General features: G+C 45.3%; 58 protein-coding genes, 5 pseudogenes and 1 riboswitch (1 of these 64 cut by a window edge). Of the genes and pseudogenes, 28 read left to right on the forward strand and 35 right to left on the reverse strand.

The genetic code is table 11. The annotated features are described in order from the left end of the window. Positions 1 to 741: IS3 family transposase (locus DA100_RS01345; RefSeq protein ID WP_138970510.1), on the forward strand; the 741-nt coding region annotated here is incomplete at its 5' end. An 11-nt stretch (positions 742 to 752) separates the two neighbouring features. On the opposite strand, the gene DA100_RS01350 is transcribed toward DA100_RS01345, so the two are convergent. After that, positions 753 to 1,460 (reverse strand): hypothetical protein, encoded by a 708-nt coding sequence (locus tag DA100_RS01350; protein WP_171052110.1) that lies wholly within the window; start codon positions 1,458 to 1,460, stop codon positions 753 to 755. Between the two features lie 663 nt (positions 1,461 to 2,123). Here DA100_RS01350 and DA100_RS01355 point away from each other — a divergent pair. Further along, positions 2,124 to 2,564, forward strand: a complete 441-nt coding sequence (locus DA100_RS01355) for a hypothetical protein (protein ID WP_138970512.1) — start codon at positions 2,124 to 2,126, stop codon at positions 2,562 to 2,564. 104 nt (positions 2,565 to 2,668) lie between these two features. On the opposite strand, the gene DA100_RS01360 is transcribed toward DA100_RS01355, so the two are convergent. Beyond that, positions 2,669 to 3,565, reverse strand: coding sequence for a LysR family transcriptional regulator (locus DA100_RS01360; protein ID WP_138970513.1), 897 nt, complete (start codon positions 3,563 to 3,565; stop codon positions 2,669 to 2,671). Positions 3,566 to 3,706: 141 nt separating this feature from the next. Here DA100_RS01360 and DA100_RS01365 point away from each other — a divergent pair, with 141 nt between their 5' ends. Then, the gene (locus tag DA100_RS01365; protein ID WP_138970514.1) at positions 3,707 to 5,338 is read left to right on the forward strand and encodes an alpha-glucosidase; all 1,632 of its coding nucleotides are present in this window, start codon (positions 3,707 to 3,709) and stop codon (positions 5,336 to 5,338) included. 50 nt (positions 5,339 to 5,388) lie between these two features. Here the strand turns inward: DA100_RS01365 and DA100_RS01370 are convergent, their stop codons facing one another. The 3 genes from DA100_RS01370 to DA100_RS01380 form a co-directional block, all read right to left on the reverse strand. Further along, a complete protein-coding gene (locus DA100_RS01370; protein ID WP_138970515.1) occupies positions 5,389 to 6,006 on the reverse strand; it encodes a DsbA family protein in 618 nt (205 codons plus the stop codon). 66 nt (positions 6,007 to 6,072) lie between these two features. Then, the gene (locus DA100_RS01375; RefSeq protein ID WP_138970516.1) at positions 6,073 to 7,458 is read right to left on the reverse strand and encodes a LytTR family transcriptional regulator DNA-binding domain-containing protein; all 1,386 of its coding nucleotides are present in this window, start codon (positions 7,456 to 7,458) and stop codon (positions 6,073 to 6,075) included. Further along, positions 7,446 to 8,129: an ABC transporter ATP-binding protein gene (locus DA100_RS01380; protein WP_138970517.1), complete on the reverse strand. Its 684-nt coding sequence runs from the start codon at positions 8,127 to 8,129 to the stop codon at positions 7,446 to 7,448. Before DA100_RS01380 ends, DA100_RS01375 begins: the two co-directional genes overlap by 13 nt. Before the next feature lie 371 nt (positions 8,130 to 8,500). Between DA100_RS01380 and DA100_RS01385 the strand changes: the two genes are divergently transcribed. Continuing rightward, entirely contained in the window at positions 8,501 to 8,749 is a 249-nt protein-coding gene (locus tag DA100_RS01385) for a hypothetical protein (RefSeq protein ID WP_138970518.1), read from the forward strand. Positions 8,750 to 8,813: 64 nt separating this feature from the next. Here DA100_RS01385 and DA100_RS01390 read toward each other — a convergent pair whose 3' ends face one another. Further along, a complete protein-coding gene (locus DA100_RS01390; protein ID WP_138970519.1) occupies positions 8,814 to 10,079 on the reverse strand; it encodes a RidA family protein in 1,266 nt (421 codons plus the stop codon). A 519-nt stretch (positions 10,080 to 10,598) separates the two neighbouring features. After that, positions 10,599 to 11,096, reverse strand: a complete 498-nt coding sequence (locus tag DA100_RS01395) for a fasciclin domain-containing protein (RefSeq protein WP_138970520.1) — start codon at positions 11,094 to 11,096, stop codon at positions 10,599 to 10,601. A gap of 182 nt (positions 11,097 to 11,278) precedes the next feature. Between DA100_RS01395 and DA100_RS01400 the strand changes: the two genes are divergently transcribed. Continuing rightward, positions 11,279 to 12,415: an HD domain-containing phosphohydrolase gene (locus DA100_RS01400; RefSeq protein WP_138970521.1), complete on the forward strand. Its 1,137-nt coding sequence runs from the start codon at positions 11,279 to 11,281 to the stop codon at positions 12,413 to 12,415. Positions 12,416 to 12,541: 126 nt separating this feature from the next. On the opposite strand, the gene DA100_RS01405 is transcribed toward DA100_RS01400, so the two are convergent. The 4 genes and pseudogenes from DA100_RS01405 to DA100_RS01420 form a co-directional block, all read right to left on the reverse strand. Then, complete coding sequence (locus DA100_RS01405; protein ID WP_138970522.1) at positions 12,542 to 13,249, reverse strand: SDR family oxidoreductase; 708 nt, start codon at positions 13,247 to 13,249, stop codon at positions 12,542 to 12,544. Continuing rightward, positions 13,249 to 13,554: pseudogene (locus tag DA100_RS01410) on the reverse strand (cryptochrome/photolyase family protein); the annotation flags it as partial. The gene DA100_RS01405 and the pseudogene DA100_RS01410, both read right to left, overlap by 1 nt. A 154-nt stretch (positions 13,555 to 13,708) precedes the next feature. After that, positions 13,709 to 13,930: a DUF3820 family protein gene (locus tag DA100_RS01415; RefSeq protein WP_138970523.1), complete on the reverse strand. Its 222-nt coding sequence runs from the start codon at positions 13,928 to 13,930 to the stop codon at positions 13,709 to 13,711. A gap of 71 nt (positions 13,931 to 14,001) precedes the next feature. Next, complete coding sequence (locus tag DA100_RS01420; protein WP_138970524.1) at positions 14,002 to 14,358, reverse strand: helix-turn-helix transcriptional regulator; 357 nt, start codon at positions 14,356 to 14,358, stop codon at positions 14,002 to 14,004. Positions 14,359 to 14,683: 325 nt separating this feature from the next. Beyond that, a riboswitch (cyclic di-GMP riboswitch) is annotated at positions 14,684 to 14,771 on the forward strand. Between the two features lie 71 nt (positions 14,772 to 14,842). On the opposite strand from DA100_RS01420, the gene gbpA reads away from it, so the two are divergent. Continuing rightward, positions 14,843 to 16,306 (forward strand): N-acetylglucosamine-binding protein GbpA, encoded by a 1,464-nt coding sequence (gene gbpA, locus DA100_RS01425; protein WP_138970598.1) that lies wholly within the window; start codon positions 14,843 to 14,845, stop codon positions 16,304 to 16,306. A gap of 57 nt (positions 16,307 to 16,363) precedes the next feature. Here the strand turns inward: gbpA and DA100_RS01430 are convergent, their stop codons facing one another. Both DA100_RS01430 and DA100_RS01435 read right to left on the reverse strand, forming a co-directional pair. Next, entirely contained in the window at positions 16,364 to 17,530 is a 1,167-nt protein-coding gene (locus tag DA100_RS01430; protein ID WP_138970525.1) for a D-alanyl-D-alanine carboxypeptidase family protein, read from the reverse strand. Between the two features lie 191 nt (positions 17,531 to 17,721). Further along, positions 17,722 to 18,078 (reverse strand): NADH:ubiquinone oxidoreductase, encoded by a 357-nt coding sequence (locus DA100_RS01435; RefSeq protein WP_138970526.1) that lies wholly within the window; start codon positions 18,076 to 18,078, stop codon positions 17,722 to 17,724. A gap of 474 nt (positions 18,079 to 18,552) precedes the next feature. Here DA100_RS01435 and DA100_RS01440 point away from each other — a divergent pair. Continuing rightward, positions 18,553 to 19,547 (forward strand): annotated as a pseudogene (locus DA100_RS01440) (threonine/serine exporter family protein); the annotation flags it as partial. Between the two features lie 38 nt (positions 19,548 to 19,585). Here DA100_RS01440 and DA100_RS01445 read toward each other — a convergent pair. Then, positions 19,586 to 19,795, reverse strand: coding sequence for a ribosome alternative rescue factor ArfA (locus DA100_RS01445; RefSeq protein ID WP_138970527.1), 210 nt, complete (start codon positions 19,793 to 19,795; stop codon positions 19,586 to 19,588). A 209-nt stretch (positions 19,796 to 20,004) separates the two neighbouring features. Beyond that, positions 20,005 to 20,127: a hypothetical protein gene (locus DA100_RS21460; protein ID WP_269375047.1), complete on the reverse strand. Its 123-nt coding sequence runs from the start codon at positions 20,125 to 20,127 to the stop codon at positions 20,005 to 20,007. Positions 20,128 to 20,175: 48 nt separating this feature from the next. Here DA100_RS21460 and DA100_RS01450 point away from each other — a divergent pair, with 48 nt between their 5' ends. From DA100_RS01450 to nqrM, 3 genes and pseudogenes are all read left to right on the forward strand, one after another. Next, complete coding sequence (locus DA100_RS01450; protein WP_038204438.1) at positions 20,176 to 20,385, forward strand: cold-shock protein; 210 nt, start codon at positions 20,176 to 20,178, stop codon at positions 20,383 to 20,385. A 246-nt stretch (positions 20,386 to 20,631) separates the two neighbouring features. Further along, positions 20,632 to 20,874 (forward strand): annotated as a pseudogene (locus DA100_RS21465) (NifB/NifX family molybdenum-iron cluster-binding protein); the annotation flags it as partial. A 186-nt stretch (positions 20,875 to 21,060) separates the two neighbouring features. Further along, positions 21,061 to 21,222 (forward strand): (Na+)-NQR maturation NqrM, encoded by a 162-nt coding sequence (gene nqrM, locus DA100_RS21210; protein ID WP_240800863.1) that lies wholly within the window; start codon positions 21,061 to 21,063, stop codon positions 21,220 to 21,222. On the opposite strand, the gene DA100_RS01460 is transcribed toward nqrM, so the two are convergent. After that, positions 21,209 to 21,490, reverse strand: coding sequence for a DUF134 domain-containing protein (locus DA100_RS01460; protein ID WP_138970529.1), 282 nt, complete (start codon positions 21,488 to 21,490; stop codon positions 21,209 to 21,211). The genes nqrM and DA100_RS01460 overlap by 14 nt on opposite strands. Positions 21,491 to 21,547: 57 nt before the next feature. Between DA100_RS01460 and DA100_RS01465 the strand changes: the two genes are divergently transcribed. The 3 genes from DA100_RS01465 to DA100_RS01475 all read left to right on the forward strand — a co-directional run bounded on the left by DA100_RS01465 (position 21,548) and on the right by DA100_RS01475 (position 23,247). Continuing rightward, positions 21,548 to 22,024 carry a PaaI family thioesterase gene (locus DA100_RS01465; RefSeq protein ID WP_138970530.1) on the forward strand — a complete coding sequence of 159 codons (477 nt, stop codon included), beginning with the start codon at positions 21,548 to 21,550 and terminating at the stop codon, positions 22,022 to 22,024. A gap of 139 nt (positions 22,025 to 22,163) precedes the next feature. Then, entirely contained in the window at positions 22,164 to 22,703 is a 540-nt protein-coding gene (locus DA100_RS01470; RefSeq protein ID WP_138970531.1) for a YaeQ family protein, read from the forward strand. After that, a complete protein-coding gene (locus tag DA100_RS01475) occupies positions 22,696 to 23,247 on the forward strand; it encodes a hypothetical protein (protein WP_138970532.1) in 552 nt (183 codons plus the stop codon). Before DA100_RS01470 ends, DA100_RS01475 begins: the two co-directional genes overlap by 8 nt. 28 nt (positions 23,248 to 23,275) lie before the next feature. On the opposite strand, the gene hmpA is transcribed toward DA100_RS01475, so the two are convergent. Further along, entirely contained in the window at positions 23,276 to 24,451 is a 1,176-nt protein-coding gene (gene hmpA / locus DA100_RS01480) for an NO-inducible flavohemoprotein (protein ID WP_138970533.1), read from the reverse strand. Between the two features lie 229 nt (positions 24,452 to 24,680). Here hmpA and norR point away from each other — a divergent pair, with 229 nt between their 5' ends. The 7 genes from norR to DA100_RS01515 all read left to right on the forward strand — a co-directional run bounded on the left by norR (position 24,681) and on the right by DA100_RS01515 (position 31,621). Beyond that, positions 24,681 to 26,270, forward strand: coding sequence for a nitric oxide reductase transcriptional regulator NorR (norR, locus tag DA100_RS01485; protein ID WP_138970599.1), 1,590 nt, complete (start codon positions 24,681 to 24,683; stop codon positions 26,268 to 26,270). Positions 26,271 to 26,361: 91 nt separating this feature from the next. Then, positions 26,362 to 26,721 (forward strand): glutaredoxin domain-containing protein, encoded by a 360-nt coding sequence (locus DA100_RS01490; RefSeq protein ID WP_138970534.1) that lies wholly within the window; start codon positions 26,362 to 26,364, stop codon positions 26,719 to 26,721. 14 nt (positions 26,722 to 26,735) lie between these two features. Next, a complete protein-coding gene (locus DA100_RS01495; protein ID WP_138970535.1) occupies positions 26,736 to 27,359 on the forward strand; it encodes an HAD-IA family hydrolase in 624 nt (207 codons plus the stop codon). A 148-nt stretch (positions 27,360 to 27,507) separates the two neighbouring features. Beyond that, positions 27,508 to 28,845 carry an MATE family efflux transporter gene (locus DA100_RS01500; RefSeq protein WP_138970536.1) on the forward strand — a complete coding sequence of 446 codons (1,338 nt, stop codon included), beginning with the start codon at positions 27,508 to 27,510 and terminating at the stop codon, positions 28,843 to 28,845. Between the two features lie 203 nt (positions 28,846 to 29,048). Continuing rightward, the gene (locus DA100_RS01505) at positions 29,049 to 29,960 is read left to right on the forward strand and encodes a DMT family transporter (protein WP_138970537.1); all 912 of its coding nucleotides are present in this window, start codon (positions 29,049 to 29,051) and stop codon (positions 29,958 to 29,960) included. A gap of 117 nt (positions 29,961 to 30,077) precedes the next feature. Then, a complete protein-coding gene (locus DA100_RS01510) occupies positions 30,078 to 31,010 on the forward strand; it encodes a DMT family transporter (protein WP_171052112.1) in 933 nt (310 codons plus the stop codon). Positions 31,011 to 31,021: 11 nt separating this feature from the next. Next, positions 31,022 to 31,621: a glutaredoxin domain-containing protein gene (locus tag DA100_RS01515; protein WP_138970539.1), complete on the forward strand. Its 600-nt coding sequence runs from the start codon at positions 31,022 to 31,024 to the stop codon at positions 31,619 to 31,621. A gap of 112 nt (positions 31,622 to 31,733) precedes the next feature. Here DA100_RS01515 and DA100_RS21470 read toward each other — a convergent pair whose 3' ends face one another. The 3 genes and pseudogenes from DA100_RS21470 to DA100_RS01525 all read right to left on the reverse strand — a co-directional run. After that, on the reverse strand, positions 31,734 to 31,868 hold the full coding sequence (locus DA100_RS21470) for a hypothetical protein (protein WP_269375060.1): 135 nt from the start codon (positions 31,866 to 31,868) through the stop codon (positions 31,734 to 31,736). An 81-nt stretch (positions 31,869 to 31,949) separates the two neighbouring features. Next, positions 31,950 to 32,300, reverse strand: a complete 351-nt coding sequence (locus tag DA100_RS01520) for a hypothetical protein (RefSeq protein ID WP_138970540.1) — start codon at positions 32,298 to 32,300, stop codon at positions 31,950 to 31,952. Between the two features lie 130 nt (positions 32,301 to 32,430). Then, a pseudogene (locus DA100_RS01525) lies at positions 32,431 to 32,793 on the reverse strand (MFS transporter); the annotation flags it as partial. A 15-nt stretch (positions 32,794 to 32,808) separates the two neighbouring features. Between DA100_RS01525 and DA100_RS01530 the strand changes: the two are divergent. After that, positions 32,809 to 32,925, forward strand: a pseudogene (locus DA100_RS01530) (LysR family transcriptional regulator); the annotation flags it as partial. A gap of 136 nt (positions 32,926 to 33,061) precedes the next feature. Further along, entirely contained in the window at positions 33,062 to 34,912 is a 1,851-nt protein-coding gene (locus tag DA100_RS01535) for a GGDEF domain-containing protein (protein WP_138970541.1), read from the forward strand. Positions 34,913 to 34,940: 28 nt separating this feature from the next. Here DA100_RS01535 and DA100_RS01540 read toward each other — a convergent pair whose 3' ends face one another. After that, positions 34,941 to 35,417, reverse strand: coding sequence for a hypothetical protein (locus tag DA100_RS01540; RefSeq protein WP_138970542.1), 477 nt, complete (start codon positions 35,415 to 35,417; stop codon positions 34,941 to 34,943). A 32-nt stretch (positions 35,418 to 35,449) separates the two neighbouring features. Beyond that, positions 35,450 to 35,962 carry a nicotinate-nicotinamide nucleotide adenylyltransferase gene (locus tag DA100_RS01545; RefSeq protein WP_138970543.1) on the reverse strand — a complete coding sequence of 171 codons (513 nt, stop codon included), beginning with the start codon at positions 35,960 to 35,962 and terminating at the stop codon, positions 35,450 to 35,452. Between the two features lie 186 nt (positions 35,963 to 36,148). Between DA100_RS01545 and nadE the strand changes: the two genes are divergently transcribed. Both nadE and DA100_RS01555 read left to right on the forward strand, forming a co-directional pair. Next, a complete protein-coding gene (nadE, locus tag DA100_RS01550; protein ID WP_138970544.1) occupies positions 36,149 to 36,976 on the forward strand; it encodes an ammonia-dependent NAD(+) synthetase in 828 nt (275 codons plus the stop codon). A gap of 259 nt (positions 36,977 to 37,235) precedes the next feature. After that, on the forward strand, positions 37,236 to 37,784 hold the full coding sequence (locus tag DA100_RS01555; RefSeq protein ID WP_138970545.1) for a hypothetical protein: 549 nt from the start codon (positions 37,236 to 37,238) through the stop codon (positions 37,782 to 37,784). Positions 37,785 to 37,829: 45 nt separating this feature from the next. On the opposite strand, the gene DA100_RS01560 is transcribed toward DA100_RS01555, so the two are convergent. The 4 genes from DA100_RS01560 to DA100_RS01575 all read right to left on the reverse strand — a co-directional run bounded on the left by DA100_RS01560 (position 37,830) and on the right by DA100_RS01575 (position 42,487). Continuing rightward, positions 37,830 to 38,588: a transporter substrate-binding domain-containing protein gene (locus DA100_RS01560; protein ID WP_138970546.1), complete on the reverse strand. Its 759-nt coding sequence runs from the start codon at positions 38,586 to 38,588 to the stop codon at positions 37,830 to 37,832. A 320-nt stretch (positions 38,589 to 38,908) separates the two neighbouring features. After that, positions 38,909 to 39,649 (reverse strand): type 1 glutamine amidotransferase, encoded by a 741-nt coding sequence (locus DA100_RS01565; RefSeq protein ID WP_138970547.1) that lies wholly within the window; start codon positions 39,647 to 39,649, stop codon positions 38,909 to 38,911. 7 nt (positions 39,650 to 39,656) lie between these two features. Beyond that, positions 39,657 to 41,153: a CoA-acylating methylmalonate-semialdehyde dehydrogenase gene (locus tag DA100_RS01570; RefSeq protein ID WP_138970548.1), complete on the reverse strand. Its 1,497-nt coding sequence runs from the start codon at positions 41,151 to 41,153 to the stop codon at positions 39,657 to 39,659. A gap of 2 nt (positions 41,154 to 41,155) precedes the next feature. After that, positions 41,156 to 42,487, reverse strand: a complete 1,332-nt coding sequence (locus tag DA100_RS01575; RefSeq protein WP_138970549.1) for an aspartate aminotransferase family protein — start codon at positions 42,485 to 42,487, stop codon at positions 41,156 to 41,158. Positions 42,488 to 42,731: 244 nt separating this feature from the next. Here DA100_RS01575 and DA100_RS01580 point away from each other — a divergent pair, with 244 nt between their 5' ends. After that, a complete protein-coding gene (locus DA100_RS01580) occupies positions 42,732 to 43,280 on the forward strand; it encodes a cupin domain-containing protein (protein WP_138970550.1) in 549 nt (182 codons plus the stop codon). Positions 43,281 to 43,295: 15 nt separating this feature from the next. Then, positions 43,296 to 44,783, forward strand: coding sequence for an aldehyde dehydrogenase (locus DA100_RS01585; protein WP_138970551.1), 1,488 nt, complete (start codon positions 43,296 to 43,298; stop codon positions 44,781 to 44,783). Positions 44,784 to 44,881: 98 nt separating this feature from the next. On the opposite strand, the gene DA100_RS01590 is transcribed toward DA100_RS01585, so the two are convergent. From DA100_RS01590 to DA100_RS01620, 7 genes are all read right to left on the reverse strand, one after another. After that, entirely contained in the window at positions 44,882 to 45,424 is a 543-nt protein-coding gene (locus DA100_RS01590; protein WP_138970552.1) for a cupin domain-containing protein, read from the reverse strand. A 128-nt stretch (positions 45,425 to 45,552) separates the two neighbouring features. Continuing rightward, positions 45,553 to 46,395 carry an ABC transporter permease subunit gene (locus tag DA100_RS01595; RefSeq protein WP_138970553.1) on the reverse strand — a complete coding sequence of 281 codons (843 nt, stop codon included), beginning with the start codon at positions 46,393 to 46,395 and terminating at the stop codon, positions 45,553 to 45,555. Next, a complete protein-coding gene (gene potH, locus DA100_RS01600; protein WP_138970554.1) occupies positions 46,395 to 47,309 on the reverse strand; it encodes a putrescine ABC transporter permease PotH in 915 nt (304 codons plus the stop codon). Before potH ends, DA100_RS01595 begins: the two co-directional genes overlap by 1 nt. Continuing rightward, complete coding sequence (gene potG / locus DA100_RS01605) at positions 47,306 to 48,448, reverse strand: putrescine ABC transporter ATP-binding subunit PotG (protein ID WP_138970555.1); 1,143 nt, start codon at positions 48,446 to 48,448, stop codon at positions 47,306 to 47,308. The genes potH and potG overlap by 4 nt, the downstream gene beginning before the upstream one ends. Before the next feature lie 48 nt (positions 48,449 to 48,496). Beyond that, on the reverse strand, positions 48,497 to 49,606 hold the full coding sequence (locus tag DA100_RS01610; RefSeq protein ID WP_138970556.1) for an extracellular solute-binding protein: 1,110 nt from the start codon (positions 49,604 to 49,606) through the stop codon (positions 48,497 to 48,499). Between the two features lie 44 nt (positions 49,607 to 49,650). Continuing rightward, the gene (locus tag DA100_RS01615) at positions 49,651 to 51,000 is read right to left on the reverse strand and encodes an aspartate aminotransferase family protein (protein ID WP_138970557.1); all 1,350 of its coding nucleotides are present in this window, start codon (positions 50,998 to 51,000) and stop codon (positions 49,651 to 49,653) included. A 113-nt stretch (positions 51,001 to 51,113) separates the two neighbouring features. Further along, the gene (locus DA100_RS01620) at positions 51,114 to 52,445 is read right to left on the reverse strand and encodes a glutamine synthetase family protein (RefSeq protein WP_138970558.1); all 1,332 of its coding nucleotides are present in this window, start codon (positions 52,443 to 52,445) and stop codon (positions 51,114 to 51,116) included. A gap of 320 nt (positions 52,446 to 52,765) precedes the next feature. Here DA100_RS01620 and DA100_RS01625 point away from each other — a divergent pair, with 320 nt between their 5' ends. Together DA100_RS01625 and DA100_RS01630 are read left to right on the forward strand one after the other, a co-directional pair. Next, positions 52,766 to 54,160, forward strand: a complete 1,395-nt coding sequence (locus DA100_RS01625) for a glutamine synthetase family protein (RefSeq protein WP_138970559.1) — start codon at positions 52,766 to 52,768, stop codon at positions 54,158 to 54,160. Between the two features lie 28 nt (positions 54,161 to 54,188). Beyond that, the gene (locus DA100_RS01630; RefSeq protein ID WP_138970560.1) at positions 54,189 to 55,466 is read left to right on the forward strand and encodes an FAD-binding oxidoreductase; all 1,278 of its coding nucleotides are present in this window, start codon (positions 54,189 to 54,191) and stop codon (positions 55,464 to 55,466) included. A gap of 61 nt (positions 55,467 to 55,527) precedes the next feature. Here the strand turns inward: DA100_RS01630 and DA100_RS01635 are convergent, their stop codons facing one another. Then, the gene (locus DA100_RS01635; RefSeq protein WP_138970561.1) at positions 55,528 to 55,884 is read right to left on the reverse strand and encodes a hypothetical protein; all 357 of its coding nucleotides are present in this window, start codon (positions 55,882 to 55,884) and stop codon (positions 55,528 to 55,530) included. A 70-nt stretch (positions 55,885 to 55,954) separates the two neighbouring features. After that, a protein-coding gene (gene hutZ, locus DA100_RS01640; RefSeq protein WP_138970562.1) for a heme utilization protein HutZ crosses the window boundary here: on the reverse strand, positions 55,955 to 56,278 show its 3' portion. It continues 207 nt past the right edge of the window; the window shows 324 of its 531 coding nt (coding positions 208–531); its start codon lies beyond the right edge, outside the window; it ends in the stop codon at positions 55,955 to 55,957.

Below are 56,278 nucleotides of genomic sequence, written 5' to 3' on the forward strand. Positions count from 1 at the left end.
TACCAGCCTAAAGCGAATAACGATCATGAAGTGATTGTTGAACTGCAAAAGGCGGTTGAGCGTTATCCAGCCTACGGTTTTAGCAAATTGCTCAAAATACTTCGTCGCTGGGGACATGGCTGGAATCATAAACGGATATATCGGATTTACTGCGAACTCAAACTCAATAGGCGTCGTAAAGCGAAAAAACGCTTACCAACTCGTTCGCCTGAGCCGCTTAATGTGCCTATGGTAGCTAACCAGTGTTGGTCGATTGACTTTATGAGTGACAGCTTACAGTGCGGACGTCGATTTAGAACCTTCAACGTAGTGGATGACTTCAATCGTGAAGCACTCGCTATCGAAGTGGATTTAAGCCTCCCAGCGCAACGAGTGGTTCGAGTGCTTGAACGAATCATTGCATGGCGAGGTTATCCAGAAAAGTTGCGAATGGATAATGGCCCAGAGTTCATCTCTGTGACGCTTGCGACTTGGGCTGAGGAGCATGATATCAAGCTGGAATTTATCCAGCCAGGCAAACCGACTCAGAACTCCTATGTCGAACGATTTAACCGTACGTATCGCACAGAGATCCTCGATATGTATGTGTTCAGAACCTTGAATGAAGTGCGTGAGCTAACAGAAAACTGGATACGAGAATACAACGAAGAACGTCCCCATGATGCCCTCAACGATCTGACACCATGGGAATATTTAATGAAGAATGAACAAACCGAAACCTCTAATTATGGGCGCAACTAATTAGGGGAGGTTTACATAATACCACAACAAGCGGCTATTTCTTTATCTGGAGTAACAACCACAGTATCAAACAGGTTGTCACAGCCATAATTTAAGCTAGAAACAGTTTGCTCCTCTTGTCTAATTTCATTTTGTTTGTCAAAGCGAACCCATGAGTTCACCTGAATTTTGATGCCTGGTGAATCCTTATCAAGCTCTTTTTGAATAAGACTTTCAGCGCGAAGCCTTTCAAAACAAGACGACGAATCAGAATCCGTTTCGACTGTAATGAGAGTCGGTATACCAAACTCAGTTAGGGATTTTACTGCATTAACAATAGTCTTATGATATACATATTTCTGATGTGACTTACCTGTAGATATATTTATTTCACCTATACCTGAATCAACCAGTTTTTGACAATAATCACGAGCTCTAAATAAATTCTTAGCCCAATATGCATTAGTCACACAACGAGTGATAAAGCCCATCTCAGTGCACATAGAAATTAAAGCGAAGAGTTTCTCTTTAAGAATAAAACATTCACCTCCAGTAAAAACAATCAGCTTTATCGAAGGGTATTCCTGACTTGCATTAATGATGAACTCACGGATCTCATCATAGGTAAGAGTTTTGTCTATGCTGGGGCTGCATTCAAAACAGCAATCTTCACAAGCCGCTGTGCATCTATAAGTCATAATTACAGATATAGTCGAAGGGGCAATATTAGTAATAAACATGCAAATAATTCTCAATACCAATTGAGTTTTATAAAACCACACGCACATTGTAAGAGCAAAGGTAGATATTGAATTTGAGATAGATATCACGCAATGAGCTATTGATATTATTGATATATAAAGAAAATTACATAATTGTAAGTTGTGCTTCTTGAAGTAACTCTTTGACTGAAATCCACAACTCATGCTTTTCATTTGTCAGCTAATGTACTTGAATCATGTTTCTGACTCAACTGACATCTATTGATCTTTATTCATATTCTTAAAGCACTTCATTGCATAACAATAAACATGAAATTAAAGTCTTATCCCGTATAAATAAATGGTAAACCAGCAGCCATTACTGGAGGTGCGATTCGTTGCGGAGGGGTAACGATTGGTAGTGGTACAGTGAACATCGGTGATGTATATCAGCCTGCGGAAATGTCTGCGTTATCATCTTCATTGTCTTCAATTGAGTCTCAAGCAGCTATTCAAACTAAAGCTCAAAATGCACATTCCTCAGCGAGTGTAACCGAAGTTGGCACTTCGAAAACCGCTCAAATTCCACAAGGTTCAGGTTATTGGCCACCGGTTAGGTGGCATGGGTTCAGCACTTGACTGGGCTGACAATGAATTTGGGGTGTCTGATGCGTTAGTTGATTTGTTGAAAAAGGGTCAAGAATGAAGAAGATACAAATCTCAGGAATTATTTTTTTTGCACTTTTTCTTGCTGGCTATTTGGCAATTGGGGCGCCAGCAGAATTAGCACTCCCCTTTCTACCCTTAGAGCTAAGAGTCAGGTTGCTTGGATACCAATCCTACATTGCATTAGCAATTCTTCCTCCTATACTCTTAGGAGGCATTGGCATAATGATACATCAGTTATGTAATCCACAAAGAGAAGTAACCTCTTATAGTAAGGTATGGCTCAAAGTTGCTTATATATCACTAGCCATAGGTTCACTTGCTTTAGTTTCAAGAGGTTATCTCGGCTACCAAGTAACCAAATCTGGTTATGTAAAGTGTATCCATGAGTCACGAACTTCTTCTAAAAATAGCTGGAGGGTTTATGCAAAAGATTTAAGTTTGTGCAAGTCGTCATCCGGTATAGCTGGTGGTTAAAAGTTGGCTACAAGCATTTAAGGTATCAACATACTTTTCCTAATCTGATATAAACGTTCTAGAGCATGGCGAGTGATATAGCTTTTCCCTATAAAATAGATTAGTCATCTCTCGGCTTGACTACAAATGAGATCCATCAGAGTTTGTGTGGGCTCAGTGAAATTGCCAATTTTAGTGTAGATACCGACCTGACCCAGTTGCTGTTGATTCACCCACAACATTTTCAACCCCGCCCGTTCAAAATGCGCTTTCATCTCTGAGGTATAAGGCATGATCGCATTGCTCATTTTGACCAGAGCAACACTTGCCGAGAGAGAATCAAGCTCATACGTCACTCGCGTACCACAAGCCGCAGCGCTAAATAGTTCGGCCCCTTCCTCCGTTAATACATCCCCATGACGAGCGTGATCGGGAGTAACCTTAACCAGCGGGTAGTTCACTGCTTTTTCGACAATATTGTCCTGCTCCAGTAAGGGGTGGTCGGGTCTGACATACCAGGCTTCACGCTCTTGGAATAGGGGGGTAAAACGAACCCGATACTGAGAGTTAATGCCGTTAATTTGATGGCCGACAAACAAGTCAATTTCGTCATTGATCAAGTGGTGTAACATTGACAGACCATTACCAAATTCGACGTGCATCGAGCTGTTTGGAAACTGTCGAGTAAACTCCTCAATCGCCTGCGCCGCAAAGCACTCCCACCAAGCCTCGCCCACACCTAGCTTAACTTTACCACTGCTTCGCATCTTCATATCAGACAACTGATGAATCATCTGAGTGTGCTTCTCTTGTACATCCTGCACATAACCCAAGTAAACTCGCCCATATTCGGTGAGTTCAACCCCTTTCGACTTGCGAATGAACAAGTCTGTACCCAACTGCTGTTCAAGTTTCTTGATTGCTGTTGTGAGTGATGGCTGACTAATAAAGAGCTTATCTGCGGCAGCCTTGATACTCCCCTGGCGGGCCACTTCGTAAAAATAGCGAGACTGTTTATCCATGATCAACCTCTCCTTAGAATAGAGGTGTCAGAGTAACTTTTGATATTGATTTTTTCTATATCAAAATTCAAATAATCGATTATTTTTGTCGCCAAGAATTCGCTATATTTCCCTCAACAATTCGAATATTAGGGCAACAAAATGGACAAACGTTGGTGGCATAACAGTGTGGTGTATCAAATCTATCCACGTAGTTTTTGTGATTCAAATGATGATGGGATCGGTGACCTTCAAGGCATCATCAGTAAACTAGATTACCTGCAAAATCTGGGAATTGACGTGATCTGGCTTTCTCCAGTCTATCAATCTCCGATGGACGACAACGGCTACGATATTTCAGATTATCAGGCAATCTCTCCTGAGTTTGGCACCATGGACGACATGCGAGCACTCATTGAACAAGCCAAACAGCGTGGGATCCGCATTGTAATGGATTTAGTAGTAAACCATACCTCGGATGAACATCCATGGTTTGTCGATGCAAAGCAAAGCGCTGACAGCAAGTATCGCGACTTTTACATTTGGCGAGATGCGAACGCAGACGGCACGCCACCAAGTGATATCGGCTCTATTTTCGGAGGCAGCGCTTGGCAGTGGGACGAGCACAACCAGCAATACTACTTTCACCTATTCTCAAAACGCCAGCCTGACCTTAACTGGGAAAACCCGCTACTTCACGAACACATCTTTGCGATGATGAACTGGTGGATTGACCAAGGTATTGGCGGCTTCCGTCTTGATGTCATCGATCTGATTGGTAAAGAGATAGATAAAGGTATTACAGGGAATGGTGAACGTCTACACCCACTGTTACAACAAATGAATCAAGCCACCTTTGGCAGCAAAGACCTTCTAACGGTGGGAGAAACTTGGGGAGCAACACCTGAAATTGCCAAATTGTACAGTGACCCCGCAAGGCAGGAATTGTCCATGGTGTTCCAGTTTGAGCACATTACACTGACATGGCAAGACGGCGATAAATGGCAACCCATTCCACTCGACCTAAATAGGTTTAAGCAAGTTCTCACCAAATGGCAGGTCGAACTCAACAACCAAGGTTGGAACTCACTGTTTTGGAACAATCATGACTTACCGCGTGTTGTGTCTAAATATGGATGCGACAAACAATACCGAGTTGAATCAGCGAAAATGTTGGCAACCACGCTGCACTTTATGAAAGGGACACCTTATATCTATCAAGGTGAAGAGATTGGCATGACCAATGTAGCCTTCGATACCATCGATCAATATAAAGACATCGAAACGCTCAATTTTTACCAAGTGAAAACCGAATCAGGTACAAGTCACGAGCATATGATGGAGGCAATTCACCAAAATGGTCGTGACAATGCTCGTACACCGATGCAATGGAATAACGACAATCAAGCGGGTTTTACCAACGTAACACCTTGGATTGCAGTCAATCCAAACTATCCACACATTAACGTGGCAGATGCCCTTGCCAATCATGATTCAATCTTTTATCACTACAAACAGCTAGTATCCTTGCGTAAAACCCATCCTGTCATCGTCTACGGTGATTTCATTCCGCTGCTCGAACAACATCCGCAAGTGTTTGCCTATGAGAGAAAAGATGATCAACAACACTTTGTGGTCGTCAGTAATTTTAGTGCCGAGAGGCTAATCGTCCCATTACCAAGTCACCTGCAAAGTCGTAAGGTAAGCACCTTGATTACCAATCGCGTGGCACTTACTGAGTTAGGGAACTCACTCACGTTGAGCCCGTATGAATCTTTTGCCCTCGAGCTATAAAAAAAACACCGGACACGAGTCCGGTGTTGTTCTTTTCAATCATGTCCTTATCAAGACAGAATCTGTTCGACTTGCTCAATCGTTGCTTCTGCGGACTGATAATCCACTTGCAGCTCTATAATTCCTTGCTCGTTGGCAACAAACAGTGAAGGAAAGCTGTTGCCACCGATACGACGAGCAAACTCCAGCTCTTGAAGAAACTCTTGGTTAAGCTCTGCTGAGAAAAAATCCACTGCAAATTTTGCTGTATCCAGCCCTATGTTGGCTGCAAGAGAGAGTAGAACCTCATTGTCACTGGGGTTTCTTGCCTCTAGGTAATAAGCGTGTTGAATCGCACTCAACATGGCTTGCTCAGCTCCTTGCTTGCGAGCGGCAAGGACAGCCCGACATGACGGATAGGTAGAACGACGAGGCGTATTCTTTTGCCAGAAATCATAGTTAAACTCTGTACCAAGAAAATCCTCTATTTTCTTCCAATATGAGGCGATTTGGCGTTGCATCTCTTCTGGCATCGGCTGATCGGAATCCGGTGCCAAACCACCGAGTACGTACTGTATCTCTATCTTGCTTTCGAGCTGTTGCGATACTTTCTGCCACACGGGTTTATATCCCCAACACCATGAGCACATGGGATCATAGACATAATAGAGTTTGTTGTTGGTCGACATATTACCGCTCCTTCGGTGAGCTCTTAGATAGGGTGTTAGAGTGAGACTACACAGCTTGTCTCTCGATTACCACAAATTGGTAAACTGGCTTTGCATTGCACGACTCACTGGCAGCTTTTCTCCTCCAATCACAACCACCATCTTACCGGTAATGACTTTTTTGACCTTTTCAACCGCCGACACGTTCACAATCGTTGAACGATGAATCTGCCAAAACTGCTGCGGATCTAACTGCTGCAATAACTCTCTCAGCGAAGTTCTCAACAAGTACTCCACCTTTTTATCGCCCTCTTTGGCAAAAAGAGACACGTACTTGTCCTCAGCTTTAAAAAAGAGGACATCACTCGCTGCGATAAGATGAATGTCGTCCCCTCTGCTGGCACGCAACCAACTCAAATAAGTCGGCTTCGCTTGCTGACTTATCTGCTGAATCTGATCAAGCAGCGCGGCCTCTCGAACAAAACCAGAAACGATCTCATTGGGGTAAGTCCCTAATGCGGATAAGGTGCCGATCTCGCGAGTGCGTTCTGTCACGGACATTGTCATTGTGTTAAACAGAGCAACGAATACAACCAAAGCCATGACAGCGCCCATGATGCCAAAAATTCGGTCATATAGGTCTTTGACTTTGCTGTAGAAAAACGCCCTTTGCTGCCAAGGTGTCACCTCTAGCGGCTGAGCTAAGTTCATTTGAGATAACTGCTGGTTCACCCAAAGCGCCATAGACTCGGTTTGTTTAGTATCAAACAAAAACACCGACAAGGTACTCACTTTGTTGCTGTTCAGCAGTTGCTGCGCAGAATCAATATGAAGATACAACTGACGTTTATCGAGCTCAGGAACGCCGGTTGAATAGATGCCGCGAACTTTATAATCATAGGCATTGAGCGCACCATCACAGGTTGTGGCGAGTAAAGTGACCCAGTCACCGGTTTTGACACTGAGGTTACGCGCCAAATCGATACCAAGCATCACTTCTGGTTCGCTCGGTTCGTACCGAGATGATTGGGTACTCGAAAGCGTTTTACCTTCTCGAACATCAAGAAAGGGACCTTTCATATCGAACTCGCGTTCATTAACGCCAGTGCCAACAAAAATCGTCGATTTGCTGCCATTCGACACTAGGCCTGTAAATTCTACGCGGGGTTGGACTCCACGAACCTTATCACTGGCCAACAAACGAGTGGTTAGAGCCCCTCCATCTGCAATCCCGTTTGCCAGAGGCATATCTTCATCTTGCTCGAAATATCCCGGCTGACTAATGGTGAGATGCCCAGTATCTCTTGCGGTTGATTCCTTAAGTGAATCATAGGTATAGAGGCCAAACCCACCCGCCGATGTCAGAGCAAATATAGCGATAGCTACAATCAATATCGACAGTACGCTACGACGTTGGTTGCGTTGTAGGTTTAGATAAGCGATTCGAATCGAACCAGGGATCAGCTTGCCCATTTGACTGGCTCCTTGTTAACTGTTCCATCAAGCAGATCGATGCTTCGATCGCACTGAATAGCCATGCGTGGGTCGTGAGTGGCGACAATGAATGTGATGCCCAACTGATGGCCGAGGTTTTTCATCAAATCAATCACGACCGAAGCGGTATAGCTATCCAAGCTTGCGGTTGGCTCGTCGGCTATCACCATTTGCGGCTTATGTACCAGAGCTCTCGCGATCGCAACGCGCTGTTGCTGGCCTCCTGACAAGTTGTCAGGTCTGTGGTTGGCAAATTCCGCTAACCCAACTTTTGCGAGAATCGCTTGAGCCTGTTTCTTTTGCTCGGCTTGAGAAAACCCGTTGAGCATAAGTGGATAGGCAACATTTTCCCAAGCCGTCATTACTGGGATCAGGTTGAACTTCTGAAACACGAAACCAAGCTGGTGACGACGCATTTGAGCCGCTTTGAGCGGATTTTTGGGATAAGCTTGGCCGGACAACTCGACGATTCCTTGATAATCCATGTCGAGAAGGCCAAGGATATTAAGCAAAGTACTTTTGCCTGAGCCAGAGGGACCACAGAGTGCAACCATTTCTCCCTTGGCAATCTGACCACTGACTTCGCTCAGTGCGTTCACTTGCTGCTGACCAATGCAATACTGCTTACTGATTTGCTGGAAGTTAATCATAACGCCACCTTAAGCTGCCAAGTTGTATTCGGCGATGACGGCCTCTGTTGGCGTAGAATACGAGGGAAAGGCTGTGAGTAAGCTACATAGAATGAAGCTAGCAAATGTTACTGTTTTCATCTGACTATTCCTTTGATCGTGTGATGGTCAAAGATTACGCTCAGAGAAAAAAGTATTCAGAGCAATGCGACGAACGGGCATTCAAAGGCGTGAATGGCACAAACACGGATTAAATGGCAAGCGGTTGAGGCCAACCTAGGGTGCAGCAGTGGATTTTAGCCACTATGATCGTTAAAGTAGCGACAAAATAAGAATCACCTCTCTGAATAACAAAAACATGCAGAGAAGGTTAGAGCAAAGAGATAACTCCGATGATCAAAGACGACAAAATTATTGCTGACTTAGCAGAACTTGAAGCTTTCCTTATCGCCGTCGAGAGCGGTGTGTTAGAGCTTAAGAATGCCGCAGGCGTTGCCATGGCAACCAACAACCAGGACGGCCGCCGATTCGTTGCTGTACTAGACGATAAGCACCAACTCATTTTAGGCCGTTGGGTTACAGAAGAAGTGTTCCAAACAGGACAAGATTTGGTGCGCAACGGTCCAAGCCGCAAGCACTAAAACCGCACAGTTAGAAATTAAAACCTGTTCATTGAACAGGTTTTATTTTAATGACAAATTAATATCAGTGTTGCGGTGGTGTACCTTCACCATTCGACATCACTACATCGATCTGAACCAAGGCATCTTGTTGAATTGCCGCGACACCAACAACCGTTCTTGCGGGTAAATCACCCTCAAAGTAACGAGTATAAACGTCATTCACCGTTTCCAGATCCGCAATATCTCGCAACTGAATGTTGACCTTAACAATATCGTCCATAACATGGTTAACGCTTTCAACGATCGCTTTGATGTTGTTTAAGCATTGCTCTGCTTGCTCTCTCACACCACCAGCAACAATCTGGTTTGATTGCGGATCTACAGGCAACTGCGCAGCGATATGGTTGTAATGCGAGAATGCGACTGTCTGAGTGTACAATGGGCTTAAAGGCGCCTTCTCAGTATTGTTTGCACGGATCACAATGCCATGTCGATCTTCGACTTCTTGTGGTGGCGTACCGTCACCATGAGAAACAACAACATCAATCTGAACTAACGCTTGCTGCGGTAGTTCTTTTGCAGCGGCTACGGTACGTGCAGGAACATAAGCGACAGTGCGAGCAATCGCTGAATCCGGGAAGAAAGTGCTGTAGACTTCATTCACTGCGTCTAAGTCAGCCAAGTCTTTTAGATAGATTCCTACTTTTACAATGTCGTCAAACGGTACATCAATACTTTCTAGGATTGCTTTCACGTTTTGTAGACACTGTGCCGCCTGCTCTTTAACTCCACCCGCAATGATCTCACCAGTCAGTGGATTGATTGGTAACTGTGCTGACACATTGTTGTAGTGTGAGAATGCAACTGTCTGTGTGGATAGTGAGTGCACTGGTGCTTGCTCTGTGTTTCTAGACAGCTTAATCAACGGGCATGGTTCTTGAGGTGCAGTCCCTTCGCCATTAGAAATTAAAGCGTCCATTTGCACTAGCGCGTCACCTAATGGAAGGGCATCAACTGCAACAACCGTTCTTACTGGTAATAGGTTTTGGAAGAACGTCGCGTACACTTCATCAATAGCAGGAAGATCAGACATATCCTTGAGGAAAACGTGAATTTTTACCACATCATCCATAACATGATTGATGCTCTCTACGATCGCTTTAATATTCTCAAGACATTGCTTCGCCTGCTGCTTAATATCACCTGCGACAATATGACCAGTGTTAGGATCGATCGGTAATTGCGCTGAAATATTGTTGTAGTGAGAAAACGCCACACTCTGTGTTGATAATGGGTTAATTGGAGCCAGTTCAGTATTTCTTGAGACCTTAATAATTCCGCCACTCATTTCGATGCTTATCCTTCTATTAAGATTTATTTATATCTTTATTTTGGTAGGGTTTAGTTTTGTTTTGTTAAATAAGTGCCGAGATAGTATGGCAACAACCCAAACTGGATTGTGACTAAATTCAAATTATGATTTCACTAGACATATGCCTAACACTGGATAATTAATCACATCGAGACTAATTATCCGTAAATAGCGACTTTTCCTCATTCCAACGACCTAATTCACTCTAGTATTGCGTAATAGGTGAATACATACCCATGGTTAAACTTGCTGATATAAGAAGTTTTCGTTCGTTTCTGATAGCGCACTCACAACAAACTGACCGAGAAGCCTACGGAAGCGTGTTTCTACTGCTAATTATCTCGCTAGAATTGCATAAACTTTTCATGCTCGATAGCGGTTTTCCATCCGAGCGATTTGCTGACTATCGATTGTGTTGCTGCATGACTTCTACCGTTCAACCAAAGAAAAGGGCAAAGCGATGCTCTGCCCTGATTAAAGAATTAGTTTCGAGACTTACTTGGGTAGAATGACTTGGTCAATAACGTGAATGACACCGTTGCTAGCTTTGACGTCAGTCGCAACCACATTGGCATTATCAACCATGACGTTACCGTCCACCACTTTGATCATCACATCTTGTCCTTGCACAGTGGTTGCTTTGTCCAATTTGACAACATCAGCCGCCATTACCTTTCCTGCAACAACATGGTAAGTAAGCACTGCGACCAACTTATCTTTGTTCTCTGGTAGAAGTAACGATTCCACTGTGCCTTCTGGCAACTTAGCAAAGGCTTCATCCGTTGGTGCAAAGACGGTGAATGGGCCATCGCTCTTTAACGTATCGACCAAGCCAGCTGCTTTGACTGCCGCGACAAGCGTAGTGAATGAGCCGTTTTCGACTGCTACATCAACAATGTCCGCTTTCATACCATGGTTGTGTGCTTGTGCTGGCAACATAAACGTGAATAACGCGATTAAAGCTACCGTAAGTGAAATTGTATATTTAAACATGAGTCCATCCTTTAAGTGAGGAGCTATGCTCCATTTAGCTGTTGTCTTGCTCACTAATGTCTACGCAACGGATTTGTAAACAGATCATTTTTATAAATCTCAACCGCTAATACTCTAAACAACAGTTTGTCACTCAACTTATGACCTATACTAGAAATGAAACTTGGTAATAGTGTGTGCTTATGGATATAAACTTGTTGCTTAACCGCGAATACTTAACAAGCCACGACTTCTATCGTGATTTGATCGACTTTTTGGTTGTAAGAGCCAAGTCGGAGATAGGTTATCTGCATTTCTTTAACTCAGGGACAGAGGAAATCTCCCTTAATGTTTGGTCTAGTAGCGTGCTAGAAGGGTGTCATTCCAGCCATGAAACACATTACCCTCTTTCCGCCGCAGGCATATGGGCAGATAGCATACGAATGATAAAACCTGTTATCCATAATGACTATCACGCCAACTACAGCTCTCCAGATTCTCTACCGGAAGGGCATATTCAACTGGTTCATCACTTCAGTCTGCCGATTTTACTTGATAAAGAAGTCGTCGCGGTGGTCGGGATTGGCAACGCTTCGTTTCCCTATCAAGAAGTATTTGTTAACGAATTTCATCTTTGGATCAACGGGTTATGGCCTAAAATACGGCTCAAGACTCAACAGATTGAATCATCAAGCTTGTCAAACCAACAGGTATTCGAATCTCACTCCTCTTACAAAATCATGACCGATATGCTTGGTGCAATTTCAAGGGCGTTGGAGATTCGAGACGAATATACCTCGTCACACCAACGAAATGTAGCCTACATTTGCTCACTCATCGCCACTGACCTATCGCTCGAGGAACAACAAAGGGAAGGGCTCGTGATTGGCGCATTAGTGCATGATATCGGTAAAATTGCTATCCCATCTCAAATACTCAACAAGGCAGGAAAGTTAATGCCCGCTGAAACGGCCCTGTTGCAAAACCACGCCCAAATTGGTTCGAGTATATTTAGTCACGTCTCATTTCCCTGGCCTATCTTAAAGATGATCGAACAGCACCATGAAAGGCTAGATGGCTCCGGATATCCCAATGGCCTCAAAGGATCACAGATCGTCATGGAGGCTCGAATCATAGCCGTTGCGGACACGTTTGATGCGATGGCGAGTGACAGACCTTATCGCAAAGCACTGGGGGCTCAGCGTGCGATTGATACGCTGGTTGCAGGAAGAAATACCCTTTACGACCCTTATGTCGTCGACTCGTTGTTAAGATGCCTTGAAGTGGATGCCACGTTAGGCGGCAGGTACACCCCGACTCAACCTGTCATTTCTCACTAAGGACATATTGCCAATACCGTGCGTTACGCAGTGGACAATGGGATCAGATCCTCTATTGCTCTAAGCGATGTCAAAGAAGCAAAAAATAACGGACCCTCAACCTATGTCACTCGCCAGTCTGTTGCACTACCAGGGCAGCACGCTGCCATCGTATGCCCAAAATGCGCCATTATCTTGAGGTGTGGCTTGCTCTATCAAACCCACCAAGTCTCTGGCCACTCGCTGTGGGGTGAACAATTTCTCTGGCCGGACATTAGCCTGAAAAGGCGCCGATAAGTGCGTATCGGTGGTTCCGGGGTGAAGCGCAAGTACAGCGCCATGCTTGACCATCCGTTGCCATTCAATCGACAGAGTTTTAACAAACATGTTCAATGCTGCTTTCGATGTTCGGTAGCTGTACCATCCCCCCAAATGGTTGTCACTAATGCTGCCTACTTTAGCTGAAATCGTGGCAAATTTAGGCGCGAGACTGCGCTTGAGGAACGGAGTGAAATATTTCGCTAACAGCACAGTGGGTAGGGTGTTGACAGTGATCACGTGCTGAAAAAAGTCCGCATCCAGTGCATTTAGGTTCTTCTCTGGGCCTTTGCTTTGAGTATGTAGAATACCGACACAGTTGATCAACCAATCAACATGCTCTATTTGTTCACTCAGTGCCTTCACCTGTTCTTCTTGAGTCACATCGGTTTGATACCAAATCACCTTGTGATGCTGCCAGCTTGGCGCCTGCTTGTGGTAGGTCGCATGAACTCTTGCGTGAGGGAAACGCTCGACCACCTCTTGGGTTATCGCTAAGCCGATACCACCATTTGCGCCGACAATCACCACATCCATTACAAGCTCTCCATGTAGTTGATGTAAAGCTCCGCGGTATCGAGTATCGTCTGTCGCTGCTGTTCATCCATATTATCCTAAGAGCGATAAATCATCGCGATGCGTGGATTGCTGACCAAGCGTTTTTGGTGTTTGTTCATAAAACGCCAGTAAAGGCTGTTAAACGGGCAAGATCTTTCACCGCTGCGAGTTTTGTTATCGTAATGACAGTCTTTGCAGTAATCACTCATTTTATTGATATACGAACCGCTGGCAGCATAAGGCTTGGTACCGACAATCCCACCATCAGCGAACAACGCCATACCTAAGTTAGAAGGACAGATACTATACAACAGAACCACAATAAGGACGGAACCACAATAAGGACATCAGACGCCATAAAAACTTGGTGACATCAAAGAGAGTCATAACCAAAGGCCCCATATCCTTCAAGGAATATGGGGCCTTTGCAAGTCGAGGCTATTGAGGTCTTTTCAGTGGTTTAACCACACTGTCGAGGCCTTCAATCTTCAGCGCTAAGCACAACTGCATAAGTTCGCCGAGTTCCCCTTCAGGAAACTGCTTTTTGTTGGCAAACCAAAGTAAATATTCTTCAGGCAAGTCAATCAATACTCTGCCTGCGTACTTTCCAAAAGGCATTTGCATACGTGCAAGTTTAATCAAGTTTTCTTTTTCTAGCATAAGACTGAATAAACAATGTATTAGAGCCGTAGGGTAACACCGATTATTTAACTCGGATAGCAGTGCCTTAATCAAACGTTAGGATGGACAGTATGGGCGTACTCAACAACCACTTGATTACCTTCAATATAGGCATTTTGTATTTCACCATCAACGCTCATACGGCTTTGCAGGTAGACCACTTTTGGACCGTTCTGATTGTCTTCTTTCAATGAGGGGACAACGTTTTGAGGTTCGATGCGTAACAAGCGGCAAAAATGACTAATAAACGACATGGTTAACGGCGTCTCGCCACGTAGCACCTGAGAAAACGTCAACTGATTCATACCGAGTTTCTTAGCAAACTCCATCTGTGTCAGGCGCATTTTTGATTTCTGAGACATCCAGATTTGATACAGCGCCTCTCGGTCTCTATCTGTGAATTCCATGTTTGGTCCTTGTGTAACTCTATTTAATTAATTGTCAGTCTTTTCATACAAGGCGTTGTCAGCGCGGAGTTAGCGAAAATCAAAGGTTCTGTTTCGTCTATGGGCATAGCGCTATTTGATGGAATCAGGCTTACCCGTCAATTCATTGACAAAGCAAATCAATCAACTGGAATAAGTTGGTATTTTTAATAAAACGATCTAGGTAAGAAATAGATAATTCTCAAGTCAAATTATCAACGACTTATTCAATTCGAGAATGCAATTCCATATTCATTCGATTCCGTGGATTTTGCGGATTCCTTTGGCTACATTCTTCCCGCTCAATTATCACTTCAGGCAAACTATCCGAAAGGTTAGGACGCAAAGCCACCGGTCTGTCGATGTTTAATGTCTATGATAGCGGGGCTGCCGCTTGGTCTAGTCACCAAGTGTTTTCGCGTGCCGGAGTGTCATCTTAACTGTCAGTTATAAAAAAGGACAAATGATGCACAAACTGCCAAACAAATCCCTCATCGCCCTCGCTTTGATCAGCGTCAGTGGCGCGAGTTACGGTCACGGTTATGTCTCTGCATACGAGAATGGTGTCGCAGAAAGTCGCGTTGCACTGTGTAAATTCCCAACCAGTGACACCAATGAGAAGAACACCAACTGTGGTGCCATTCAGTATGAGCCGCAAAGTGTCGAAGGCCCAGATGGCTTCCCTGAAGCGGGTCCAAGCGATGGCAAAATTGCCAGCGCAGCCACTACCCTAGCGGCGGCTTTAGATGAGCAGACCGCTAATCGCTGGGTAAAACGTCCTATTCATTCTGGAACTCAAAATTTTGAATGGACATTTACCGCAAATCATGTAACTAAAGATTGGAAGTACTACATCACTAAACAAGAATGGAATCCAAATCAGCCACTTGCCCGTGAATCATTTGATTTAACGCCTTTCTGTGTGGTTGATGGTGGCATGGCTCAGCCTCCAAAACGTGTCAGCCACCAATGTAACGTACCAACACGTGAGGGATACCAGGTTATCTTAGCGGTTTGGGACGTAGGCGATACTGCTGCGTCATTCTACAACGTAATAGACGTTCAATTTGATGGTGACGCACCCGTAGTTCCAGACTGGAGTCAGTCAGGCCAAATCAACCCAGGACTTAACCTAAATATTGGCGATAGTGTCTACACCCGCGTATTTGTTCAAAACGGTGAAAATGTCTCTTACAGTACTGAATTAGTCATAGAAACCGCTGAACAAGGTCAGGCAAATAACTGGTCTTACGCGCTAGCGTCTAAGATCAATCAAGAGCAAAGCCAAATTCGAGCTGGTCAGTTGAATGATCGAGGTGAGTTTACTCCTGTCTATGGTACAAACCCTGTATACATCAAAGCAGGTTCCGGCTTAAATAGCATTGAGATCGGCTATAAACTTGAAGCACCAGAGCCAGATTATCGCTTAGATGTTACAGGGCTGGAAGATGAATACCTAATTGGTGATGCCGCAACACAAATCAACCTAACACTTGAAGCAACTGGCGACCTTAATGCAGAGCTCACTGTGTTCAATCATCACCGTGAACCTCTGGCATCCTACACTGCGCCACTGGCTGACGGAGAACTGAGCAACACGACTCTAACGCTGTCAAAGTCTGAAGCCGGACATCATATGCTAGTGGTCGTGATAAAAGACCAGCAAGGCAGTGTCGTTGACCAGAATACGCTTGATTTTCACCTGATTGAAGAGGCAACACCACCACCATCCGATGCTTATGACTATGTCTTCCCTCAAGGCATGGAGAACTACACTGCTGGCACAAAAGTACTTGCTGTTGATGGTGGCATTTACCAGTGCAAACCGTTCCCATATTCAGGTTACTGTGTTCAGTGGTCGCCTTCTGCAAACCACTATGAACCAGCAGTAGGCTCACACTGGCCTTCGGCTTGGGACAAGCTAAACTAACCAGTAAAAAAAGCGGATGCCATGGCATCCGCTTTGCTACTTTTTCAATTCAGGGTTTTAGAACCATCCTAGAACCAATCGTTTAACCCAGTCGAGCAACTTCTTGAACAGGCCACCCTCTTCAACATCTTGTTGAGCGATTAGAGTAGCGCTTGCCACTTGTGTACCTTCAACACTGTAGATCACCTCTCCTACCGCGTCGCCTTTTCGAATAGGTGCTTCTAGCTCACCTTTGTACTCGATTTCGGCCTTGAGCTTATTAGCATCTCCTTTAGGCAAGGTAATCATTACCTGTTCAGATACCCCCACAGGTACAGAGTCCTGACGTCCCATCCATACCTTGGCTTCAGCTAATGTGTCACTCAGTTTGGTCGGTGAAACTGTATCGAAGAAACGGAATCCATATGAGAGTAACTGTTTACTTTCTGACTCTCGACTTTTAGTGCTGGTAGAGCCCATAACCACAGAGACTAGGCGCATTTCACCGTTGGTGGCAGACGTTGCCAAACTGTAGCCTGCTCCACTGGTGTAGCCGGTTTTCATTCCGTCAACATTGAGGCTGCGATCCCTCAATAATCCATTTCGGTTGTACTGCGTAATGCCGTTATAGGTAAAGGCTGTTTCACTGTATAACGGATAGATATCGGGTAGATCTCGAATGATCGCTTGGCTAAGAAGTGCAATATCGCGTGGCGTAGAATAAAGCCCTTGGCTATCCAGTCCATGTGGATTGGTAAAGGCGGTGTTATCTAGCCCTAACTTTTGCGACCAATTGTTCATCAAGCTCACAAACGCGTCTTCACTACCAGCCACATGCTCCGCAATCGCGACGCTAGCATCATTACCCGACTGAACGATCAAGCCACGATAAAGATCCATCAATTCAACGTTTGTTCCCACTTCGATAAACATTTTCGAAGAGTCAGGAAAATTTTTCGCCCATGCCTTAGCACTGATTTTTACCTGATCATTCAAAGAAATATTACCGCTTTTTACTTCTTGTCCCGCAACGTAAGCCGTCATCAATTTAGTCAAGCTCGCAGGATTAAGCTTCTGATCGGCATTTTTTTCCACTAGAACGGTACCAGTGTTGTAGTCAATCAGAATATAGCCTTTCGCTCCAAGCGCAGGAGGATCGGGAATAATTGTCGGGGCAGAATACGCTCCGAATGAGAAAAGAAGTGTCGGAAGAAGTGCTGTCGATTTTATTAAACGCAATGTCATGATATGCGACGTCTCACTTTAGTTAAATATGGTCGGGTTCAGTATAGACAACCGCCCAACAGTTTCAGCCGCTTTGAAACCAATCGTTACTATTGAGTCATGTTTTTCGCAATTAACGCCGAATCAACCCTGGCGAGAAATAAAAAAACCAGCAGTATTAACCGCTGGTTTTCAATTTGTTCACTTTTAACTTAAGCCAGCTTCATCGCGGCTTGTTTGTTCATCATGCGTTCACGGTGAGAGAACCACAAGTATGTCGCTGTAATCGAGAAGAATAGGTATGAAAGCGCAAACACAAATGGTGAGCTAATAAGCTCTTGTGACATACCCCAACTCACTCCTGCAACTGTGATTGCAATCTTTGAAAACAGACCACAGATAAGAAGAAGTAATGCTAACTGTGGAAAACGGCTGCTTCTAAACGCAAACCAATAACAGCTACCCACAGCCATGGTCGAGATGTAAAGGCCGAGCAAAAATGAATGTAAGTGATCTGCTGATGCTACGCCTGCAGTAATTGAAATCATAAAGAGTATGAATAGTTTCATGTCTTGCCTCGCTTTTTAAACTGGGGAAAAAGCTTCCTTTCATTTTTAAAATCTCATTTTGCGCATATTTTCATCGTTTGGCTCGGTAATATCAAGCAGTAATTTGTCGCAAAACTTGTTCAAAAAACAACCAATAGACAGATGTTAACATCTGGTTACAATACCGATTTCATTAGCCTTAGAGAAAGAAAGGGTTAACCACATATTTAAGAAAAGCCAACTTATGGACATCACAATTCAGTAACATTTGTTTACCTATAAAATTCCTTAAAAATTGTGACTAAACACAGCAAATGCCAGCCACAAAGCAGGCCTTTCGCTAGGCGAAACTTAAGATTGCTCAAATAGACAGATTACAAAGAAAAATAAAGGCCAATTTAAGTGTGAGCTTAACCACTGTTCCCAATTTTCCAGCTCGAATCACAACTTGGGGTCTGATACCTTTGCGCAACCCATTTTTAGGTCACACACACCATGCCTTCCCAGTACCGAATTGATAAAATTGTAGAGATAGGTGACACTCTTCATCGCAGCGGTTGCACACCGTACAAACTTGAAAAGTACACTCAATTTTATGCACGTAAACACGGCGTAGATCTGATGATTCAAGCGACGCCGACGACCGTTAACTATCAGTTTCCTGAAGACAACAATGCTGTTGTAATGAAACGCCACCAGCCTGCATCAATTAATCTCAGTCTGTTGGCTAATACCATTATCCGCATCAATCAACCCAGCAGCGAACCGGTTCCTGAGCCTGTCGGATACCCGAAATGGGTAATCGCATTGGCCAATATGGCTATTCCCCCAGCCTATCTGATGCTAGTGGGCAGTACCATGGAAGCGATAGTGTTCTCCGTATTTTTGGGTTTTGTAGTTTGGCTAACACAGCAGGTGTGTAAAGCTCGTCGCTCCATCGCCGTAGAATTTATTGCCGCCTTGCTCACGGGGATTCTGGTTGCTTTCTTCGCCAGCACTGGCTTTGCAATCCCTATCTGGGCTCTATGTATTGCTGCAATAGTTCTATTCGTGCCCGGCTTATCGATTGCGAACTCGCTAGAGTGCCTTGCATTCAATGATTTAGTATCCGGTACCAGTTTACTTGGCCAGAGTGCGTTGACGCTAATAAAGCTGTTTGTCGGCATCGTTATGGGGCTAAATATTGGCGAGGCGATATGGGGGCAAGCGGAAAGCATAAAATACGTCAACGAAGTGCCATTCTGGATGCATATCTTTGGACTATTTCTGATTTCCATTTCACTGAGCATCATCTTTAATGCGCGTCCTACCGATATCTTATTAGGTTTACCCGTTGCCGCATTGGGCATGTGGGGACCATTTTATCTTGGTTTTGACAGTGGGTGGGTCGTCGGCACTTGGGTAACAACCGTCTTAATCACTCTATACGGCACTTGGGTTGCAAAAAAATGGACCTGACGGGGTCTATCTATATTGTTCAAGGCATCATTCATTGATTCAGCAAAAAGCCCTATTCAAACGTCGCTAACTAAGCGGCTTTTGAATAGGGCTCTTTCCCCTTGTGTTTCATGTTTCTTCTAAAACTTCCTTTGCCTTTTTTCGCTTTTTCTACTCTTGCTCGAAACAGCTTACTGGTCACAACGGCTTTAAGGGCGTTATCTTTTATCTGACCTCGACCGACCTCTAATTCGGTGTCGAGATCCGTGAACTCATGGCTTGAGTCACTTAACTTTTTCATAATCCATTCCTCTGAATGATAGTTTACATACAGCTGGTTTCTGCGCTGTTTCTACTCACATTTTTATCGTTAAGTAGAACAATCAACCAAGCCTTCGAATGTTACACTATTTATGCGCTAATCAGTATTATTTTCGAAATTATACCTAGCGCAAATTTTCCAATGAAAACCCCTATTTATGGCATGCAAATCCCCTGATTTTTATTGACTTAGTTGCACTTCTCTTTAGACTGGATGCCAGCTAGAAAACGGTTCTTGTTTACTTTCGCCGTTTCGTTGGATGTATGAATATCTACCGTAACGTCGTACGCATTAGCAATCTCCTTTTCCACGCTATCGGTGCCGTATGGCTTTTACAAGATTTATCAAGGATATACATTATGTCTAACACTGTTACTGGTACAGTTAAATGGTTCAACGAAACTAAAGGTTTCGGTTTCATTCAACAAGAAAACGGTCCAGACGTTTTTGCACACTTCTCTGCAATCACTGGCGACGGTTTCCGTACTCTAGTAGAAGGCCAAAAAGTTGAGTTCGTAGTATCTCAAGGCCAAAAAGGTCCTCAAGCTGAGAACATCAAAGTACTTTAATTGTTAAGTACCACAGTTTTTCGATAGCCAGCTTCAAGCTGGCTATTTTTATACCCTAAATATGCCCATACCATTGAACTTCCCTAGCGCTAAACTCTGCTAACGCGCCTCCTATCTCACCCTGCCTGAGAGACACAATTCTTCCTCACAACACCACTCAGTGGATCTTAATTTCTCATTATTAGTTATTGGCATATGCTAAAAATTAATACTATAGTGTCTCTGTCACAAGATAAGGAGTTTACTATGTTATTCGCGATCCCATACCACGGAGCGTCTGTTCACAATCACTTCTCTAAAGCCCCTCATATCATGCTTTGGGATAGCAAGGAACAAACCAAGCGCGTGCTTGACTTACCCTCTTCTTCAGCGTGTTGTGAGCGTAAAAAATATTGGCAAAGTGTTGTACAGGAGAACAATATCGACGCTGTCATCGTTCGCTCTATTGGAACCAATATGCTTAACACTCTATTTAAAATGCATGTCACTGTGCTAGCTGCACCGCGCCAGTTCGACCTTGAACGGTTTGATACCAACGTGTTGAAGCCCATTACCGACATTAATTTTGCGCGCCCTTCAGTCAAAAAGCACAACGCAACTTGCTCAGGAGATTGCACTACTCACTCTATATCAGCGAACAAACAAGCAAGGGCCAGCAAGTTGTCACCTAAGGCGATGGGAGTCGTATTAAAACGCCATCCGATACAGGGGAGCTGTGGCGGTCTTGCCACTATAGAGATAGAAAGAGAATGCAACTGCGTAGAAATCTGCGCTCAACATTCGCGCAAATTATACCAAATTGAAGAGCCGAACTCAGTAGGAGCTATTGTTCACTAGCCAATATCAACGCATGACCATGCACTAAGCTCTGCGCTACTTTACTACGTGCACGCTTAACAATATTAGCAAAAGTTTGTCTTGATACCTTCATGAGCGTTGCCGCTTCCAATTGGCTTAAACCATCCAAATCAGCTAGACGCAACGCTTCGAGTTCATCCTCAAATAACTCGATTTTTTCGAGCTGAGAAAGCGGTACCCCATTGGGTTTAAAGCATTCGTAACTTGCTCTGCCACATATGTTTCGCTTTATTTTTGGCCTCGCCACTTTGTTCCCCTTTACGTTTTATGGGCTCAATGTTGCTCTCTAACTTTGCGGTATTTTATGACTATTCACAAACCCAAAAATCATCAACAGTGCGCTATATGTTGCCAGCCTTTTTTCAACCACCATACCAAGATTCACTTTATCGCGATGCCAAACGGTGGTGTACAGGGCGAAATTGTAGCAACAGAAGCTGCTCAAGGCTACCAAGGGGTAATGCAAGGCGGTGCCATTAGCGCTTTACATGATACCGCCATGACTCACTGCTTATTCTCTCAGCATGTCTGTGCTATGACAGCACAACTTGATGTGCGCTTTATACACCCCATTCCTCTCAACACATTGCTTCGAGTTGAAGCGATATGCATAAAACATCGACGTGGATTGTATCTGTTAGAGAGCACTATTTACGTGGATGGTCAGTGCCACTCGAAAGCAGAGGCAAAATTTATAAGATGCGCCAAGGAGACAGTGACTACGGATAAAACAGATCTGCACTCACGCCATGTGAATGAGTCCCGAATTCCACCTGTGTAATTGAATTAATAAACAATCGGTTATGCTCCCGTTCTCTCGGGGACTGCTGTATAGTGAATTCCATTAACGTTTTACTATAAGAAAAGCCTCAGCGGTACACCTATAGTACACTTCAATCATTTGGAACCCTTGAAAATACATGGCTCTTAAACCGACTATCTACAAATTCCGTATTTCACTTTCAGATACCAACCGTGACCTGTATGACTCGACGCAACTTACCGTTGCTCAGCATCCGTCAGAAACCGTTCCGAGAATGATGGCGCGAATTCTGGCCTTCTGTGTTAAATGGCAGCCAGATTTAGCGTTGACCAAAGGCTTGTCGACCACTGAAGAACCAGACCTGTGGGTCAAATCTTTAGACGACCAAATCCAGCTTTGGGTTGATATTGGAGAGCCTTCGCTCGACAGAATCAAAAAGGCGTGTCGCTTAGCCACCAACGTTGATGTGTTTTCATTTAACAGCAAATCTAATGTTTGGTGGGAACAAACTAAGAACAAGGCACATCAATACAACGCCAATATCTATCAGTTTGATTGGGATGGTATTGAAGCATTATCAGAAATTGTTGAACGCAGTATGGATCTGTCAGTCATGATTACTGGTGAAAGCCTGTTTGTTGATTGTGACAAAGGCTCATTTGAAATCTCATTGAAGAGCTTGCAGTCAAATGACTGAACTTGAGCTGTCGCTTAAAGCCATTGACGCCGACTCTATCCCAGCAATCACACTACCTTGTTCAGCATGGGAGCAGTTTTGCAGCCGCCACGCGTCACTGTTTGCTAAAGCAAGGAGACGCAATCCAGATAAGCCCGCCACACATGGGCTGCTGGGTGTTCTCACTAAAGCCCATATGAAAGAGAGTTCAGCCCTCGAATCACAAATTGTATCGATTCAGGCAATGCAGGATGTATTGGTATCAAATCTCGGACAGGAGCACGCCGATAAATTTGAGCAGCAAGGCATCAAGCAACTTATTCTCGTTACCCATCTGTGGCTCTATCTTCAAGGCTATTTGAAGATGGACTTCAGTTTGGCCAATGATCATGCCGGCAATACGGCTCACTTGATCGCGACGCTCAACAAGCAAGACCCTCAATATCTGCGCACTCAGTTTCTCGAAAGCTTCTACCACGGCAAGCAACGCGCCGCTGAGAATACTCAAGCGAAATCAGGCCTGATAGATTGGCTGCGTCGCATCTTCGGCAACTCGACTTCATAAAAAATGGCCCTCACCGAGGGCCATTTTTTTATAGGTAAGTATGAGGGCCAAATACCTCATAGTGGATTCGGTCTCGGTCTACACCAAGAGACTCTAGTTGACGCACTACCGATTCCATAAAACCGATAGGGCCACAAAGATAAAAATCGGCACTGTCTAAAGGTAGTTGATCGGCAATCAGGCTTACGTTGAGCTCCCCTTGAAACTCGGCATTGGCCTCTTCAAGATACCAAGTGAATGACTTCCAGTTGTTATCTTTCACAGCTCGTTCCGTATCCGCCTTGAAAGTATGCTGCTGTGCAGTGTTGCACGCATAGAGCACGCTGACATCTTGCTTATTCTGCGCAGCTAATGTCTGCATCATCGACTGAATTGGTGTTGCACCAACACCCGCGGAAATCAGCACCACTGGTTGCTGTTTCTCTTGGTAGAAGAAATCACCTGCTGGTGGGTAAAGGCGAACCACATCCCCTTCATGTACTTCATCATGTAGGTAGTTTGATACCAAACCTTTATGCTCACCCACTTCTCTTTTAACAGAAATACGGTAGTCTACGCCGTTCGGCTTTTGCGACAGCGAATACTGGCGAATCTCGTTGTATTCGCCCTCTGTAGGCTTTAATTCAATACCCACATATTGACCTGGTTGGTAGGTTAGAACATCCCCACCATCCTGAGGTACTAAAACAAAACTAGTCACAAACTGTGATTCCGGCTGCTTAGATTTAACCACGAAGTTGCGTGAGTTGGCCCAACCACCAACGGCCTGCTTGCGTTGCAGATAAAGTTCGCCTTCACGATCGATAAAGACCTGAGCCAAAAACAGGTACGCCGCTGTCCATGCTTCTTCAACTTCAGGGGTAAAGGCATCACTGGCCAGTTCACGTAGTGTTTCGATTAAGTGATGGCCAACAATCTGGTAGTGTTCAGCTTGAATGTTAAAACTAGTGTGTTTGTGAGCAATGCGCTCGACAGCAGAAGTCAGTACTTGCAGATTATCAATATTCTTTGCGTACGCCGCCACAGCTTCAAATAGGGCGACGCCCTGACGACCGGTTTTTTGGTGGGTCATATTGAAGATGTCTTTCAGTTCTGGGTTGTGAGTAAACATTCTTTGATAGAAATGTTGGGTCAATGCAGGACCTGCTGATTCGAGTAGTGGAATTGTACTCTTTACGACTTCAATGTGCTGATTGTTGAGCATTCGAGTTTTCTCCTCATTATTTTAATTTTGTTCGTAGCAGATATAGCAGGAAGAATGCCAACTTCAAAAATGTATCTAAACACTTGGTTTAGCGCATTTTAATCACCAATATCATGTCAAATAAACACACCTGTAAAATGTCAATTTGACACATTGATATTGTAATAACTCGACCAATATGGTTAATTCAACATCATGTGATGCTCAACTGTTTCTACCTTTAGCTATTATGCAAGATATCTCTGTTTCTACCCTTATCGACATGACCATTGGTCTCGCTCGCGGTGATAACGACCAAGATCGATTCAATAATCTACTCGACGCTATTCGTAAAGCCATCCAATGCGACTGTGTCGCCCTGCTCTCATTACAAGGAGATACTCTTATCCCGTTGGCGATGCAAGGGTTGACCCGTGACACGCTAGGGCGTCGTTTTAAGATAGACGAACATCCTCGTTTTGCCCTGATTTGTGAGTCGAAAACCGCAGTTAGGTTTGATGCGAATAGCAATCTTCCCGATCCCTTTGATAATTTACTACTCGACTATGATGGGGATCTGCCCATGCACTCATGTATGGGGCTACCACTTATCTATGCAGACAAGCTCCTCGGTGTGCTTACACTTGATAGTCTAAAGCCAGGGGTCTTCGAGCAGTTTCCTAAACGCAGTCTCGATGCCCTTTCGGCTATCGCGGCTTCAACACTCAAGGTCGCTCTCACCGTTAGCCAACTAGAACAACAAGCGAAACAGACTCAACAAAGATTTGAGGAACTGAACGAAGAAGCATGGGAACGTGATGGTGGAGAAATCATTGGTGACAGTCAGGCAATGCAAGCCCTCAAGGCTGATATTGAGGTGGTTGCCCCTTCCAACTTTAATATTCTGATCCACGGGGAAACGGGGGTCGGTAAAGAGCTGGTTGCACGCAGTTTGCACCACTTGTCACCACGCAGAAAACAACCTCTTGTTTATGTCAACTGCGCTGCGATTCCTGAGAATCTTGTCGAGAGCGAACTCTTCGGTCACGTGAAAGGCGCCTTTACCGGCGCAGATAAATCACGTTTGGGAAAATTTGCGTTAGCGGATGGTGGCACCCTATTTCTCGATGAGATTGGTGAGCTTCCTCTTGCAGCGCAAAGCAAGATCCTTCGAGCTCTGCAAAATAATGAGATTCAGCCCGTAGGACAAGACAACGTCGAGAACATTGATGTGCGTGTGCTCGCCGCGACCAACCGAGATCTAAAAGAAGAAGTCTCTGCAGGCCACTTCCGTTCTGATCTCTATCATCGACTCAGTGTCTACCCAATCACGGTTCCCGCCCTTCGTGAACGCAACGGTGATATCGTACTGCTCGCTGGTTACTTCCTTGAGCAGGCTAGACGCAAACTGGGGATTGTGCAGATTAAGTTGGGCAAAGATGCTCAACTCCTATTGTCTCGCTACAACTGGCCGGGTAATGTCCGCGAATTGGAGCATGTCATTAACCGAGCCGCACTAAAAGCGAGAGCTCGCGGTCAAGGAGGTAAACTGATTACCGTTTCAGTTGAAGACATAGGCCAACTGCAATCGACGCAAGAGAGCAATGCCCTTACTCAGATCAATCAGGCTCATCTAGCACCAGAATTCGAGCTATCACGTGGTCTAAGAGAGTCAACGGAAGAATATCAGCGTCACATGATTATCACAGCCTTGACTCAAGCTGATTTTAATTGGGCAAAAGCCGCACGTCAGTTGAAGACAGATCGTGCCAACTTAACGCGTCTTGCCAAACGGCTAGGTATCGAAGTCACCAAAAAACATCAGGTGAATATTGGCTGAGTTTAAGATTCAACATTGATTACATCTCAGTTACAATACGCAACGAAAAAGTCATCTGCCAATAATATAATGTTCATCAAATAGGATTGTTATGAAGTTTATCCGCTGGTTTTTAGGACGTGTGATCCTGCTGCTCAACTTTGTTTTTTCACCAAAAGGCATAAAGCGTGATGCTGAACAACAGCAAGCGGTCGATCAGAAAGCTCAATCATTGGCTCTCTACCAATTCGAAGCGTGTCCGTTTTGTGTCAAAGTACGTCGAGCGATGAAGCGTCAATCCGTTAAGTTTGAATTACGTGATGCAAAGAATGATCAAACACACCGCGCAGAATTAGAAGCAGGGGGTGGAAAAGTGAAAGTTCCTTGCCTAAGAATTGAAAAAGACGGTGACGTACAATGGATGTATGAATCATCAGATATCGTTGCTTACTTAGAGAAAGAGTTCGCGTAAATAAGGTAGGTTCCATGTCATGCAAACCATTGAACATTCGGCATATCAAAGCCATTGTGTTTGATTTAGATAATACCTTGGTAAGCTCAGACATGGATTTCTTCTGGTTAAGAGAGCAAATTGGTTGTCCTTCAGATACCGACTTGCTCTCTTATGTTGATCAACTTGAATGTGCCAACGCTTACGCCAATGCGCACGCACTCATCCTGCAACATGAGCTTGAAGACGCGCAGCAATCACAGCTAATGCCTGGCAGTCAGTCCCTCATCGAATTCATTCACAGCAATCAACTTTATACCGCTATTATTACTCGAAATTGTGCTCAGGCCGCTCAAATCAAAATCAAGCATAACCAGCTCAATATCTCTCGGCTGATCACCCGCGAGCACTTTCCGCCCAAACCGAACCCAGAGTCACTGATCGCTTTAGCCGATGAATGGCAACTTGAACGCCATGAAATTCTCTATGTGGGTGATTATCTCTACGATCTTCAGGCGGCCTACAATGCTGATATGCCTTCGTGTCTTGTCACTCACGGCAAAACGTCTCCATTTGGCGCACACGCTTCACTGATCGTAGAGCATCTTGACGAACTCGAGTCTGTCTTGTCTCAATCAAACGAAACAACACGCAATTGAACGATAGCAACAAAGTGAAATAAATCACACTTACCCTTGAATTTTGTCTGGTAAGTAACGATGTATTAAAAACAACAAATCAAACCGAGGTCTATCGCCTCGGTTTATCTATTGATTCGTTATAAAAACCTAACACAATGGCTTGGCTATGACTGCAAAAACTCTTGATTCATCCCCTTCTCTTGGGCAACAGCTATTTAAAATGACGTGGCCAATGCTGTTCGGTGTGCTGTCGATTATGAGCTTTCAGCTAGTAGACAGTGCGTTCATCGGTCAGCTCGGTATTCTGCCACTGGCGGCACAAGGTTTCACACTTCCACTGCAAATGGTCATTATTGGTATTCAAGTTGGTCTAGGTATCGCAACCACTGCCGTTATCGCCAAAGCAATTGGCGCTAGCCAGCCAAAATACGCCAGACAACTTGGTGGATTAGTCATCGTCATCGGTAGTGTTGGTGTCGCCGTGTTTTCAGTGCTGATCTATCTACTCCGAGAGCCCATTTTAGCGTTACTCAGTGCCCCTGAAAGTGTATTACCTATCATTGATAGCTATTGGATCTACTGGTTGGTAAGCTCTTGGACAGGTGCAGTACTCTACTTCTTCTACAGTCTTTGCCGAGCCAACGGAAACACCATGCTCCCAGGCACCATGATGATGGTCACCAGTTTGCTCAACCTGATCCTAGATCCAATTTTCATCTTTACGTTAGATCTCGGTATTGATGGTGCGGCTATCGCAACCATTGTGGCATTTGGTATCGGTCTAGTGGTCGTCGCACCAAAAGTTGCCGCTAAACAGTGGCTGAGCTTCGACTGGAGAGATCTCGATGTTGCTAAAAGTGTTCGCTCAATCGGCCATATCATGGGGCCTGCGATGATCAGTCAACTGCTTCCACCTCTCTCATCGATGCTCGCAACCAAGCTACTTGCAAGCTATGGTACAGCAGCGGTCGCCGCTTGGGCGTTAGGTTCACGCTTTGAGTTCTTTGCCATCGTTTCGGTCTTGGCGCTCACCATGTCTATGCCCCCTATGGTCGGCAAGTTGCTGGGAGCCAACAATCTCGCCGACATTCGCAAACTGGTTGCTATTGCATCTAAGTTTGTTATCAGTTTCCAACTGCTTATCGCTGTCATCACGCTATTCGCATCGCTGTTTTTAGCACAACTGATGACCAGCGACTCCGCAGTAGAGAGCATTCTTAATTACCACCTAATGATCGTTCCCTTTAGTCTTGGTCCTTTAGGGATCTGTATGCTGATGGTATCCATCTCCAACGCACTTGGTCGTTCTTACACCGCGTTGACGATTTCTGCGCTTAGGTTATTTGCCTTTTTCCTACCGTGTTTGTGGCTCGGAGCGCAACTCGGAGGGATCGAAGGGCTTTTCTGGGGAGCCTTTGGTGGCAATATTCTCGCTGGCATCTGTGCATGGATGATGTTCCATAAAGTACTCAATCAGTTAGAGCAACGTGCCGTGACTCCGTGATAAAGGTTTGCATTCTGTAATCAACCTAGATAGTCTAAATAATCACCACTAAGGATCGATTATGAAATTCGTGTTTACTTACCTTTGGCTTCTTCTCCCTAATGCCAGTAGCCGGTAGGTATCACTATGTCTGGCTGCGAGAAACGTAGCCAGAACTCCACTTTCTCGTAGCCCTAAAATCACTCACCAAGGATACGAGCAACATGACTGAACAAACGCAAACTACCGTCCCCGACTCTCTATCTCAGAGCGGAATTCTGTTGGCGCTCGCCGGATGTATACTATTTTCTATCAAGCCCATCCTGATCAAAATTGCCTACCAATATGGCGGCGATGCGACGTCAATTATGTCGCTCCGTGCATTCAGCTCTCTGCCTCTCTATCTGGTTACGCTGGTGCTCTTATGTCGCAGTGCTGGAAATCGGATAAAAGTAAAACAACACGGAGCCAAAGCCGCATTAATTGGCGTGATGGGCTACTACCTAGCGAGCTTTCTAGATATCTCGTCACTTGAATTTATTTCTGCGCAATTAGAACGATTGCTTATCTTTCTTTTCCCTACTTTTGTCGTTCTAATTAGCTGGTGTCTATATGGGCAGAAGCCACATCGTAATGTTGTTCTTTCTGCTGTAACTGGCTACGCAGGGATCAGTGTTATTGTTGTCCATGATTTCAGTACGGTGGGTCATTCCGTCGTACTGGGGAGCGCGCTTGCGATTAGTTCGGCGCTGGTATTCGCCTTCTACCTAGTATGGAGTAAGCCTCTTATTACTCAGCTAGGAAGTTCTCTCTTTACCAGTATCGGTATGGGTTGCGCAGGGCTTGCCATTATTCTCCACCTGCTGTTGAGTGGTAGTGAAGTGACCCAATGGTCACAAGAGCTCATCACGACAGGTATTATTCTCGGTATATTCTGTACCGTGCTACCGTCTTATTTGATTGCCGCGGCCATGGCACGTTTAACGCCAACAAGCTTAAGCCTGACCAGCAACATTGGCCCTGCCGTTACCGCAGGCCTCGCGGTTGTCGTTCTCGATGAACTCTTTACCCCTTGGCATGCGATTGGTCTGGTGCTGGTGGTCTTTTCCGTCTATACGCTAAACAAGAAATCGTAACGACATCAAAACGGGCTGAAACATCGATGAACTTGCACCATCATACGCATTCCGCAGATGATCTTACGCTTAGAAAGTCGTATGATTCAGCCTATCAATTTTTCAGATAGTTATATCATGACCACCCACAACCACCACCCTATTCAAGGGGCAAGCTGGATGCTAACAGCAGGCCTAGCGTTTGCTATCGTCAACAGCTTAGCTCAGATTGCCAGTATTAATTTTGGTCTCTCTTCTACCACCGTTGCGTTGATTCAATACGCCATCGCTTTGGTCGTTATTCTCCCTTATCTTAAAACGCTAGGCATTCGTCGGTCGCTGCGAACCCAGAATCTTGGGATGCATATCTTCCGTGTGTTTTTGTCGGTGATTGGTATCCAGCTATGGCTGTGGGCATTAGCCTATCCTGTCCCTATTTGGCAAGGCATCGCACTGTTGATGACCTCACCTCTTTTTGCAACCGTTGGTTCAGGCTTATTTTTGAAAGAAAAGGTTGGCGTTGCTCGATGGGGCGCGACGTTAACTGGCTTTGTTGGTGCCATGATCATTCTGGAGCCTTGGGCCGATGATTTCAGTTGGGCAACACTGCTGCCTGTTGGTGCCGCCTTCTTCTGGGCGTGCTACTCACTAATGGTGAAAAAGCTCTCTTCTGACGACTCACCTTCTACTATGGTGGTCTACTTACTAGTCCTGATTACTCCATTCAACATTTTGCTCGCGCTTCCAGACTGGCAAACGCCCGTTGGTGGCACGATCTGGCTGGTTTTAATCGCCGCAGGTGCAATGACTGCTCTTGCTCAATGGGCTATTGTTAAAGCGTATTCGGTTGCCGATGCCTCGTTTGTTCAGCCGTTTGATCATGCCAAGTTGCCGCTCAACGTCTTGGCGGGATGGCTAGTGTTCAGTTGGGTGCCACCGGGCCGACTTTGGCTTGGTGCAGCCATTATCATTGCATCGGTCGCGTTTATTACTCGTTGGGAAACCAAAAAAATCAGCTCGCTGAAAGAAATGTCGAACTTGGCCGTTCTTATCAGTCATAGGAATAAATGAGAGACACCTTTATGACAGAACCAATCAAATTGACACTCTATCGCTGGGCGGGTAGCTGGGGGCTATTTAAGGTCAACATCCCCTGTGGTGAATGCACCTTAACGAAAGATATTCTTACCGACACGTTTGAGAATGAGTTGGCAGGTGTACCAGTAACACTTGAGATTAAAGATTGGTTATCGCACTGGTGGGAACCGCTCAAAGTTGGGGCATGGCACGCACCCATTTTAATGGTGGAAGGTAAGGTGGTCAGCCAAGGCGAAGCTTTGAATCGAGGTGTTTTGATTCAATCCGTAATTCAGGAATGGACTAAGCGCGATACCCTTAAAGGCAATGTCGTTTATGGCAAGGCGACCTGTCCTTACTGTGTGAAAGCTAAGAAAATGCTTGAGGATGCAGGCATCGATTACCACTATTTCGACGTGGTAAAAGACAGCGCAGCACTCTACCGAATGATCCCCGAAGTCAAAGCGATTATCGGCGAAAAAACGCCGGTTACCGTGCCTCAAATCTGGCTTGACGGCAACTACATCGGTGGCTCAGACAACTTAGGAGCGTGGTTAGAAGAAAAAGGGCTCCATACTGTACCTGACAACGTCATCGCCTTATAATATTCGTTATCTACAACAAAGCCCTACCTAGTAAGGTAGGGCTTTGTGTTAGTCAGTGAGAAGAAAACTCTCGCTCCCCTCACCCACTGTAAAATCCATTTCACGCCAGCGATTATTTGGCCATCTTTTTCATCATGCGTTTGATGAATGACGTTTTCTTCGCTTTAGGCTTACCATAAAGTGCATCGTGCATGGCTTGCTTTGCGATCATCTGACCTAGATATGCGTTGCCTAATTCGTGATTCATGAGTCTCTCCTCAGTTATAAGGATTGTGATTTTAATCACAAACAAAATAAAAACAAGATATAGGTCACATTAAAGTCTTAGTTAAGAACGCTTTGGCTGTTGGTATGTTTTGCCCGCCATTAGGTACGTGTCTTTACGTTTCACATCAAACATAATGTCAAAGAACCACGCCACAAAACGGATAACATCATCACCTTCATCCATGACGTGCTCAACAAACTCTTGTTCTTCACCCTGCTCGTTGGTTTGCACTGTTACATGGTAAATTCGCTTAGCACCTTCCACCTCAGCTAGAGCAAACTGACCTGTCAATGATTCCGCAGCTTCTGCGACTTCACTATCATCACAAGCTTTTAGCACTTCTAATGCTTGCGGTAGCGTCTCTTTTTCACACAGTGCTTTTACCAATACTTCAAATTCTTTGTGTTCCATGATCATCTTCTCTGGATAGGAGTTTGCCGGCATTGTATACCCAAGTATCTATCAAGCAAACTCTTGCTGAACTAACGGCACTTTTCTCGACGCGATCAACACCGCTCCCATTGCCACCGCAGAGAGTAAATGGCGCAACAATAGGCATAATAGAAGCCGTAATGGAAATATAGGACAACGCTTTGGTAAGCTGTGCACCTTCGTAGCTATCTCTCAATACACTCCGACCTAACACAGATGCACTTCCGGCACCTAAACCTTGCAACAACCTTCCCAATATGAGCAAATGGAGATGCTGAGAGAAAATCAGACATATCGCAGTACCAACCAGATATACGCCTTGACCCATGATAAAAACAGGTCGTCGCCCAATCGCATCCGACAGTGGTCCGTAAAACAGTTGAGAAGCCCCAAAACCGAGTAGGAAAAGTGTCACTAAGAGTTGAACATCGGCTTGGGTGGGTTCAAATCAGTTTAAATTGGCCACTATCAAATGATAATATAGCGAATTTTTCCAGACATCACTGCTGATGAGGCAACTATCTATGCTTACTATCCGAAACTGGACTATCAGCACACAAGAACTAAGCTGTTTCTCGATTATTTGAAAGAAAGATTATCTAAAGGTCAAGAAGTTAGCTCCAAACGCACGTCATTTGGATTATTCATTTGCAATAGTATGCATCTCATACCATATTTAGTTTGTAACCCCGATCAATAAATAAGTGGCAAAGTTCACAATAAGAGTGAGTTACTACGTTATGGTTAGGACAATATATCAACATGCTCCGCTGAGCGTTGAGACTCTCAATGCCACGTTACGTTTAGATGGGATAGATCTGCTCAACAAAACCACGTCTGAGCTGAGTCGTATCTCATCATCATTGTGTACATGTGTGATCGAGCTAGACCTATTTACCTCAAAGCCCACTTTGCTCGCTTCTTCAAGTGATCAGCGGTTACTACGTGAGAACTACACCTCACCTCTGACACGAGCGACCTGTACCTTAATCACCAAAACCGAGCAGGATTCCATCGTATGTGCAAGTAACGCCCATGAAGCAAATCCTCAAGAGCAGTACATTATTGAACACGGCATAGAGGCTTACATTGCCGTACCGCTCAAGACGCATAACGGTGAAGTGCTGGGTGTTTTGCTGTCCACCTACACAACCGCGCTAGATAGCAACCAGTGTGATGAACTCATTTATTACCATAAGCTGTTTGGTAACCTTATCGCTCATAGCTTGAGATCGAAATGGCTGTCAGCTCGTTCAGATACACTGGTCGAGCAACTGAGCTACGAAGTGTCCCATGACAATCTTACTGGGCTTCTCAACCGTAGCTTTCTGTCGGATAAACTAGAACGACTAAATGAACTGCAAAATGAACCTTTTACTCTAGCCTATATTGATATTGATAATTTCAAATCAATCAATGACTTGTATGGTAACTATATTGGTGATCAGATAATTAAATTTGTTGCCAATACCATCAAAGAAACCATCAAAGACAAGCAACTCGCATTTCGTATTTCCGGTGATGAATTTGCTTTTATCACGCTGTCCGGTGATCCTTTCGAACTGTGTTACGCTCTGATTGAAAATTTAGAGAAAGGCTACAAAGATCCAGCGCACAACATCAAGTTCAGTGTCAGCATCGGTCTGGCAAGAAACAACGGGCACAACATTAGCTCAGATCAGATAATCCTTAATGCAAGCTTGGCTCTGAAAGACTGTAAACAATCTCGTCATACCCATATTCAATGCTACGATACTCATTTGAGCGCTCAATATTATCGCCGCGCTTTAGTGATCGACGCCCTTCGTCAAGAGCTGGAGATAAAATGCCTCAGCCAGAGCGAGATCTATGTTGTCGCTCAACCGATAGTCGATTTGCGCAGTAGCCAGTGGAACTACTTTGAAATTCTGGCTCGTTGGCAAAGTAAAACACTCGGCCCAATATATCCGATCGAATTTATTGAAGCAGCCGAACAGTCAGGATTAATTGTGGAACTTGGTGAGCGAATAGTCGAGCTGGCATGCCAAGCAAAACAAAAGCTGGAACAGGGATTAGGTCATAACGTCAAGTTGGGGATTAACTGTTCAGCGCATGAGCTCAACAACTCGACTCGTTATCTTCAGCACATACTTACAACCATTCGTAAGTATGACTTTGCGCCACAAGATTTTACGATTGAGCTAACTGAAACCGTGCTGCTCTCACAGACGGAAGAAGTGAAAGAGATCCTCAATAAGCTGCGTGTACTCGGGTTTAAGGTCGCGTTAGATGATTTCGGCACTGGCTATTCGAGCCTTAACTATATTCACAGTTATCCTATCGACTGCATCAAAATTGACGCGACCTTCATCAAGAACATGCTAACTAACGAGACTGCGGAACGGGTTGTGTGGTTGATCGTTCAGCTTGCTAACCAGCTTGGCGTATCGCTCGTGGCTGAAGGGGTAGAAGATCAAGAAGCGTTGGACAAGTTGACGGCGATGGGGTGTCCGCTCATTCAAGGATACTATTTTTCGCGTCCTGAAACACCAGAGGTACTGGTTAGCAAAAAATTTGAACGTAGCGAACAGCAGCAAGTGTCAAACGGCTAGTAATGTTGGCGGTGAAGTGTTGTCGGTGTTAGAAGGGTAACTCGACTTGCATAACGACATCGCCATCGTATTTTTCGTGCCAGCGATAATCGAGCCTCATTCTTGGTTTACCTGAATTCATGTCACCAAATCCCAAGCTCAGTAACAATCCGTGACTTTTTAGCCACTCTTCGGCACTCATAGACTCTAACTGTTGCTCGAGTTCACTGGGTACCCATACTCCGATACCGACATAGTTAGAGGCCAAACTGCGGCTCAAGATCGGGTTAACCTCTTCACTCATACTCCAATCCGCCCAATATTCACTGTAATCTTGGTTATCACTGGTGGTTAGATCATTGAATGATTCAAGCGATTTTGTCGTATATTCAATACCTTGGAGCAAGGAGACACAAAGCCCCTGTGTTTTTCCAAACATGACTGATTGAGTCGAGGAATAGATCTCGCATTCAGCCAATGCAGATGACGAAAATAACGTCAACGCTATAAATCCGAGCTTTGACATTCACACCTCTTATATATCGCACGGCAGCCCGTTTAATAATACTCCATTTCGGCTAATCTGCGACACACTTTTTCAGTCGTCAGGTTAGAAATATCCCGTTTTTCACTCAGAGCCTGACGAATATCTGTACTTCTTACTTGGACGGTTTCTGGGCAACTCAGTAACGACCAACGAGTTACTATCTCTTGCGCATTATAGAATTTGGCGAAGTTGAACAGGTTATCAGGCCCCATAACAAAGGTCAGTTGACTGTCCGGATACTGAGCTTGCAGCGCTTCAAGTACAGCGAAGGTCGTAACACTGGCATCCGGTTTATATAATGTTTCTTCGATTGTCGAACACTCAACGTTAGAGACCAACAAATCCTCTATAAATAAACCCACCAGCTCACATCTGACTGAATAATCCAGCATCTGTTTTCCCCAAGCATGAGCAATACTTGGCAACAGCAAAACCTTGTCAAAGTGGCCTAATGACTCAATAACACTTTTGTGCCCTAAACTAGGCGGATTAAAAGCACTTCCAAATACTGCAATTTTGCTCATTTTGTTCTTCACTCTGTGGCGAAAACTGTGATCACAGTTTTCTAATTCTTTGATTGAGGTATGATATAGCAAGGTGACTTTAACACGTCCACTTCAGTTGAGATAAGTCTTGCTGAGATAGACCTGTTAAGGCTATCAGGATTACCACAAAATTTTAAACTACATTGCTTGCAGGAAGGAAACATAATGGAACAGTTGATTCGCGATGAAATGCGCGTTCTGCCGTCAATCGACCCTCACTTTGAAATCAACCGCCGCGTCGACTTTATCAAAAAAAAGCTCCAAGAAGCGGGTTGTAAATCCCTCGTTCTTGGCATTAGTGGTGGCGTAGACTCCACGACTTGCGGTCGTCTAGCTCAGATCGCTGTTGACCAGCTTAACGAAGAATCCAACGGTGGCTATCAGTTTATCGCCGTTCGCTTACCTTACGGCGAGCAAAAAGATGAAGACGAAGCTCAGTTAGCTCTCCAGTTTATCCAACCGACACATTCTGTTTCAGTCAATATCAAATCAGGTGTTGACGGATTACACGCTGCAAGCCACACCGCACTTGAAGGCACTGGGCTTCTACCGCAAGACAAAGCAAAAATTGACTTTGTCAAAGGGAATGTCAAGGCTCGCGCTCGCATGGTGGCACAATACGAAATCGCAGGTTACGTCGGTGGCTTGGTTATCGGCACGGATCACTCAGCAGAAAACATCACCGGTTTCTACACTAAGTTTGGCGATGGCGCATGTGATATGGCTCCGCTATTCGGCCTAAGCAAGCGTCAAGTTCGAGAAGTCGCTGAGACACTGGGTGCCCCTGAACTTCTAGTGAAAAAAGTTCCAACGGCAGACTTGGAAGAACTTGCGCCTCAAAAAGCTGACGAAGATGCTTTAAACCTAACTTACGATCAAATCGATGATTTCCTCGAAGGAAAGCCTGTCTCTCCAGAGGTGACTGAGCGTCTAATTCATATTTACACGGTAACTCAGCATAAGCGCCAACCAATCCCGACTATCTACGATTAAACATCACCTAAGCCCTTATCCTCTGGTAAGGGCTTTTGTTATTCATGACCGCAAACAAAATTAGGAAGCAACATTTGTTGCTATCAACGCTAGCCTAAGCCGTCACACTCTAACCAAATATTGACCTAGGCCACTAGCAGGAAAGCACGCTTTTCACTACACTAAGGCGGTTAACCTACGGCGCTGAACCCAAGGCGGCTCTCTCGCCCCTCACTTTACTTGTTTTTTGTATCATCGACGCTAATTAGTGTATAAAAGTATGGAACAGGATAAATTTACCAATATTTATCGATTGCCCACAGCAGTGCAGATCCGCATTGGAAAATGGCAACAAACCTTTAATGGCACGTCAGATATTGTCATGCACCAAGCAATCGAAGTGCGGAACAAGCAGTACCGTAAACCTGATTTTTCCCCAACGGGCTGGAGCGTTCAATTATTCGACAATAATGATATTTCAGTGACGCATCACGGGAAATATATTCAAACGGCGATGCGTACCATGCTGGATAGAAAGGTGTCCTACAAACGAGTTTATCTGTCTCGTGTTCCTTTAGAGCAGGCAGAACCTGGTATCATCGCGTTCAAGCAAGAGTGGATTTCAAAACACAACCGCGTCGCACGAAAGTACAATCAAATAAAGAAAAAGCAATTTCTTCGCTTTGCAATGGAAGAGGTAGAAACGCTTTATCCCTCAATCCCTAAAGGTGAGTTTGATGTCCAGCTATGGAATAAACTGGTCGTTTCTGAAATTGGCCCTGCGAAGAAGTTTGATAACCCCTATTTTGTCAAGAAAGCAAAAGTATAAGCAGTAAGGGCATCATTCAGGTGCCCTTTTTACTTTTTCTCGTAGCTAGTATTTATCAACAATATCTTGATATTGACTACGTCCAGCCGCATCCTTCTCCTTGAGCATGTCGAGCCCTTTTTGCAATTTTTCGACGATCGCGTCGTCTGTGTCTCGGTTAATTGCGAAATAGACTTCACCTTCACTCACGACATAAACAGGTTCAAACAGATCTGGGTCAACTTTGGCTTGCCTTGTCCACCAATACGCCGCTCGCTCAGCATAGACAAACAGATCGATGCGCTTTTTCATCAACTGTTCCGCCAACACAGTGACGTAGGAAGCTTCTTGCATTGAGTTGCGAGGAATACCAAGTGAAAGCAGGCTCTGTTCTCCGATATCATCACGAATGACACCAATTCGGTAATTGGCCATATCCATAGGCGAATTAATCTTTATATTTGAATCTTTGCGCGCTAGCACCACAACTTTGATATCAAGAATTGGCCCAACCCACTTAAAAAGATTCTCTCGATGTTCAGAGCGCGTGGTTGAGAAAAGGATTGAGTCTTTGTTCGTTAAAACCGTCCGATAAGAGCGCGCCCAAGGTTGTAGCGTCACCTGACTAAGTTCTATCGGCTCTCCAACCAGTTCGCTTGCGGCCAAAAGAATGTCGATCGAATAACCCGTTACCTGGCCGTCTTTTATGAAATTTGCTGGCGGGTAGGATTCGGTATAGAAAGATATTTCACGTAGATCGTCTTCAGCGAAACTCACACTAAAGAACACAAAATACGCGAAAATAACGCACACCAGTCGTCGCATTGTGAATGCTCCCTATCTTGCCCTTACTAACCTTAAAGTTAGTTTACAGCAGAGCAGTTCTAAAGGGAGAAGGTAAATTATATTAGCCCATTTCGGCTAAGACCCCTTTTGACGCTAGTACACATCTTGCCAAAACGACGAACCTCATCGAACTGAGGTGTCACTCCGCGCCTGAGCGCAGATTCCCAATAAGTCAGCTCAGAATCAACCATTTCCAATAATTTCTTGGGACAACCAATACCTACAAAGTGTCAGTAAAACAAAAAAACCTACCAACTCCGAAAGTTGATAGGTTTTTAGGTTACGACTAAGACGTAAAGTTATAGCACTTTATGCAGCTTATGAGTCCGCTCTGCTTGCTCCGCCATGGTTAGGAACGAATCAATCCAGTGGAGAATCAGTGCCGAATCTTGTGGTTGTTCCAGTTGACGCAAAGCTTCATCAGCCTTTTTAGTACCAATGATTTCGCGACGCTTTTCAACCAGCTTGCCAGTGAACTCATTACTAAACTCAGGGTGCCCTTGCACAGTAAAAATGTGGTTGTCTTTCACCAGCATAAAATTAGGACAAAAATCATTACCTGCGATAACCTTAACACCTTTAGGAACTATCACCACTTGGTCCTGATGACTGACCAGCATACGCACGCTATCCATGGATAGGTTCATCCACTTCTTCTGCGCGTTTACATTGACAGGGTAACTACCCAGTCCCCAGCCTTTTTCAGACTTCATCACTGTGCCACCGAGTGCTCTAGCAATAACCTGATGACCAAAACAGATACCGACTAATGGTCGACGAACAGCCTCACACCGTCGAATCCACTCCATGAGACCAAGGATCCAAGCATCGTCATCATAAGCATTGTGAACACTACCTGTAATGATAAAACCGTGGCATTCGTCAAGGCACGGCAGCCCCCCCTGAGTTGCATCAAAATCAACAAACTCAAACTGATTGTTCACTTCATGGAGAGAAGCGGCAATCATATCGAAGTACTGACCGTAGAGGTCTGACAACGGTGGGGCTACGTGCCCACAAGTAATGATTCCTATCTTCATTGTTCACCTATTTCATGGTTGGCATAACAAATTCACTATCCCTTTGACCTCTAGGCCAACGTGCTGTCACAGTCTTCATACGTGTGTAGAAACGTACGCCATCATTGCCGTGAACGTTGAGTGGTCCAAAGATTGAACGCTTCCAGCCACCAAAACTATGGAACGCCATTGGCACTGGAATTGGAACATTTACACCTACCATGCCAATTTCAATCTGTTCTGTAAAGTTTCTCGCCGTATCGCCATCACGAGTAAAGATCGCTGTCCCGTTTCCAAACTCATGTTGGTTAATCATATTAACGGCATGCTGGTAATCATCGGCTCGCACTACTGAAAGAACGGGACCAAAGATCTCTTCTTTATAGATGGTCATGTCTTCCGTCACGTTGTCAAATAGCGTACCACCGACGAAGTAACCAGGAGAACCGGCATCAAAGTTACGCCCATCAACAACCAGTGTCGCGCCTTGATCTACACCTGACTGAATGTAGTCAACCACTTTATTTTTGTGTGGCTCACTGACCAAAGGACCCATTTCATTTTCAGGTGTTACACCAATACCTGGGCCAACGCGTAGCGCCTCAACCTTCTGTTTAAGTTTTTCGACTAAGCGATCTGCAACCTCATCACCCACCGCTACGGCAACCGAAATTGCCATACAACGTTCACCTGCCGCACCATATGCCGCGCCCATAATCGCGTTTACAGCCTGATCTAAATCAGCATCTGGCATCACAACTAAGTGGTTTTTCGCGCCACCTAGCGCCTGAACGCGTTTACCATTTGCACTACCTTTTGCATAAATCGCTTCAGCAATCGGCGTTGAACCGACAAAACTCACCGCTGCAACATCAGGTGATTCAAGTAGCGCATCAACGACTTCTTTGTCGCCTTGGACAACATTAAATACACCGTCTGGTAGACCTGCCTGTTTGAGAAGATCCGCCAACACCATTGCTGCACTCGGATCTTTTTCTGACGGTTTTAAGATAAAGCTGTTACCGCAAGCCAACGCGACCGGAATCATCCAAAGCGGAACCATAACTGGGAAATTAAAAGGGGTGATACCAACACAAACACCCACTGGCTGCATCATTGAATAACTGTCAATTTCACGACCAACATTAAGTGAGTGTTCACCTTTCAACAGGTGCGGAATACCACATGAGAACTCAACAACTTCGAGACCTCGAGTCAGTTCACCCAGTGCATCGCTGTGCACTTTTCCATGTTCTTGCGTGATCAAGGTCGCCAAGCTATCTGCGTTGTCTTCTAATAGCTGCTTAAACTTAAACATCACTCGCGCACGCTGGAGTGGCGGTGTCGCTTGCCATTCAACCTGTGCCTTTTTCGCTATTTGAACCACCTCTTCAGCTTCTTGGGCTGTAGATAGCTGCACTTGACCACGTCGCTCTCCCGTCGCCGGATTAAAAAGATCCGCGCTACGAGTGCTTTTACTTTCAACTACCGATCCATTTATAAAGTTTGAAACTAAAATCGACATAATTATTCCTTGTATTCAATCGTGCTCAGCACATCACTTAAGATATTAAACAGTTCATCAATATGGTGTTTCTCGATAATCAGTGGTGGCGACAGGGCAATGATATCCCCTGTGACACGAATCAACGCACCCTTCTCGTAACACGCTTGGAAAACTTGGAACGCTCGCGAACCCGGCTTTCCGGCAATGCTCGATAACTCAATACCAGCAACCAATCCATAGTTTCTCAGGTCAATAACATGCGGTAGCCCTTTTAGGCTATGCACTGCATCTTCCCAGTATTGGGAAAGTTCTGAAGCGCGAGTATATAAACTCTCTTGACGATAGATATTAAGCGTCGCTAATCCCGCTGCGGCAGCCACTGGATGACCTGAATAGGTGTAACCGTGGAACAACTCTATCGCCTGACTCTCTGGGCTTACCATCGCATCGTAGATTTCATCACGAACAAATACTGCGCCCATAGGAATTGCACCATTGGTTAATCCCTTAGCACTGGTGATGATATCTGGAATCACATCGAATTCTTGTGCAGCAAATGGACTACCAAGGCGACCAAAGCCAGTAATTACCTCATCAAAAATGAGTAAGATACCGTGCTGGGTACAGATCTCTCTTAGCTTTTTCAAATAGCCTTTTGGCGGCAAGATAACCCCAGTGGAGCCTGCGATTGGTTCTACGATCACAGCGGCGATATTGCTCGCATCGTGAAGCGTGACAATATTTTGCAAGCTTTCTGCCCAACCCGGATCATATTCTGGCAGACCACGGCTAAACCCACTGTGTTCAATACTGAGTGTATGAGGAAGATGGTCTACGCCAGTCAGAAGGCTACCGAAGGTTTTGCGGTTATTGACGATTCCCCCCACGGAAATACCACCAAATCCTACCCCGTGATAGCCTCGTTCACGTCCAATCAGTCGCGTTCGCGTCCCTTGACCAATTGTACGTTGGTATGCCAAAGCTATTTTCAATGCGGTATCGACGGATTCCGAGCCTGAGTTAGTAAAAAAGACTTTGCTCAGCCCCGCTGGCGCTATCTCCGCAAGCTCTTCAGCAAACTGAAATGGCAACGGGTGGCCCATCTGAAATGTCGGCGCAAAATCTAGGTTGTGGATTTGCTGACTCACGGCTTCGCTGATCTCTCTGCGTCCATGTCCTGCATTACAACACCATAGCCCTGCTGTACCGTCGAGCACTTTGCGGTTGTCGTCTGTGCGGTAGTACATCCCCTCAGCTGACACCATCATCCGTGGTGATTGTTTAAACTGCGAGTTGGCGGTAAACGGCATCCAAAATGCGTCTAAGTTGTGTGTTTTTGCGAGATCCTGCATGTGCATTTCCTCAATCAATGACTAAGAGTTTGTTGTCTGTGATATCGATCAAGGCGTTTTTTTTAATAAACGCCTAACCATAATGTTAAAACCATGTTATAAAATACTTAACAAAAACGACTATAGCTTGGAAATTTACGCCATGCAATGTTTAAATTTTAAACGTTACGGGTTAAATATGATGAAATAAACATCAAAGCGTGTTTAATTTAATAATCACAGATGTTTTAGGAGGATTCATATCATGGATACAGAAATCGGCACTCGATTTAGAGCTTTACGCGAGAAAGCCGGATTATCTCAACGCGAGTTGGCAAAGCGTGCTGGAGTAACAAATGGCTTCATCTCTCAAATAGAGAGTAACGCGGTCAGCCCATCCGTCGCCTCTTTGAGCAAGTTACTGAGTAAGATACCAACCTCTATGGCGGAGTTTTTCGCTATAGACGATCCACAACCTGAACAGTTTTACACTCGCAAAGAGGAACAACCAGAAATTGGCCAAGGAGAAATTAGTTATCGACAAGTCGGACATTTCCACGGTGATCGTCATATAGGTATGCTGAGAGAAACTCTCAAACCGAATGCTGACACCGGTGAGGAAATGCTCACTCATGAAGGACAAGAGTGTGGTGTCATCGTTCAGGGTCAACTTGAGCTTACCGTCGATCTCAATACCGTTACCCTCCATGTAGGGGATGGATACTACTTTGATAGCACCCGTCCTCACCGTTTTAGAAACACGGCTGAAGAAGACTGCGTCATTATTAGCGCGAATTCACCAGCAAGCTTTTAAGGATAAGGCAATAATATGGATACTATGTACTGGCAGAACAAGGCAGAGACGATCAAGTTTTCGACTCAGGCGTTTATCAATGGACAGCTACAAGACGCAAAAAGTGGTGATACATTTGAGATCATCAACCCTGCAACCGGCCGTGTTCTCGCCTCTGTGGCACGATGTGATCAACAGGATGTCGACCTCGCCGTCGCAGTTGCACGCCAAACTTTCGAAAGTCGTGTATGGGCAGGGCTTGCACCAGCGGAAAGAAAGGCCATCCTTTTAAACTATGCTAACGAAATCGACGCTCACCAACAGCAGTTTGCTCTTTTAGAGTCACTGGACATGGGGAAACCAATTGGTGATGCTATCGGTTACGATGCGCCTGCGACAGCTCGCTGTATTGCATGGAATGCAGAAGCCATTGATAAAATGTATGACGAAGTTGCCCCTGTAACAGAAGGCGCGCTCGCTCTCGTGACCAGAGAAGCACTTGGTGTCGTCGCTGCTATTGTTCCTTGGAACTTCCCGACAGTGATGGCCGCATGGAAAATCGGTCCCGCTCTAGCAACGGGCAACTCCGTCATCATTAAGCCTTCAGAGAAATCGCCACTGACGGCGATCTTACTCGCTGAGCTTGCCAAAAAAGCAGGCATCCCTGATGGCGTGTTACAAGTCTTACCAGGCTTTGGACATGAAGCAGGCCAAGCGCTTGCACTGCACAACGATGTCGACTGCATCACCTTTACGGGTTCGACCGCTGTTGGTAAGAAGTTACTTGCATTTGCAGGTCAATCAAACCTTAAACGCGCCTTTATGGAGTGTGGTGGTAAGAGTCCTCATATTGTCAACCACGATGTTAAGAACCTTGCTAAGGCTGCGGCGACTGCCGTTTCTGCCATTTGTTACAACCAAGGGGAAGTGTGTACTGCTGGGTCCCGTTTATTGGTTCATTCTTCCATCAAGGATCAATTCATCGAACTGCTGCTCGAAAACGTCAAGAATTGGCAACCAGGCGACCCCCTATCAGAAACGACCCGTGTGGGCGCAATTGTCGATGAATCTCAGTTCAAACGTGTTCTAGAGTATGTCGACATCGGTCAACAAGAGGGGGCGAAATTGATCAGTGGTGGTCAGCCAGTGCGTCAGGAAACGGGGGGCTACTTTATCCAACCAGCGATTTTTACAGAAGTCACTCGTGATATGCGCATTTTCCAAGAAGAAATTTTTGGCCCCGTTTTGTGTGTCTCGACGTTCGACACGATAGAAGAAGCCATTGAGCTCGCCAACGACAGCGACTACGGTCTCGCAGCCGGTATCTGGACTGCCGATATTTCAACCGCTGTACGCTGCTCAAGAGCACTTCGTGCGGGTACCGTATTCGTCAACAACTGGGATGGCGGTGATATGACAATGCCATTTGGCGGCTATAAACAGAGCGGTAACGGCCGTGACAAATCACTTCATGCACTCGATAAATACACCGAAATGAAGTCGACATGGATAGAGTTGGATTAACGCGAGCCGTCTCTAGAATGACAAAGCCTGTGATACCTTTTTCAAGGGTATCACAGGACAATCATGAGGTTCGGTTGAGTAGAAATATAGAAATGGCTTTAGAAAGTGGGTGGCGTAGCCGCACTAATCAGTTCACATTCAACTTTGCCTCGGTTTCTAAAACGATGAGGCTTCTTGGTTTCAAAGTAGTAAGAGTCGCCTGCTTTAAGCAGTTGCGTCTTACTTCCGACAGTTATTTCAATTTCACCACTAATGATTATCCCGCCCTCTTCACCATCATGCTGCAAGAAGTCCGGTCCAGTATCCGTACCCGGTGGATAAAACTCACGCAGAATAGCCAGCTGCCTGCCCTCACGTTTAGCGCCTACCAACAGCATCTTTATTTTGCCATCACCTAAATCAGCCATTTGATCGACGGTGAAGAAGATATCGTCTTTCGCTTCAATTTCAATGGTAAAAAACTCCCCCATTGAAATAGGAATCGCATCAAGGATTTTCTTCAAGGAACCGACAGACGGGTTAACGAGGTTCTGCTCAATCTGGGAAATCATTGAGTTGGTGACACCGCTGCGCTTTGCAAGCTCTCTCTGAGACAGTCCGCGCATCGTTCTTATTGTTTTGAGTTGTTTACCAACATCCATGGCCTATCCTCTGAAAAAGTCATTGCAACACTAATGATACAAATTGATTATCACTACGCAAAATTAAGCCAACAATTATAAATAAAGGTGATGGCATAGCAAGCTATACCACACCACCTTGAACAGCACTATTGAGCAGCAAGTTTCATCTCAAGTTGCCGACGTTTTTCTGCTTTCGCCATCACCCACCAAGCGACAAAGGTCGCACACGCTACCGCCAATATGATGAGGGTCGCTAGAGCATTGATTTTCGGGCTGACCCCTAAACGAACGCTAGAGAACACCACCATAGGTAAGGTTGTAGCACTTGGCCCCGAAACAAAACTCGCAATAACTAAATCATCCAATGACAATGTGAATGCCAGTAACCATCCAGCGAGAATTGCTGGTGCGATAGTGGGTAAGGTGATTTGGAAGAAGACTTTCCAAGGCGGCGCGCCAAGATCCATCGCCGCCTCCTCAATCGATCGATCCACTTCTTGTAGACGAGAACTGACTACAACGGTGACATAAGCCGTACAAAAAGTCACATGCGCTATCCATATCGTCAACATGCCTCGCTGTGAGAAGATGTCGAACACTTGCCCTAGCGCTATAAAGAGCAATAGCAAGGATAAGCCGGTAATCACCTCTGGCATAACCAGTGGAGCGGTGATCATAAAGGCAAAACCGGTTTCACCTCTGAACTTACCAAACCGGTTTAAGACAAAAGCAGCGATAGTACCAAGCACAACAGCTGCACTGGCTGACAAGAAACCGATCATCAGGCTCAGTTTAACCCCTCCCATCAATAGGTCATCTTCGAGAAGCTCAAAGTACCATTTGATTGAGAAACCTGACCAAACCGTTACCAATCTGTTTTCGTTAAACGAGTAAATAATGAGGATTAGAATCGGTAGGTATAGAAACGTAAGACCTGCCGCGAGTATCGCCCACTTCCATTTGGTTTTATATACAGGAATCGCATCCATTAGTTTGCCTCCAACTCACGTTTCTGATAACGGTGGAACCACAGTATCGGAATCATTAACAGTAACAACATGACAATAGCCACTGCTGACGCCACGGGCCAATCTCGGTTATTGAAAAACTCTTGCCACAAAACTTTACCAATCAATATCGAATCAGGCCCACCAAGGAGCTCAGGGATAACGAACTCACCCACAGCAGGAATAAACACTAACATCGAGCCAGCAATGATCCCCGCACGAGTGAGTGGGACAAGAATGCTAAATAGGGTCGTGTATGGCTTCGCACCTAAATCACTAGACGCTTCGATCAACGAATAGTCGACGCGCATTAAAGCGGTATAGATAGGCAAAACCATGAAAGGTAGGTAGGTGTAAACAATCCCTATGTAAACGGCAGCATCGGTATGAAGTATTTTTAATGGCTCGTCAATGGCTCCTAACGACAGCAGGACATTGTTAAGCAATCCATTATTTTTGAGGATGCCTATCCACGCATAAACTCGAATCAAGAAACTGGTCCATGACGGTAGAATGATTAGCATCAGTAAGATGTTTCGAGTCGCAGGTGTTGAGTGAACAATCGCCCAAGCGATCGGGAAACCAATCAACAAACATAAAGCGGTCGACACTAGTGCGATGCGAATCGATTCTAGATATGACGAGATATAGAGATCATCTTCCACCAGATACTGATAGTTGCCGATGTTGAGCAACAGTTGTATTTGCTGCTCCGCATAGCTCCATAGCTCACTGTATGGCGGGATAGCAATTTGTGCTTCGGCGAAACTGATTTTGAACACAATAAGAAAAGGTAGCAGGAAAAACAGCAATAACCACCCATAGGGTACCGATAGTAATAGACACTTCGGCGTCGGAACCACACGCCAGAAGTTCAATTTGGCATGAGTTTTCATATCTTAAGTACCACGCTACTTTCTAATTCCCAGCATAGGTTGACCCTTTGCTCCCAAGTCGGCATTTCTTTGCGATGACGGCTAGTGTTTTGCAAAGTGGCGGTCACCAATTTACCGCTTTCTAAGCGCACATGGTAAATCGACTGATTGCCCATATAAGCGATATCTTCAACAACACCAGAGCAGGAGTTCTCCGCGTTGGATGGTTTGTCGCACAGCATCATCTTCTCGGGGCGTATGGCGATATAAACAGGAATCCCTGGAGCACCAGATACACCGTGTGCAATTCGGATTGGAGAAGGGAGATCCGGTGTAGCAATCGTTGCGCTATCGTTGTTGTTGGTCTCCAAAACACCTTCAAATACGTTAACTGAACCAATGAATCTAGCGGTGTATCTTGAGTTAGGGTGTTCATAAATGGCTTCGGGAGAACCGATTTGAGCAAACTGACCTTTGTTCATGATGGCAATGCGACTCGCCATCGTCATGGCTTCTTCTTGGTCATGTGTCACCATGACACATGTCACGCCAACGCTCTCAAGAATATCCACAACCTCAAGCTGCATTTTTTCTCTAAGGTTTTTGTCCAACGCACCCATTGGTTCATCAAGAAGTAGTAACTTAGGTTTCTTCGCTAGGCTTCTCGCCAAGGCCACCCTTTGTTTCTGTCCACCAGATAGCTGATGTGGCTTACGATTGGCATAGTCTGTCATCCTCACCAAATCAAGCATATGTTTTACTGTCGCGTCGATCTCTTTGCTTGGCATGCCATCTTGCTTTAGCCCGTAAGCTATATTTTTGGCTACCGTCATATGGGGAAATAGAGCGTATGATTGAAACATCATGTTGACTGGACGACGGTACGGCGGGACATTCGCTAAGTCTTCACCATCGAGTATAATTTGCCCTTCCGTAGGCTGTTCAAAACCCGCTAGCATTCTAAGTAGTGTTGATTTGCCGCAACCTGAGGCACCTAATAAGGCAAACAACTCACCTTGGTTGATGGTCAGGTCGACATTATCTACCGCAACATAGCCATCAAAGTTCTTGGTCAAACCTCGTATTTCTAACAAGGGTTTAGGCGGTTTAGATTTTGTATGGCTATGCACTAGCTCGGTTTCAATAGACATCACACTCATATCTTTCTCCCTACAGCGGCGAGCACCCGAAAGTGCCCGCCTTACAACTTAGTTTTTAATAAAGTCAGTCCACGCACGTGTAATAGTTCGTGAAACCTTATGTGGCAACATTTTCGAGCTGTACAACTTCTCTTGTGCCTCTGGCGTAGGGTAGATACCTGGATCATCTAAGATTTCCTGATCAATAAACTCACGCGAAGGTAAGTTCGGGTTTGCATACCAAACGTAGTTACTGATTTCAGCAATCACTTCTGGACGCATCAGGAAGTTGATAAACAAGTGAGCGTTTTCAGGGTGCTTCGCCTCTTTAGGGATCGCCATTAAGTCGAACCAGGCAAGTGCGCCCTCTTTCGGAATAGAGTAAGCAATTTCTACCCCGTTATCCGCTTCAGCTGCGCGATCGGCCGCCTGCAGAACATCACCAGACCAACCGATAGCAACACAGATATCACCATTTGCTAAGTCATTGATGTATTGAGATGAGTGGAAGTAGGTAACGTACGGACGAATATCCTTAAGCAGGGCAAGCGCATCCTTTTTGTAGTCACTGGTTTTGGTACTGTTTGGATCTTTACCTAAGTAATTAAGTGACGCAGCCATGATTTCCGATGGTGCATTCAGGAAACCAACGCCACACTGAGCCAGCTTCTCCATGTTCTCTGGTTTAAAGACCAGATCCCAGCTGTCAACGGGCGCATCTTTACCAAGGATCGCTTCCACTTTCTCGATGTTGTAACCAATACCTGTTGTACCCCATAGGTATGGAATCGAGTAATCGTTGTTAGGATCGACGGTATCCGCCAGTATTGCCATCAGTTTAGGATCTAAGTTCTTGTAGTTACTCAGCTTGCTTTTATCCAGCTTCTGGAACGCACCCGCTTTTGCCTGACGTCCAAGGAAGTCATTACTCGGCACCACAATATCGAAACCTGTGTTACCTGAGAGAATTTTCGCTTCTAACACTTCGTTAGAGTCGAAAACATCGTAAACCACCTTAATACCAGTCTCTTGTTCAAACTTGGCAATCGTGTCTTCCGCGATATAATCTGACCAGTTATAAACGTTAAGAACTTTCTCTTCGCCAGCGTGCACTAATGCCGGTGCAGTAACCATTGCTGCTCCCAGCGCCATGCCGATATATGATTTTAGTTTAACCATTTGGATCTCCGTTCCTCTTGCTTGTTGCTCGTGTACGTGACCGACTAAGACTTGACGTCCGCCAACGTGTTATCTAAAGCTTGTTTCGCTTTAGTGACCAGTTGATCGATTTCGTCTTTACTGATGATCAGTGGTGGTGAACAGATCATTGAGTCGCCCACCGCTCGTAAGACAACGCCTGCGTCAAAACAGTGCTCTCGACAGCGAGTCCCTACGTCGAGATCTTTGTCAAAGCGCTGATTGGTCTGTTTGTCAGCAACCAGTTCAATCGCACCAACCAAACCTTTACATCGAGCTTCACCGACCAACGGATGCTGTGCCAGTTCACTCCAACGCTTGGCAAAGTATGGAGCGATCTCTTCGCGCACTTGATTAACGACGTTGAGTCGCTGCATCTCTTTAATATTGGCAATGGCTACTGCACAGGCTGCCGGGTGACCTGAATAAGTGAAGCCATGAGCGAACTCTGTATCAGCGTCAGTCAGCACTTTTGCTACGTGGTCGCGAACCATTACCCCACCCAGAGGCAGGTAGCCCGAAGTAATGCCCTTCGCCATACACATCAGATCGGGTTTGATGTTGAACGCTTGGCTGGCAAACCATTCACCAGTACGACCAAAGCCACATATGACTTCATCGACGATCAATAGGATTTCGTATTTGTCACAAATACGTTGAATTTCTGGCCAATAGCTATCTGGCGGGATAATCACGCCGCCTGCCCCCTGAATCGGTTCGGCAATAAAGGCAGCAACATTACCTTCACCTAACTCAAGAATTTTGGCTTCCAATTGGCGAGCACGCTCTAGACCAAACTCGTTGGCATCTTGCCCCTGACCTTCACCAAAGTGATAAGGCTGATCGATATGAACGATATTGGGTAGTGGCAAACCACCTTGCGCATGCATAAACTTCATACCACCCAGGCTTGCGCCGGCCATGGTGCTGCCGTGGTAAGCGTTATGACGGCTGATCACGGTTTGCTTGCTGGCTTTGCCTTTGCTTGCCCAGTAATGGCGAACCATGCGCAGTACGGTGTCATTACACTCAGAACCTGAGCCTGTGAAGAAGACATGGTTCATCCCCTCTGGCGTGATTTCAGCCAGTAAGGTAGAAAGCTCTACTGCCGGCGGATGAGTGGTCTGGAAGAACAGATTGTAATAAGGCAGTTCCTTTAGCTGCTCAGTAGCGGCATCAATCAGCGGTTGACTGCTATAGCCAAGGTTTACACACCAAAGCCCAGCCATACCATCAAGAATTTTGTTACCGTCCTCATCGTAAATGTAAACGCCCTCAGCTTTAGTAATGACGCGAGAACCTTTTGCATTTAATGACTTAAAGTTAGTAAAAGGGTGCAAACAATGTGCACTGTCTTGCTCAATCCATGTAGACATAGTTAACTCTCATCTTTTTCAGATATCGATATAAACTCGGTAAACTGACCACAAACTAGCTCACCTTGTCTCAAGTCACCAGGCCAATAATGCCAAGTGGCTCGAGTCATGATTTACACGTTCAATAATAGGAACTCACGCTCCCATGAACTGATCACTTGGAAAAACGTTTTGTATTCTTTGCGCTTAATGGCGACATAAGCCGCTACAAAACGATCGCCTAAAATTTCACGAAGCTCATCACTCTGCTCCAATAACACCAGTGAATCTTCCAGCGTATGTGGCAGAGAATAGGGTTGAGTTGTCATATCACCTGTACATTCTGGCGTTGGTGTGAGCTTCTCTTTCATGCCCAAATAACCACAAGCGAGGGTGAGTGCCATCGCCAAATATGGATTAGCATCAGCTCCCGCATAGCGGTTCTCGATTCGACGAGAATTTCTATCTGAAATAGGTACTCGCAATCCAACGGTGCGGTTGTCCACCCCCCAAGCCACGTTGGTAGGCGCAGATTCACCAAATACCAAACGGCGGTAGGAGTTCACATTCGGCGCAAAAAACGAAATTGCGGCAGGCGTGTATTTCTGCATACCAGCGATATAGTTCATGAAGAGTTCACTGTTAGAGCCATCATCATTCGCAAACAGGTTCTGACCGTTGTCATCCACTAGACTCTGGTGAATATGCATCGCACTACCTGGCTCATTTTCCATTGGTTTTGCCATAAAGGTCGCATACACATCATGTTTTAATGCCGCTTCACGTACCGTACGCTTAAACAAGAACACTTGGTCAGCCCTATCAAGTGGCTCACCGTGGTCAAAGTTGAGTTCCATTTGCGCGGCACCAGATTCGTGCACCAGGGTGTCAACATCCAACTCCTGTACTTCACAATAGTCGTACATATCTTCAAAAATCGGGTCAAATTCGTTAACAGCATCGATACTGAAAGACTGGCGAGCCGTTTCAGGGCGACCGTTACGACCAATTGGCGGTTCAAGTGGGTAATCCCAATCGAGGTTCTTCTTAACTAAGAAGAATTCGAGCTCTGGAGCCACAACTGGGTTCCAGCCTTCTTTTTTGTAGAGATCTAATACACGGCGTAATACGGCGCGGGGTGAGATATCGACAGGGTCACCGTCCACAGTGTAACAATCGTGGATGACCTGCGCTGTCGGCTCTTTAGTCCAGGGAACAAAACGAATCGTATCCGGGTCTGGTTCCAAAAGCATGTCCTTCTCTGTTAAATCAATCATGCTTTCGTCATCAGGCCAGTCACCAGTTACTGTTTGGAAAAAAACCGCTTCGGGAAGGCGCATACCTCCCTCTCGAAGAAACTTTTTGGCGGGCATGATCTTACCTCGCGCATTACCAGTAATATCAGGTATGAGGCATTCCACCTCAGTAATCCTATTACTCTCAATCCATTTCGTTATCTTTTCCATGATTTATTCACCTATTGTTTGGCGACAAATTTGTCAGCGACTTGGAATAGGATTGACCTTGAACTGGTTAAATGTCAACCACAAATGTTAATTATTTTGATAATTTGATAGCTGAATTTTACAAATAATTAACAACAGTGTTGTGTTTTACTAAACGTTGTGTAAGGGTAATATCGTGCGTTGGATGTTTTTTCATCAACTATGAGTAAGATTGTTATCGACAAAATATGGCTAACGTGTTGCTGAACACGCGAAGGAAAGTAAGGACGCACTTGCCCATCTCCCATAAGCGGTAATCAACTTAAGGAAGCGAATAAACAATGAACGAGCTAGTCAAACAAACTATTACCACAACACAAGATGCACGCTCAGTTCACGGTGCTGCCAATATGATCGAACAGTTCATCCGTGCGAATCCTCTTGTCACCACAGTCGATCTGATGCTGTTTGATATTAACGGTGTTATCCGTGGTAAACGAGTTAACGCCTCTCAACTGGATAAGATCTCGGAACAGGGAATATGCTTACCTGCTTCTGTCTTCGCATTAGATATCTGTGGCGAAACGGTAGAGGAAACAGGTTTGGGCTTCGAACAAGGCGATGGCGACAGACTGTGTATGCTGGTTGACAGTTCATTGCAACTGACGCCTTGGCTTGAGAACAGTGCTCAAGCCATTGTTACCATGTATGAGCCCGACAGCCAGCAGCCCTTTTTCGCTGATCCTCGTCACGTCCTTCAGGGGCAATTAGACAAATTCACTCAACGTGGCTTAACCCCGTGCGTCGCGATAGAACTTGAGTTCTATCTGCAAGACGTTAAACCCGATGCAGACGGACAACCACAGCCACCTATCATGCCACTCAGTGGTGAGCGAATGACGCAAACTCAAGTCTATTCACTTGATGAGCTTGATGAATTTAAGGCATTTCTTGACGAAGTCTTAGCGACATGTGAAATACAAAATATTCCAACAGACAATATCACCGCCGAATATGCTCCAGGCCAGTTCGAAGTTAACTTGCGCCACTGCGAGGATGTGCTTTTAGCCTGTGACCAAGCAATGCTGTTGAAAAGAGTCATACGCGCCATTGCAAAAAAACACGGATTCTATGCCAACTTCATGGCTAAACCCTACACAGAGCACGCAGGTAACGGCTGCCACGTCCACGTTAGTCTGCTCGATCGCGACGGAGAAAATATCTTCGCTGACGATCAGAATACCCTACTTCACGCCATTGCAGGCATTCTCGACCATATGGATGAAAGCATGGCGGTCTTGGCTCCAAACGCTAACTCTTATCGACGCTTGCAACCGAATATGTTTGTCCCACTCCAAATGACTTGGGGGTGGGATAATCGTACCGTCGCAGTTCGTGTTCCCGCCGGTGAAAATAGTAATCGTCGGATTGAACATCGACTTGCAGGTGCTGATGTTAACCCATACTTAACGACCGCTGCCATTCTCGCTTCTATATTAGATGGTATTGAGAAGCAGCAACTTCCACCAGCGCCTATTGAAGGTGATGCCACACTTGTCGACGCACCAACGGTTCCGACCTCTTGGCAAGCTGCACTCGAACTGTTCGACCAGAGTCTGTTCTTGAAAGAGCAACTTGGAGAACAGTTCTGCAAAATCTATTTGGCAAACAAGCAACATGAGCAGGAGCATTTTTCCGCTCAGGTATCGCCACTCGAGTACCAATGGTACAAGTAAGTTCAACTTTAGTTTTAAGGACAAAGCTATGAAAGCAAAGCACACCGACTCTTACTACGCAGCGTCAGCAAATCAACACTTTGATTTTCCTACGTTAAAAGGCGCACACAAGGCGGATGTTTGTGTGGTGGGTTCAGGTATTACTGGTGCAACAGCGGCACTTGAACTTGCCAATCGTGGTTTTAAAGTCATTGTGCTTGAGGGCAAACGGGTCGGTTGGGGTGCATCAGGTCGTAGTGGCGGTCAAGCGATTTTCGGTTGGGCTTCAGAGCAAAGTACTCTCGAAAAACTGGTCGGTAAATCAGACGCACGTAAACTATGGGATATGTCCGTTGACGCTTTGGCACTCACCAAAGGCAACATAAAAAAATACAACATTGAGTGTGATTGGCGTGATGGTATGGTCCATCTAGGCGTCAAATCACGTCACGATCGCGAGCTCAAAGCGTGGCACGATGATCTCACCGAGAATTATGGCTACCAATCACTGCAACTTTGGGATCAAAAACAGACACGCGAACACATCGCAAGCGATCGTTATACTTCGGGTTTATTTGACTCTAACAGCGGTCACCTTCATCCATTAAATTATACGCTTGGTTTGGTTAAAGCCGCACAAGATGCGGGGGTTGAATTTTACGAACAGAGTGAATGTAAGAAGATTGAGCATGGCGATCCTGCCAAACTGTTTACGGCACAAGGCAGCGTTGAAGCCAACCACGTTGTTTTAGCCTGTAATGCTTATATGGATGGGTTGGAGAGCAAGTTAGAAAATCGTGTCATGCCCGTTGGCACCTATATTTGCGCGACAGAACCGCTTGGTGAAACGGTCACCAATGATCTGATGAAAAATCATATTTCAGCGTGTGATATTAACTTTGTACTCGATTACTTCCGCTGTTCAGGAGATCACCGCATGTTATTTGGTGGCAGAGTCAGTTATTCAGGCGTTGCACCTTTTAACCTTAGAAAAGCAATGCAGTCGAGAATGATTGATATCTATCCGCAGCTGAAAGACGCCAAGATTGACTTTGCTTGGGGAGGTAATGTCGCCATTACCCTCAACCGAGCACCGCATTTTGGTCGCTTAAAGCCAAATGTCTACTTTGCGCAAGGTTTTTCAGGTCACGGCATCGCAGCCACTGGTATGGCGGGAACCCTGATGGCAGAGTGCATCGCCACTACAGCCGAACGTTTTGCCATATTTGACCGAATTCCTCATCACCCATTCCCAGGTGGTCGCTTGTTCCGCACCCCTGCTCTCGTTCTGGCGATGTCCTATTTCAGAATTCGAGATATGCTATAGCCACTCTGATCGTTCGTATCGCCTCGGTGTCACGCCCTCTACATTAGGGGGCATTACTCAGCTAGTAACTGTGACTGACAAACTCCACTTCATTAACCTGATGGACACGGTTTGTGTATGAGGCTAGCGCATACATGATATTGGCGAGTAGGTTGGCGTAGCGGAACAAGATCGGATCCGGCGACTTTCTGCCTGAGTGTTCAATTGCCACCAACGCGCGAACGGAACCAATGAGGTGATATACATTCGGTTGAAGCCGCAGCAATATATCACGGCTAACGTCATCCAAATCATAAGTCAGCACTAAACCAATCCTGCTACACAGCTCGTCACTGGCGATCTCAAAGTCACACACTGGGCTATCTTCATAGATGAATGGGTAGCAGATTTCTCCGTGATCTTTGCTGACGGGGCGCATCGTAATTCCTCTCCTAAAGCAGAAAGGAGCCACTATGGCTCCTTAATTGGAATCTAAGCTATCTGAATCACTACTGGTTGGAAACCTTTTTATGGCCTTCTTCTAAATGAACAAAGTCAACAAGATCATCACCCGACACCTGATAAGCCTGACCGAAACCTTTTACAAACAGACCTTGCTCCGCTTTTAGGTTGAACAAAACAAAATCCTGTAATTGGCTAAGGCCATCAATAATCTTACCAAATCTCTCTTTCATTTGTGCAATCACAAGATTCCATTGCTTGCTATCGCGTTCAACCACTGACGCTACCGCATCAAACGTTAAGCGTTTTCGAGCAAACAGCTGTTTCGAGTCACCCTCGTCTTCAATCATCATAATCGACACACTTGGATT

The sequence above is a fragment of the Vibrio sp. Hep-1b-8 genome, from assembly GCF_006124995.1.
GTDB lineage: Bacteria > Pseudomonadota > Gammaproteobacteria > Enterobacterales > Vibrionaceae > Vibrio.

What these genes read in the sequence shown, in the direction of transcription:
- DA100_RS01590 (WP_138970552.1), bottom strand. Translation starts at nt 45,424, where the DNA reads ATGGATGTTGGTAAACAACTCAAAACAATAAGAACGATGCGCGGACTG.
- DA100_RS01505 (WP_138970537.1), top strand. Translation starts at nt 29,049, where the DNA reads ATGACTGAACAAACGCAAACTACCGTCCCCGACTCTCTATCTCAGAGC.
- DA100_RS01360 (WP_138970513.1), bottom strand. Translation starts at nt 3,565, where the DNA reads ATGGATAAACAGTCTCGCTATTTTTACGAAGTGGCCCGCCAGGGGAGT.
- DA100_RS01405 (WP_138970522.1), bottom strand. Translation starts at nt 13,249, where the DNA reads ATGGATGTGGTGATTGTCGGCGCAAATGGTGGTATCGGCTTAGCGATA.
- DA100_RS01630 (WP_138970560.1), top strand. Translation starts at nt 54,189, where the DNA reads ATGAAAGCAAAGCACACCGACTCTTACTACGCAGCGTCAGCAAATCAA.
- DA100_RS01430 (WP_138970525.1), bottom strand. Translation starts at nt 17,530, where the DNA reads ATGACATTGCGTTTAATAAAATCGACAGCACTTCTTCCGACACTTCTT.
- DA100_RS01535 (WP_138970541.1), top strand. Translation starts at nt 33,062, where the DNA reads ATGGTTAGGACAATATATCAACATGCTCCGCTGAGCGTTGAGACTCTC.
- DA100_RS01620 (WP_138970558.1), bottom strand. Translation starts at nt 52,445, where the DNA reads ATGGAAAAGATAACGAAATGGATTGAGAGTAATAGGATTACTGAGGTG.
- DA100_RS01615 (WP_138970557.1), bottom strand. Translation starts at nt 51,000, where the DNA reads ATGTCTACATGGATTGAGCAAGACAGTGCACATTGTTTGCACCCTTTT.
- DA100_RS01435 (WP_138970526.1), bottom strand. Translation starts at nt 18,078, where the DNA reads ATGAAACTATTCATACTCTTTATGATTTCAATTACTGCAGGCGTAGCA.
- DA100_RS01415 (WP_138970523.1), bottom strand. Translation starts at nt 13,930, where the DNA reads ATGCTAGAAAAAGAAAACTTGATTAAACTTGCACGTATGCAAATGCCT.
- DA100_RS01510 (WP_171052112.1), top strand. Translation starts at nt 30,078, where the DNA reads ATGACCACCCACAACCACCACCCTATTCAAGGGGCAAGCTGGATGCTA.
- DA100_RS01520 (WP_138970540.1), bottom strand. Translation starts at nt 32,300, where the DNA reads ATGGAACACAAAGAATTTGAAGTATTGGTAAAAGCACTGTGTGAAAAA.
- DA100_RS01390 (WP_138970519.1), bottom strand. Translation starts at nt 10,079, where the DNA reads ATGAGTGGCGGAATTATTAAGGTCTCAAGAAATACTGAACTGGCTCCA.
- gbpA (WP_138970598.1), top strand. Translation starts at nt 14,843, where the DNA reads ATGCACAAACTGCCAAACAAATCCCTCATCGCCCTCGCTTTGATCAGC.
- DA100_RS01540 (WP_138970542.1), bottom strand. Translation starts at nt 35,417, where the DNA reads ATGTCAAAGCTCGGATTTATAGCGTTGACGTTATTTTCGTCATCTGCA.
- DA100_RS01515 (WP_138970539.1), top strand. Translation starts at nt 31,022, where the DNA reads ATGACAGAACCAATCAAATTGACACTCTATCGCTGGGCGGGTAGCTGG.
- DA100_RS01560 (WP_138970546.1), bottom strand. Translation starts at nt 38,588, where the DNA reads ATGCGACGACTGGTGTGCGTTATTTTCGCGTATTTTGTGTTCTTTAGT.
- nqrM (WP_240800863.1), top strand. Translation starts at nt 21,061, where the DNA reads ATGGGAGTCGTATTAAAACGCCATCCGATACAGGGGAGCTGTGGCGGT.
- DA100_RS01395 (WP_138970520.1), bottom strand. Translation starts at nt 11,096, where the DNA reads ATGTTTAAATATACAATTTCACTTACGGTAGCTTTAATCGCGTTATTC.
- DA100_RS01370 (WP_138970515.1), bottom strand. Translation starts at nt 6,006, where the DNA reads ATGTCGACCAACAACAAACTCTATTATGTCTATGATCCCATGTGCTCA.
- potH (WP_138970554.1), bottom strand. Translation starts at nt 47,309, where the DNA reads ATGAAAACTCATGCCAAATTGAACTTCTGGCGTGTGGTTCCGACGCCG.
- DA100_RS21470 (WP_269375060.1), bottom strand. Translation starts at nt 31,868, where the DNA reads ATGAATCACGAATTAGGCAACGCATATCTAGGTCAGATGATCGCAAAG.
- DA100_RS01365 (WP_138970514.1), top strand. Translation starts at nt 3,707, where the DNA reads ATGGACAAACGTTGGTGGCATAACAGTGTGGTGTATCAAATCTATCCA.
- DA100_RS01495 (WP_138970535.1), top strand. Translation starts at nt 26,736, where the DNA reads ATGTCATGCAAACCATTGAACATTCGGCATATCAAAGCCATTGTGTTT.
- DA100_RS01475 (WP_138970532.1), top strand. Translation starts at nt 22,696, where the DNA reads ATGACTGAACTTGAGCTGTCGCTTAAAGCCATTGACGCCGACTCTATC.
- DA100_RS01400 (WP_138970521.1), top strand. Translation starts at nt 11,279, where the DNA reads ATGGATATAAACTTGTTGCTTAACCGCGAATACTTAACAAGCCACGAC.
- hmpA (WP_138970533.1), bottom strand. Translation starts at nt 24,451, where the DNA reads ATGCTCAACAATCAGCACATTGAAGTCGTAAAGAGTACAATTCCACTA.
- DA100_RS01610 (WP_138970556.1), bottom strand. Translation starts at nt 49,606, where the DNA reads ATGGTTAAACTAAAATCATATATCGGCATGGCGCTGGGAGCAGCAATG.
- DA100_RS01580 (WP_138970550.1), top strand. Translation starts at nt 42,732, where the DNA reads ATGGATACAGAAATCGGCACTCGATTTAGAGCTTTACGCGAGAAAGCC.
- DA100_RS01350 (WP_171052110.1), bottom strand. Translation starts at nt 1,460, where the DNA reads ATGTTTATTACTAATATTGCCCCTTCGACTATATCTGTAATTATGACT.
- DA100_RS01470 (WP_138970531.1), top strand. Translation starts at nt 22,164, where the DNA reads ATGGCTCTTAAACCGACTATCTACAAATTCCGTATTTCACTTTCAGAT.
- DA100_RS01635 (WP_138970561.1), bottom strand. Translation starts at nt 55,884, where the DNA reads ATGCGCCCCGTCAGCAAAGATCACGGAGAAATCTGCTACCCATTCATC.
- nadE (WP_138970544.1), top strand. Translation starts at nt 36,149, where the DNA reads ATGGAACAGTTGATTCGCGATGAAATGCGCGTTCTGCCGTCAATCGAC.
- DA100_RS01595 (WP_138970553.1), bottom strand. Translation starts at nt 46,395, where the DNA reads ATGGATGCGATTCCTGTATATAAAACCAAATGGAAGTGGGCGATACTC.
- DA100_RS01450 (WP_038204438.1), top strand. Translation starts at nt 20,176, where the DNA reads ATGTCTAACACTGTTACTGGTACAGTTAAATGGTTCAACGAAACTAAA.
- DA100_RS01465 (WP_138970530.1), top strand. Translation starts at nt 21,548, where the DNA reads ATGACTATTCACAAACCCAAAAATCATCAACAGTGCGCTATATGTTGC.
- DA100_RS01575 (WP_138970549.1), bottom strand. Translation starts at nt 42,487, where the DNA reads ATGCAGGATCTCGCAAAAACACACAACTTAGACGCATTTTGGATGCCG.
- DA100_RS01490 (WP_138970534.1), top strand. Translation starts at nt 26,362, where the DNA reads ATGAAGTTTATCCGCTGGTTTTTAGGACGTGTGATCCTGCTGCTCAAC.
- DA100_RS01565 (WP_138970547.1), bottom strand. Translation starts at nt 39,649, where the DNA reads ATGAAGATAGGAATCATTACTTGTGGGCACGTAGCCCCACCGTTGTCA.
- DA100_RS01570 (WP_138970548.1), bottom strand. Translation starts at nt 41,153, where the DNA reads ATGTCGATTTTAGTTTCAAACTTTATAAATGGATCGGTAGTTGAAAGT.
- DA100_RS01445 (WP_138970527.1), bottom strand. Translation starts at nt 19,795, where the DNA reads ATGAAAAAGTTAAGTGACTCAAGCCATGAGTTCACGGATCTCGACACC.
- DA100_RS01500 (WP_138970536.1), top strand. Translation starts at nt 27,508, where the DNA reads ATGACTGCAAAAACTCTTGATTCATCCCCTTCTCTTGGGCAACAGCTA.
- DA100_RS01420 (WP_138970524.1), bottom strand. Translation starts at nt 14,358, where the DNA reads ATGGAATTCACAGATAGAGACCGAGAGGCGCTGTATCAAATCTGGATG.
- norR (WP_138970599.1), top strand. Translation starts at nt 24,681, where the DNA reads ATGCAAGATATCTCTGTTTCTACCCTTATCGACATGACCATTGGTCTC.
- DA100_RS01385 (WP_138970518.1), top strand. Translation starts at nt 8,501, where the DNA reads ATGATCAAAGACGACAAAATTATTGCTGACTTAGCAGAACTTGAAGCT.
- potG (WP_138970555.1), bottom strand. Translation starts at nt 48,448, where the DNA reads ATGAGTGTGATGTCTATTGAAACCGAGCTAGTGCATAGCCATACAAAA.
- DA100_RS01380 (WP_138970517.1), bottom strand. Translation starts at nt 8,129, where the DNA reads ATGATTAACTTCCAGCAAATCAGTAAGCAGTATTGCATTGGTCAGCAG.
- DA100_RS01355 (WP_138970512.1), top strand. Translation starts at nt 2,124, where the DNA reads ATGAAGAAGATACAAATCTCAGGAATTATTTTTTTTGCACTTTTTCTT.
- DA100_RS01545 (WP_138970543.1), bottom strand. Translation starts at nt 35,962, where the DNA reads ATGAGCAAAATTGCAGTATTTGGAAGTGCTTTTAATCCGCCTAGTTTA.
- DA100_RS01625 (WP_138970559.1), top strand. Translation starts at nt 52,766, where the DNA reads ATGAACGAGCTAGTCAAACAAACTATTACCACAACACAAGATGCACGC.
- DA100_RS01555 (WP_138970545.1), top strand. Translation starts at nt 37,236, where the DNA reads ATGGAACAGGATAAATTTACCAATATTTATCGATTGCCCACAGCAGTG.
- DA100_RS01375 (WP_138970516.1), bottom strand. Translation starts at nt 7,458, where the DNA reads ATGGGCAAGCTGATCCCTGGTTCGATTCGAATCGCTTATCTAAACCTA.
- DA100_RS01585 (WP_138970551.1), top strand. Translation starts at nt 43,296, where the DNA reads ATGGATACTATGTACTGGCAGAACAAGGCAGAGACGATCAAGTTTTCG.